Origin of the sequence: Rheinheimera lutimaris, assembly GCF_013283795.1 — a bacterium.
Taxonomy (GTDB): Bacteria; Pseudomonadota; Gammaproteobacteria; order Enterobacterales; family Alteromonadaceae; genus Alishewanella; species Alishewanella lutimaris.
Genome location: NZ_JABSOD010000003.1, coordinates 1 through 57,671, shown reverse-complemented (window position 1 = coordinate 57,671; position 57,671 = coordinate 1). Strand labels below are relative to the sequence as shown.

The 57,671-nt window shown below is 50.5% G+C and carries 49 protein-coding genes (1 of these 49 running past the window's edge); 19 read left to right on the top strand and 30 right to left on the bottom strand.

Features of this window, described 5'->3' with window-relative positions:
* Nucleotides 1-1,277 carry the 5' portion of an alpha-amylase family glycosyl hydrolase gene (locus HRH59_RS03465; protein WP_173499879.1) on the bottom strand. It extends 430 nt beyond the left edge of the window, so 1,277 of the gene's 1,707 nt are visible here — the first part of the coding sequence; it begins with the start codon at nucleotides 1,275-1,277; its stop codon lies off the left edge, out of view.
* Between the two features lie 203 nt (nucleotides 1,278-1,480).
* On the opposite strand from HRH59_RS03465, the gene HRH59_RS03460 reads away from it, so the two are divergent.
* The 4 genes from HRH59_RS03460 (at nucleotide 1,481) to HRH59_RS03445 (ending at nucleotide 5,798) form a co-directional block, all read left to right on the top strand.
* Nucleotides 1,481-2,947 carry an MFS transporter gene (locus tag HRH59_RS03460; protein WP_173499878.1) on the top strand — a complete coding sequence of 489 codons (1,467 nt, stop codon included), beginning with the start codon at nucleotides 1,481-1,483 and terminating at the stop codon, nucleotides 2,945-2,947.
* Between the two features lie 142 nt (nucleotides 2,948-3,089).
* A complete protein-coding gene (locus tag HRH59_RS03455) occupies nucleotides 3,090-4,052 on the top strand; it encodes an FtsZ/tubulin family protein (RefSeq protein WP_173499877.1) in 963 nt (320 codons plus the stop codon).
* Nucleotides 4,053-4,083: 31 nt separating this feature from the next.
* The gene (locus HRH59_RS03450) at nucleotides 4,084-5,088 is read left to right on the top strand and encodes a helix-turn-helix transcriptional regulator (protein WP_218573451.1); all 1,005 of its coding nucleotides are present in this window, start codon (nucleotides 4,084-4,086) and stop codon (nucleotides 5,086-5,088) included.
* Nucleotides 5,089-5,144: 56 nt separating this feature from the next.
* The gene (locus HRH59_RS03445; RefSeq protein ID WP_173499876.1) at nucleotides 5,145-5,798 is read left to right on the top strand and encodes a DnaA ATPase domain-containing protein; all 654 of its coding nucleotides are present in this window, start codon (nucleotides 5,145-5,147) and stop codon (nucleotides 5,796-5,798) included.
* Between the two features lie 53 nt (nucleotides 5,799-5,851).
* On the opposite strand, the gene HRH59_RS03440 is transcribed toward HRH59_RS03445, so the two are convergent.
* Nucleotides 5,852-6,586 carry a hypothetical protein gene (locus HRH59_RS03440; protein WP_173499875.1) on the bottom strand — a complete coding sequence of 245 codons (735 nt, stop codon included), beginning with the start codon at nucleotides 6,584-6,586 and terminating at the stop codon, nucleotides 5,852-5,854.
* A 164-nt stretch (nucleotides 6,587-6,750) separates the two neighbouring features.
* Between HRH59_RS03440 and HRH59_RS03435 the strand changes: the two genes are divergently transcribed.
* The gene (locus HRH59_RS03435; RefSeq protein ID WP_173499874.1) at nucleotides 6,751-7,536 is read left to right on the top strand and encodes a PP2C family protein-serine/threonine phosphatase; all 786 of its coding nucleotides are present in this window, start codon (nucleotides 6,751-6,753) and stop codon (nucleotides 7,534-7,536) included.
* A gap of 14 nt (nucleotides 7,537-7,550) precedes the next feature.
* On the top strand, nucleotides 7,551-8,246 hold the full coding sequence (locus HRH59_RS03430; RefSeq protein ID WP_173499873.1) for a hypothetical protein: 696 nt from the start codon (nucleotides 7,551-7,553) through the stop codon (nucleotides 8,244-8,246).
* Between the two features lie 8 nt (nucleotides 8,247-8,254).
* On the opposite strand, the gene HRH59_RS03425 is transcribed toward HRH59_RS03430, so the two are convergent.
* The 3 genes from HRH59_RS03425 to HRH59_RS03415 form a co-directional block, all read right to left on the bottom strand.
* Nucleotides 8,255-8,830, bottom strand: a complete 576-nt coding sequence (locus HRH59_RS03425; RefSeq protein WP_173499872.1) for a DUF2262 domain-containing protein — start codon at nucleotides 8,828-8,830, stop codon at nucleotides 8,255-8,257.
* Nucleotides 8,831-8,932: 102 nt separating this feature from the next.
* Nucleotides 8,933-9,970 carry an HNH endonuclease gene (locus tag HRH59_RS03420; RefSeq protein WP_173499871.1) on the bottom strand — a complete coding sequence of 346 codons (1,038 nt, stop codon included), beginning with the start codon at nucleotides 9,968-9,970 and terminating at the stop codon, nucleotides 8,933-8,935.
* Between the two features lie 90 nt (nucleotides 9,971-10,060).
* Nucleotides 10,061-10,963 (bottom strand): hypothetical protein, encoded by a 903-nt coding sequence (locus HRH59_RS03415; RefSeq protein WP_173499870.1) that lies wholly within the window; start codon nucleotides 10,961-10,963, stop codon nucleotides 10,061-10,063.
* 230 nt (nucleotides 10,964-11,193) lie between these two features.
* Here HRH59_RS03415 and HRH59_RS03410 point away from each other — a divergent pair, with 230 nt between their 5' ends.
* On the top strand, nucleotides 11,194-12,816 hold the full coding sequence (locus HRH59_RS03410; RefSeq protein ID WP_173499869.1) for a methyl-accepting chemotaxis protein: 1,623 nt from the start codon (nucleotides 11,194-11,196) through the stop codon (nucleotides 12,814-12,816).
* Between the two features lie 41 nt (nucleotides 12,817-12,857).
* On the opposite strand, the gene HRH59_RS03405 is transcribed toward HRH59_RS03410, so the two are convergent.
* Nucleotides 12,858-14,033, bottom strand: coding sequence for a GGDEF domain-containing protein (locus HRH59_RS03405; RefSeq protein WP_173499868.1), 1,176 nt, complete (start codon nucleotides 14,031-14,033; stop codon nucleotides 12,858-12,860).
* A 174-nt stretch (nucleotides 14,034-14,207) separates the two neighbouring features.
* On the bottom strand, nucleotides 14,208-14,417 hold the full coding sequence (locus HRH59_RS03400) for a DUF4287 domain-containing protein (protein ID WP_173499867.1): 210 nt from the start codon (nucleotides 14,415-14,417) through the stop codon (nucleotides 14,208-14,210).
* 174 nt (nucleotides 14,418-14,591) lie between these two features.
* Here HRH59_RS03400 and HRH59_RS03395 point away from each other — a divergent pair, with 174 nt between their 5' ends.
* Nucleotides 14,592-15,038 (top strand): SRPBCC domain-containing protein, encoded by a 447-nt coding sequence (locus HRH59_RS03395; protein WP_173499866.1) that lies wholly within the window; start codon nucleotides 14,592-14,594, stop codon nucleotides 15,036-15,038.
* Nucleotides 15,035-15,352: an ArsR/SmtB family transcription factor gene (locus tag HRH59_RS03390; protein WP_173499865.1), complete on the top strand. Its 318-nt coding sequence runs from the start codon at nucleotides 15,035-15,037 to the stop codon at nucleotides 15,350-15,352. The genes HRH59_RS03395 and HRH59_RS03390 overlap by 4 nt, the downstream gene beginning before the upstream one ends.
* A gap of 61 nt (nucleotides 15,353-15,413) precedes the next feature.
* Here the strand turns inward: HRH59_RS03390 and HRH59_RS03385 are convergent, their stop codons facing one another.
* Together HRH59_RS03385 and HRH59_RS03380 are read right to left on the bottom strand one after the other, a co-directional pair.
* Nucleotides 15,414-16,451 (bottom strand): fatty acid desaturase, encoded by a 1,038-nt coding sequence (locus HRH59_RS03385; protein WP_173499864.1) that lies wholly within the window; start codon nucleotides 16,449-16,451, stop codon nucleotides 15,414-15,416.
* Nucleotides 16,452-16,584: 133 nt separating this feature from the next.
* Nucleotides 16,585-16,998 carry a DUF5655 domain-containing protein gene (locus tag HRH59_RS03380; RefSeq protein ID WP_173499863.1) on the bottom strand — a complete coding sequence of 138 codons (414 nt, stop codon included), beginning with the start codon at nucleotides 16,996-16,998 and terminating at the stop codon, nucleotides 16,585-16,587.
* 175 nt (nucleotides 16,999-17,173) lie between these two features.
* Between HRH59_RS03380 and HRH59_RS03375 the strand changes: the two genes are divergently transcribed.
* Nucleotides 17,174-17,317, top strand: coding sequence for a DUF3096 domain-containing protein (locus tag HRH59_RS03375; RefSeq protein WP_173499862.1), 144 nt, complete (start codon nucleotides 17,174-17,176; stop codon nucleotides 17,315-17,317).
* Nucleotides 17,318-17,412: 95 nt separating this feature from the next.
* Here HRH59_RS03375 and HRH59_RS03370 read toward each other — a convergent pair whose 3' ends face one another.
* The 11 genes from HRH59_RS03370 to HRH59_RS03320 form a co-directional block, all read right to left on the bottom strand.
* Nucleotides 17,413-17,856 carry a VOC family protein gene (locus HRH59_RS03370; RefSeq protein ID WP_173499861.1) on the bottom strand — a complete coding sequence of 148 codons (444 nt, stop codon included), beginning with the start codon at nucleotides 17,854-17,856 and terminating at the stop codon, nucleotides 17,413-17,415.
* A gap of 96 nt (nucleotides 17,857-17,952) precedes the next feature.
* A complete protein-coding gene (locus HRH59_RS03365) occupies nucleotides 17,953-18,507 on the bottom strand; it encodes a hypothetical protein (protein WP_173499860.1) in 555 nt (184 codons plus the stop codon).
* 93 nt (nucleotides 18,508-18,600) lie between these two features.
* Entirely contained in the window at nucleotides 18,601-19,026 is a 426-nt protein-coding gene (locus tag HRH59_RS03360) for a hypothetical protein (protein WP_173499859.1), read from the bottom strand.
* Between the two features lie 228 nt (nucleotides 19,027-19,254).
* Nucleotides 19,255-21,138 (bottom strand): glycoside hydrolase family 13 protein, encoded by a 1,884-nt coding sequence (locus tag HRH59_RS03355; protein ID WP_173499858.1) that lies wholly within the window; start codon nucleotides 21,136-21,138, stop codon nucleotides 19,255-19,257.
* Nucleotides 21,138-23,165 carry a glycoside hydrolase family 97 protein gene (locus tag HRH59_RS03350; protein ID WP_173499857.1) on the bottom strand — a complete coding sequence of 676 codons (2,028 nt, stop codon included), beginning with the start codon at nucleotides 23,163-23,165 and terminating at the stop codon, nucleotides 21,138-21,140. Before HRH59_RS03350 ends, HRH59_RS03355 begins: the two co-directional genes overlap by 1 nt.
* A gap of 112 nt (nucleotides 23,166-23,277) precedes the next feature.
* The gene (locus HRH59_RS03345; protein WP_331460147.1) at nucleotides 23,278-24,522 is read right to left on the bottom strand and encodes an RNA polymerase sigma factor; all 1,245 of its coding nucleotides are present in this window, start codon (nucleotides 24,520-24,522) and stop codon (nucleotides 23,278-23,280) included.
* Nucleotides 24,523-24,542: 20 nt separating this feature from the next.
* Nucleotides 24,543-24,887 (bottom strand): YciI family protein, encoded by a 345-nt coding sequence (locus HRH59_RS03340; protein ID WP_173499856.1) that lies wholly within the window; start codon nucleotides 24,885-24,887, stop codon nucleotides 24,543-24,545.
* 11 nt (nucleotides 24,888-24,898) lie between these two features.
* Nucleotides 24,899-25,336 carry a YybH family protein gene (locus HRH59_RS03335; RefSeq protein ID WP_173499855.1) on the bottom strand — a complete coding sequence of 146 codons (438 nt, stop codon included), beginning with the start codon at nucleotides 25,334-25,336 and terminating at the stop codon, nucleotides 24,899-24,901.
* 87 nt (nucleotides 25,337-25,423) lie between these two features.
* Nucleotides 25,424-26,650 carry a threonine/serine exporter family protein gene (locus tag HRH59_RS03330; RefSeq protein WP_173499854.1) on the bottom strand — a complete coding sequence of 409 codons (1,227 nt, stop codon included), beginning with the start codon at nucleotides 26,648-26,650 and terminating at the stop codon, nucleotides 25,424-25,426.
* 205 nt (nucleotides 26,651-26,855) lie between these two features.
* Nucleotides 26,856-29,258 (bottom strand): glycoside hydrolase family 31 protein, encoded by a 2,403-nt coding sequence (locus HRH59_RS03325; protein WP_173499853.1) that lies wholly within the window; start codon nucleotides 29,256-29,258, stop codon nucleotides 26,856-26,858.
* Between the two features lies 1 nt (nucleotide 29,259).
* Complete coding sequence (locus HRH59_RS03320; protein WP_173499852.1) at nucleotides 29,260-31,146, bottom strand: alpha-amylase family protein; 1,887 nt, start codon at nucleotides 31,144-31,146, stop codon at nucleotides 29,260-29,262.
* Between the two features lie 200 nt (nucleotides 31,147-31,346).
* Here HRH59_RS03320 and HRH59_RS03315 point away from each other — a divergent pair, with 200 nt between their 5' ends.
* Nucleotides 31,347-33,026, top strand: a complete 1,680-nt coding sequence (locus tag HRH59_RS03315) for a methyl-accepting chemotaxis protein (protein WP_173499851.1) — start codon at nucleotides 31,347-31,349, stop codon at nucleotides 33,024-33,026.
* Here HRH59_RS03315 and HRH59_RS03310 read toward each other — a convergent pair.
* The 10 genes from HRH59_RS03310 to cysM form a co-directional block, all read right to left on the bottom strand.
* Complete coding sequence (locus tag HRH59_RS03310) at nucleotides 33,023-33,925, bottom strand: hypothetical protein (RefSeq protein WP_173499850.1); 903 nt, start codon at nucleotides 33,923-33,925, stop codon at nucleotides 33,023-33,025. The two genes, HRH59_RS03315 and HRH59_RS03310, sit on opposite strands and share 4 nt — an antisense overlap.
* Before the next feature lie 115 nt (nucleotides 33,926-34,040).
* Complete coding sequence (locus HRH59_RS03305) at nucleotides 34,041-41,015, bottom strand: Ig-like domain-containing protein (protein WP_173499849.1); 6,975 nt, start codon at nucleotides 41,013-41,015, stop codon at nucleotides 34,041-34,043.
* A gap of 12 nt (nucleotides 41,016-41,027) precedes the next feature.
* Nucleotides 41,028-41,864: a sulfotransferase family protein gene (locus HRH59_RS03300; RefSeq protein WP_173499848.1), complete on the bottom strand. Its 837-nt coding sequence runs from the start codon at nucleotides 41,862-41,864 to the stop codon at nucleotides 41,028-41,030.
* 120 nt (nucleotides 41,865-41,984) lie between these two features.
* Nucleotides 41,985-42,854, bottom strand: a complete 870-nt coding sequence (locus tag HRH59_RS03295) for a DMT family transporter (protein WP_331460150.1) — start codon at nucleotides 42,852-42,854, stop codon at nucleotides 41,985-41,987.
* Nucleotides 42,855-42,953: 99 nt separating this feature from the next.
* On the bottom strand, nucleotides 42,954-43,451 hold the full coding sequence (locus HRH59_RS03290) for a DUF4442 domain-containing protein (RefSeq protein WP_173499846.1): 498 nt from the start codon (nucleotides 43,449-43,451) through the stop codon (nucleotides 42,954-42,956).
* Nucleotides 43,452-43,513: 62 nt separating this feature from the next.
* The gene (locus tag HRH59_RS03285; protein ID WP_173499845.1) at nucleotides 43,514-44,266 is read right to left on the bottom strand and encodes a 3'-5' exonuclease; all 753 of its coding nucleotides are present in this window, start codon (nucleotides 44,264-44,266) and stop codon (nucleotides 43,514-43,516) included.
* Nucleotides 44,267-44,268: 2 nt separating this feature from the next.
* Nucleotides 44,269-46,164 carry a DUF294 nucleotidyltransferase-like domain-containing protein gene (locus HRH59_RS03280; RefSeq protein WP_173499844.1) on the bottom strand — a complete coding sequence of 632 codons (1,896 nt, stop codon included), beginning with the start codon at nucleotides 46,162-46,164 and terminating at the stop codon, nucleotides 44,269-44,271.
* A 53-nt stretch (nucleotides 46,165-46,217) separates the two neighbouring features.
* Nucleotides 46,218-47,846 (bottom strand): BCCT family transporter, encoded by a 1,629-nt coding sequence (locus tag HRH59_RS03275; protein ID WP_173499843.1) that lies wholly within the window; start codon nucleotides 47,844-47,846, stop codon nucleotides 46,218-46,220.
* 39 nt (nucleotides 47,847-47,885) lie between these two features.
* Entirely contained in the window at nucleotides 47,886-49,175 is a 1,290-nt protein-coding gene (locus HRH59_RS03270) for a porin (protein ID WP_173499842.1), read from the bottom strand.
* A gap of 125 nt (nucleotides 49,176-49,300) precedes the next feature.
* Nucleotides 49,301-50,185, bottom strand: coding sequence for a cysteine synthase CysM (cysM, locus tag HRH59_RS03265; protein WP_173499841.1), 885 nt, complete (start codon nucleotides 50,183-50,185; stop codon nucleotides 49,301-49,303).
* Between the two features lie 121 nt (nucleotides 50,186-50,306).
* On the opposite strand from cysM, the gene HRH59_RS03260 reads away from it, so the two are divergent.
* From HRH59_RS03260 to HRH59_RS03225, 8 genes are all read left to right on the top strand, one after another.
* Nucleotides 50,307-50,672: a type II toxin-antitoxin system RelE/ParE family toxin gene (locus HRH59_RS03260; RefSeq protein WP_218573450.1), complete on the top strand. Its 366-nt coding sequence runs from the start codon at nucleotides 50,307-50,309 to the stop codon at nucleotides 50,670-50,672.
* The gene (locus HRH59_RS03255; RefSeq protein WP_173499840.1) at nucleotides 50,665-50,949 is read left to right on the top strand and encodes a helix-turn-helix domain-containing protein; all 285 of its coding nucleotides are present in this window, start codon (nucleotides 50,665-50,667) and stop codon (nucleotides 50,947-50,949) included. The genes HRH59_RS03260 and HRH59_RS03255 overlap by 8 nt, the downstream gene beginning before the upstream one ends.
* 27 nt (nucleotides 50,950-50,976) lie before the next feature.
* Nucleotides 50,977-52,365, top strand: coding sequence for a serine hydrolase (locus HRH59_RS03250; RefSeq protein WP_173499839.1), 1,389 nt, complete (start codon nucleotides 50,977-50,979; stop codon nucleotides 52,363-52,365).
* 254 nt (nucleotides 52,366-52,619) lie between these two features.
* Complete coding sequence (locus HRH59_RS03245; protein WP_231702388.1) at nucleotides 52,620-53,006, top strand: plasmid pRiA4b ORF-3 family protein; 387 nt, start codon at nucleotides 52,620-52,622, stop codon at nucleotides 53,004-53,006.
* A 200-nt stretch (nucleotides 53,007-53,206) separates the two neighbouring features.
* Nucleotides 53,207-54,385 (top strand): ATP-binding protein, encoded by a 1,179-nt coding sequence (locus HRH59_RS03240; protein WP_173499837.1) that lies wholly within the window; start codon nucleotides 53,207-53,209, stop codon nucleotides 54,383-54,385.
* A gap of 54 nt (nucleotides 54,386-54,439) precedes the next feature.
* Entirely contained in the window at nucleotides 54,440-55,219 is a 780-nt protein-coding gene (locus tag HRH59_RS03235; RefSeq protein ID WP_173499836.1) for an MBL fold metallo-hydrolase, read from the top strand.
* 169 nt (nucleotides 55,220-55,388) lie between these two features.
* Nucleotides 55,389-56,039 (top strand): AbiU2 domain-containing protein, encoded by a 651-nt coding sequence (locus tag HRH59_RS03230; RefSeq protein WP_173499835.1) that lies wholly within the window; start codon nucleotides 55,389-55,391, stop codon nucleotides 56,037-56,039.
* A 275-nt stretch (nucleotides 56,040-56,314) separates the two neighbouring features.
* The coding region (locus tag HRH59_RS03225) for a HEPN domain-containing protein (protein WP_173499834.1) at nucleotides 56,315-57,671 on the top strand (1,357 nt) is incomplete at its 3' end.

Genomic DNA, 57,671 nt, shown 5'->3' with positions numbered 1-57,671 from the left:
CTGTTGTCCCACAGCATAGGCGCACGTTTAAACACATCATGGCCGCTGCGGTCCTGGGTTAGGCCAATCTCTTCACCGTAGTAAATATATGGCGTGCCCGGTGAGCTGAATAACATTGCTGCCGCCAGCTTGGCTTTGGCATCATCTTGCTGCAACTGGTAGGCGATACGCTCCTGATCGTGGTTAGTTAAAAACGGTGCAAAAAACTGTAGTGGGGCCACCGAATCGGCGCGTTGCTGCACGTTTTGTTGTAATACGGACGCATCTGCCACCTGCTGTTGTGCTGAATGCATAGTGCCAAACTGGGCTTCGCCACTGGCATCCGGCTTTAGCAGGCCCAGTATTTTATAACCGACTTCAAAATCAAAGCCCTGGTCGAGCCCTGTGCCCTCACCGTAATAACGTGCTGCGACCGGAATATCTACCCAGGCTTCGCCGACTAAATAAGCTTCCGGGTTGACGCTTTTGACGTACTGGTTAAAATCCTGCCAGTAGGCGATAGTCTCGTCTGTGTCAGCTTGCTCAAGCGGCCCGCCTTCCATGGCAAAGCGCACTGCATCTAAGCGAAAACCGGCTACGCCTTTATCCAGCCAGAATTTAGCCATTTTTTTCATTTCGGCTATTACGTCGGGGTGGTGTAAATTCACATCCGGTTGGCTGGCGCCAAAGGCGGCATAGTAGTAAGCGTTACGGGTTGCGTTGTAATGCCACACCGCATCGGGCTGATCGTTATCACTCCAGGCATGGCCCCAGCCGCTGCCCGCTTCAGGCATAGTGTCACGCCAGATAAAATAATCTTTATATGGCGCTTCACCCTTGGCCGAGCGTTTAAACCAGTCATGTTCGCTGGAGATATGGTTAATCACCAAATCCAGAATCACTTTCATGCCCCTGGCGTCGGCAGCCTGGATAAAGGCTTCAAATTCGGCCATGGTGCCGTAATCGCTCTCTACCTGATAAAACTCGGTAAAGTCGTAGCCGTGGTATGACGGCGCTTCAAACATCGGCGTTAGCCACAGCGCAGTGACGCCTAAATCTTGCAGATACGGCAGTTTGGCGGTCATGCCGTTAAAGTCGCCATGGCCATCACCATTGGTATCATAAAAACTGCGTGGCCAGATTTGGTAAAACACTGCGTCCTGCCACCAGGGGCTGGCCGTTTGTGTGCTGGCCGGGGTGGCAGCCTGGCCTGTTTCCGGTGCCGGCGCGCTGCTGTTTGGCTGACAGCCGGCCAACAGTAATGACAGCGCCAGTGCGCTTAAGGTAAAAGCTTTCATATTATCCCCGTGCTAATAATGTTGGTGCACCATATTAAAGCGCAGATGCACTGCTATGCTTTTTAAGCTTTTGTAATAACGCCAAAATAGTGCAACAACAAGATGAATACGTATGCACAATTTTGCGCAAAATGCCTGCTATCGTGTAGCTTAGTTCGATCTGTGCGCTTACACAGCATAATAAAACCATCCGGGGAGCGGATATGAAACAACCTAAGTTATCCTTTTGGCAGATTTGGAACCTGAGCTTCGGCTTTTTAGGCGTACAAATCGGCTTTGCGCTGCAAAACGGCAACGTCAGCCGGATTTTGTCAGATCTGGGCGCCGATTTATCGTCGTTATCATTATTCTGGTTGGCTGCGCCAATTATGGGGCTGTTAGTACAGCCTATTGTTGGTGCGGCATCAGACCGTACCTGGAATAAACTTGGCCGGCGCTTACCCTTTATGCTCGGCGGTGCTGTTATCGCCGCAGCGATGATGATGTTGCTACCCAACGCCTCTATGGTGGTGGCTTTTATACCGCCGATGTTATTTGGCTTGCTGATTTTTGCTATTAAAGACGCCGCCTTTAACGTCACGTTTCAGCCGTTCCGCTCACTGGTATCCGATATGGTACCGCCAGAGCAGCGCAACCTGGGCTATTCAGTACAAACCTTGCTGATCAATATCGGTGCAGTGTTTGGCTCTGTTCTGCCGTTTGTATTAACTAACGTAGTGGGGCTGGATAACGCCTCTAAAGCCGGCGAAGTAGCGCCTTCTGTGGTGTGGGCATTTTATATCGGTGCTACGGTATTGCTGGGCAGTGTGCTGTGGACAGTATTTCGCACCAAAGAATATGCCCCGGAGCAGTATTACGCTTACAAAGGCCTGGATAGTGAGGCGCAAACCCTGGCTGAGCAGGTGCGTAAATCACGTAGTCCGGGTGAGAAGCTAAGCGATTTTTGGCAAACCATGCTCAGCATGCCAAAGATTATGCAGCAGTTGGCGTTGGTGCAGTTTTTCTCCTGGTTTGCGCTGTTTATTATGTGGACCTACTTTCCGGCGGCTATTGCGCAAAACACCTGGGGTGTCGGCATAGAATGGTACGATGGCAGCTACATTGCCCAAATGGGTGGCGTACCGGCACATATTGCCGCGGCTAAGGGCGCGGCCGGTGACTGGGTCGGTATTTTATACGCCGGCTACTCGTTGTTTGCCGTGTTGTTTTCGTTGGTGATGGCGAAATTAGCTAACCTGTTTGGCCGCAAGTTTGTCTATTCGTTCTCGTTGTTAGCCGGCGGTTTGGGCTATTTAAGCTTTGTGTTGTTCACCGATCCGACCATGACTCACGTAAACCTGCTAATCACACAGGTAGAAATTCCTAAAGGTGCGCTGGGCTTAATGCTGCCGATGATCGGTGTCGGTATTGCCTGGGCCGCTATTCTGGCGATGCCGTATGCGATACTGGCCGGTGCTTTACCGCCGGAGAAAACCGGCGTTTATATGGGCATTTTTAACTTTACCATTGCGGCACCACAAATCGTGTCGGGCTTAATTGCCGGTTGGATCTTAGGCTCGGTATTTCAGAACCAGGCGGTGTATATCGTGATGCTGGCAGGTGCGGCTATGGTGCTGGGTGCGCTGTCGGTATGGCTGGTAAAAGAGCAGGAAGTGACAAGCACCAGCTAAACCGTTCAAGGGGTCAGAGCACTTGAAACGAGGCGCCAGATCAGGCGCCTTTATTGTTTCGGCCATTTTTGCTGAACATAGCAGCTGCGTCTTGTATTGTCGCAGCGCTTGCTAAGCTGACAATCTCTTAAGCGGAGGTGTTATGTCAGTAGCGTCAATTGTTATTCTGGGCGTCGGCGGCCGTGGCTGTGCGGCATTGCAGCATCTACAGCAACATAGTTTGCCAAACAATATTAGCAGCATAGCGGTAAGTACCGATAAACGCGCGTTAAACTCAGTGCTGTGTGACAGCCGCATTCTATTAGGCGAGGCAATAGCAAAAGGTCGCAGCAGTGGCAGTAACGCAGAGCTCGCTGCGGCTGCGGTACGCGAGACAGAGCCGGCACTACGTCACGCCCTGATGGGGGCCGATGTCATCATTATGCTTACCGGCTTAGGCGGTGGTAATGGCAGCGGTGCGGCAACCGAGCTGGCAAAGTTGGCCACTGATATGGCTATTCCGCTGCTGGTGTTTGCTACCTTGCCGTTTAATTTTGAAGGTAAACGCCGAACCCTATTGGCTCAGAAAAGTCTGCAGACACTGCAGCAGTGCGGTGCAGCTGTGGTTGCGTTGCCCAATGATCAGCTGCAGCGTGCTTTGGGCGCGACTACCCGGCTGGAGCAGGCGCTGGATGCCAGTAACCAGTTTTTACTGGTTATTTTGCAGCAATTGACAGCCATGTTGGCTGATACCGGCTTGATCAGTATGGACTTTAATGACTTTCTTAGTGTTATCAAACAGCCCGGCTTCGCACTGGCTGGGGCTATTGAAACGGAACAAGAGCAGGATTTGCCGGCAGCGCTGCAGCAATTATTGCTAAACCCTTTGCTACAGTCCGCGCAATTATCACAAGCTAAAGCCGCCTTGCTGCATATTGTCGCCGGTGAAAATTTTAGCTTGCAGCAATTTGAAGCCCTAGGCCAACAGCTGGCCGCAGAGCTACCCAACGTATCTTTGCTATTGCAAGGTTTAACCCTGTTGCCCGGCAAAGCGACAAAACTGAATCTACTACTGCTGGCCAGCGGCATCAGTACCGATTGTAGCGTTAAGCTGCATTGTGTATAACAATGCCATTGGCATAAAAACAGGACCAATTATGGCCGCCGCTTCCAGTCAAAATACCATCGCCCGCCAGTGGCAATTGCTAAAACTACTCCCGTCGCGTGCGCCGGGTTTAGAGGCCAGGGTATTAACGCTGCAATTGCAACACGCTGGTTTTGCCGTGTCAAAACGCACGGTAGAGCGCGACTTGCAGGATCTGTCGTTGTTGTTTCCGCTGCAGTGCAATGACAAAAGTATGCCGTTTGGCTGGTACTGGATGCGTGATGCCAGCCTGGACATCCCCGGTATTTCACTGGCTGAAGCGCTAAGCCTTACCCTGGTTGAAGCACAAATGCGCCAGTTACTGCCGGCGCCGCTGCTTAGCAGCCTGAATGCGCGTTTTAGCCAGGCACATAACACCTTGCAATCACTACAAGCCGGTAATGCCAGCGCGCGCTGGCCAGACAAAGTAGCCAGTGTCTCGGCTGATATGCACTTGCTGGCACCAAAAATAGACAGCGATATTTTGCAGCAGGTGCAGCAAGCCTTGCTGGACGATAAACAGCTTGAGGTGAGTTACCATGCCCTGCACCAAAGTGCAGTAAAAGCCTACCGCTTAAACCCGTTAGCGCTGGTGCAGCGTGGCCAAATAAGTTATCTGATCGCCAGTGCCGAGCCTTACACCGACCCGCTGCGCTTCGCCGTTCACCGCTTTGTGCAAGTGGAGGTAACCGACAGCGCCGCAGTGACACCGCCCGGTTTTAACCTGCAGCGCTATTTAGCCAGCGGCGCGATGGAGTTTAGCGAAGGTGACACTATCAAGCTGGAGTTTATCGCCAAACAGGTGTTAGCCAACCTGTTGCAGGAAACGCCGTTATCGGCCGATATGGCCTGCGATAAATTAGATAACGGCGACTATCATATCAGTGCCACCGTGCATAAAGGTTGGCAGCTGAATTTATGGCTAATGTCTCAAAGCAGTTATTTAACCGTACTGGCACCGCAGGACATTCGGGAAAGCATTAAGCTGCGGTTAGCAGAGGCGTTGGCGAAGTATTAATAGAGACCAAGCGGTATCAGTTGGTCAGCATTGTTTTAACTGGAGCATCGGGAATAATGAAAGATTTCAACCTAAGCCCCCTGGTCAATGCGGATTACAACCAGAGTGCAATCGCCATTGGTCGAAAGTTTATTGCCGATCCGTCCGCAGTGCAGATGGTTATCGACAGCCATTCTGGTAACGGCGATGGTATGACGCATTTAATGATGAGTTTGGCGGACGAACTTCATCGCACCGGTGTGAAGGTTTTCAGCTACAGTGCAGAGCGTTTACTCAGAGAGGCTGCCGCAGATGCCAGCTTACTGAATCGGCTGACTGACAGTGATTGCCTGCTGCTTGATGATATAAATTTCTTATTTGATAAGTACACTGCGGTAAGCACAGCTATTTTCAATATGCTGGCGGCCAGAAACAGTGTCGGTAAAAAAACGATCTGCACCGTTGCAATTGCGGCTAACGACATCGACAGCGCAATACCCCAGCCGTATCTCGGCTTATTGTATTCAGCAACCATATGTCGCCTGGGTACTCCAACAGCGGCAGATAAATTTAGAATAGCGATGGCCAAAATTGAGCATCTGGGCATTTCTTTCGATGCGAGCATCAACGAAATCATTGTACAGGCGGGGAATATCAGAGAGATGGAGGGTAAGTTGACTCAATACGCAGCGTTACAGAATATCCGGTGCAACGAGCTGGCGCAGGCTTAGCGCCAAGATGATTAAAGGATTGCGGCTGCTAACACCGGCGCTTTGCTGTTATGCTAACCCTGTAATATCTCAGCTTGAAGTTGTGCAATTCTGCTACCGAAGGCTTGCAGCAAAGCATCACTGTTTAAACCGAAGCGGCCGCTGAAAAAAGGTACTACTACCAGCAAGGAATTGCCTGCTTTGCTCCAGTATAAAATGCGTTTTTCATTGACGTTGATGCTGATAACTTCACTTTTTATTGTTTCAACACCATCAACTCCGGCAAAGAACATCAGAAAATCTTTAAGGTAATTCACCCCGGTGCAGATAATCAGCTTAGGTTGATATTGCTTTCGTAATGCTGCATAAAATGGGAAACGATTAAAAAAACACCAATGATTAAACAGTTGCTTACTGGGGAAGCTGGTTGCTTCATCAAAACCGTACTTATGCCAAAGATCATCTGCGGTAGAGTTAAAAGCAATAGGGTACAGATTCAGCTTAAACAGTTGCTCGCCGCTAAGTTCTGCAACTGAACGATAAGACTGCACGGGTTGCCGGTTTATTGCCTGATATAACTTGGCAAAGCGCACTCCGTAGGGATAGCTTATGCTGTGTTTCCAATTGAAGAGTGTTTTAGCCACCTCTACTGCACCAGCCAGCATTTCTTGTTTCTGCCTGATGTAATACTCATCTGCAGCCTCTTGTTCAAGACCCCATTCAATGCCACATAACCAGGTGTCTGCTTCAGGGTTACCGCCATCACAACCACTAAAAGAGCAGGCCCAGGGTTTAATTTGATCCAGCATTGTCTATTTCCTTATTTTTATGATGTAAGGTTACTCAGGCCATCATTTAGCGCTTAGTTGTAACTTATACAGAAAAACTTGTAAATCTATGATAAGTCTCAGTGCGACGCAATATGACGCAGTTGCGCTTTATGCTGGTAGTTGGTCATGATAGGAGTCTGTTAATGCCTTACCAGCTGGCGATATTACAACTAAGTGGTTTTAACGTGACAGGCGGTAAATGGTCGCAGCAAGATGCTTTAGGCTATGCCGCTGACGGTGGGGTGCCAACGCTGCTGCAGCAAGATGATGTGATTAATTTGCTGGATCTGCAATCGCCAGACCTATTGCTGTTGGTTGCTGATGGAGTGTCTGCCAGCCCGGCTGCAGCTTCAGCAAGCTATACCGTTATTAAGTATTTACTGCAGCACTGGCCTGGCACAGGCTTTTCCAGCCGACAGTTGCGCCTGGCGCAGCAATATCTGGCCGATACGCTTGGCCGAAAAAGACAGAGTTTTGGCGCTGCGACCACCGTAGCAGCATTGCAGCTAAGCGCTGAGCGCTTTGTAGCGATTAATGCCGGCGATAGCCGCATTTGGCGGCTGCGCAACCTGCAATTACAGCAGTTAAGTGAAGATCATGACTGGCAAAATGACAGCGCAGAGCTTAGGCAGCAAACCGGCTTAGCACAGTGTTATCGGGCGCTGACCAGTTATTTAGCCGCCGATAGTGAAGCGGCTGATTTTACCGTGTCAGTAACAGATGGCGCGTTGCAAACCGGCGATCAATTTGTGCTCACAACAGACGGTGTGCATGACCTGGTAACCGCAGAGGAGTTAGCGGAGTTGTTCGCTGTAGCTGATTTCGCTACAGCGCTGCAGCAACTGCAAAGCCTGTTATTGCTGCGGGGCGCGCCGGATAACGCCAGCTTGTTGTGGCTGTTTCCTATACCTGACTGCGGTGATTGCTAATGTGCGGCTATTGTATGGAAGCCAATATCGTAATTGGCCGTTTATGGTGTGAGGGTAAGCTTGCAACTGCAATGGAGTCTGACGATGTAGCCGATTGGGTTTTGCAACAACGGTTATTGGAGTTAATGGACATCAATCAGTTAGATGCTGCCAGGTTTAAGCAGGCGCAGTCAGTGTATCCTGAATTGCTAAATTTACGTCTGCAGCAGGCACAGCCTAATTCGCTGAAGCGGGGAGATATTCTTGCCGATTGCTTTGAAGCTGCCAGTTATTTTAGTACTGAAAGTCATAATATTGCTGAACTTGATGACAATGCGCACCTTACTTTGCAACAAGCGTTTTATAGTCATTTCAATCGCTTCTGGCTGGCACTGCACCAGCTAATGCTATTACAACCCGGGCATAAAATACTGGTAGATGTCGCTGTTGCTACGCCTGTTTTTTGCCCGGATTTACCTGCTTATGAACTGGCGTTGCAGCGTAGATCACTATGTCATTGTATCGAGTATTACGGCATAGAATTTATTGCTGCTTACCTGCACCAATTACGGCCAGAGCTGATTGCCTATTTGGCAGACCGGCTACTGTATCAGGCCGATGAACTGCAGTATTTGTTGCAACTGCTGTCACAGTGGCAAGGTAATGAAGTGCTGGTATCGCGACAGGATGTCATCGATTATTTACGCGACAAACTGGCCGCGCTTAGTTAGCCGGTTTTTTACTGCAGGCTAATATACAACAGCTGCTTATCAAGATCGGCAGCCACTTCAAACCAGGCACCGTGTTGGCTGAATTTGTCTTTATAGTAGAAATCGATTAACTCAGTTGACCAAAAATACAGTGACTGCAGCTGCATGCTATTGTCAAAATCTGCCTGCGAAATGCGGTAATGATCATTCCACGCCTGCCTGCTTCTAAAGCGGCTAAGGTAAACTCTTACCTGCTGGCGCAGCGCGTCATTTAATGCGTCAATTTGCCGGATAACCTGCGCTGCATAGCAAATCATGGCATCAAGCTGCTGGCTGTTGTCGATAGTAAGCGACAAGTCTATCTGGTATTCAAGCGCTGCAACTTTGCCATTGTATCTACTGTACTCAGGCTCATACTCCAGCACCCCTAGCACCGGATGCACAATACGCTGTGGCAGTAAATAATGCAGCTGTCCAAGCTGTGGGTGAGCAATAATGCCGGGTAAGGGGGTGCTGCAGTTATCTGTTTCAACCCGCATGGGTAGTAAAAGCAAATCAACAATGGTTTTATCTAACGGTAATGAGGGATTTGGTGCTGCTTTCATCTTGGCTCCTGCATTCACACATCAGCCATGAAAGTAACTGACTACTGCGCCAGGTTGTGACGCAGTAGGTCAAGTCAACAAGGTTTACTTCGGAGGAGCTTGTTATTCAATATCATTCTTGTTGCAAAATATCTTAAACTTCGCGTTCAAATATTCTCGCATTTTAGAGTTAATAACGCATGTTAGAGTCTTACCGCTAAGGTCTGAGTAACCTGCACCGCTGACAGCTGGCATGATATAAACCTCACCATCGGGTGCAATGCCCAATAGGTTACTGTCATAGAGTTTATGTAAATCTGCCCTTAGTAATAACCCGTTGTTTTCATCGTTATTCTGGCTATCAGAAAATGGAATTATATGGGCCGCTTCTATAACCGCTGGTATTTTACAACCAGTCAACATGCAGCTGGTACCGTATTTATCAAATAACTTTTTCCTAAAGTCAGCTTGACCTATGCGCATCTGAACTAAGCACTCACGATAAGCACCGGCGATGCTTTGGCCATCTGAACCCGGTGCATATGGTGTTTCACTTGCCAGGTTTAGATAAACCCGAAGCAGATGATTTATATCAGTAATAAGCTGAGAGTCGCTTGTATTGTCATCAATATTGTAAATACGTTCGGCGATAATTAAATCAGAGCTGACGTCATCTGTAGATGCAACATTAAAATGATGGGACTTCAACTCGGCATAGTAGGAATCTGCAAGCATAACAGCCAGCGGCTTTGCATCTTCAAATACCTGTTTTTTAGCTTCCGACTCTGATTCGCCTTCATTCTTAACGCGTTCTTTTACCTGCTTTGAATAACCTTGCGTAAGCATCAGGCGATAGTTGCCGTAATTGTTCTCGCCGGGTTTGGTATCAATAACCAGGGCAACATAAACACCAGAACTTGCTTGCACGCCAGCTGATTTGCAAAGTAAATATAAAACAGGTTTTTTAGGCAAGTTACCAGAGCCAAGTCCCCATTCAATATTCAGATCTTCTGACATCAGGGGCTCTATGCCGTTGGCTACAGCTTTTTTCAGCTTATCAAACAACTGTCGGATTTCTGGATTGGAGCTTTTCAGGTCTTCTTTTCGCAAATGTTCATAGTTTTTAAGTAACGTTTTGATTAATTTAATCATTGTTGTCATGTTTTATCTCTAAATTGTTTGCTTTGGCTGGATGAGAATTTTTTCAACTTTACTTTAGCTTTTAACAGGCCACAAGCATTTTTACCTTTATTAGGTAATTTGTTGTTGGTATTCAGACTGATCCTCAAACCCAAACTCTACCGCCAAGCTTAGTTCCGTTAGTGCGGCGATACACTCTTTTCGGCTGATAAAATACTCCAGGCCGGCACATTCATTTTCCAGCTTTATTTGCAGCGCCAGGATTTCGCCAGGTTCGAAGCGGCAGCGGGCTGCAAGGTAGAATATATGCTGCAGTTCCAGCTGGTCTAAGTGCTGCCAGAACCAGTCTTTACCAAAGTGCTGCATGCAGTGGTACTGCGCCTGGCGCCTAAGCGCCAGCTCCAACCCGACAAAGTGCGTGAAACTGGCATTATGGTTAAGTGCAATTTGCTGTAGCGCCGGGTGCTGCGGTTGTAATTGCTGCATCAGCAGCGTGGCCAGTAACACCTGGTTAAACTGGCGGTAAAGTTGCTTTGCCACCGCGAGGCTGTGGGCACGTGCATCCTGCTGTTGCTGTTCGTCCCAGTCGTCATCATCGTCAGTGTATTCTGCGTCAGGCGGATAAATATGCTCTGCCGTCCAGCACAGCGCTTGTTCCAACTGGTGGCGAAACTCAGCAGGAAAGGCTTCGCTGTCGGTATAAGGCAAGCGGCCATTTTGCAGGGTATGCGTAAGCGCATTATCAAGCCAGGGCCAGGCGCTGGCTGCTACAGTTTGCTGATCTTGGCTGACTGGCGCCAGCATGGCTTTGCGAAGTTGTTCTGCAGCTGCGTTTTTTTGCATTCTGACGTCGCAAGCCAGCCGGATTAGCACTAATTCAGGCTCTAGCTCTTCTCCTTGTAGGGCAAGCGTTTTCAAGATACCGGCATCCGGGCACTCCAAACTGATAAAGTGGCTTGGATGAAAGTCAAATTCTGGCTGCGGTTCAAAACGGCCATGCTGCCAGAATGACATGAGATGGATGCGCTCAATACAGTAACCACACATAGTGCTGCCTTAGATTGCTTGCCGGGAATTAATAGCATACAGCCGCTTGCGACAATTAATGTCGCAGTTGGTGAAGATGGCTTTACCCCAGCCGGCAAAGGGGTTGCTTCAGAAATGTCTGCTGCAGGTCGCTTATTGTCCGGACCGCGCCGTGATTAATATTGCTGCGAAACCGGCGGGCAACTGTTGAGGATATTATGCTGAGAAAAATGAAGATTGCCCCCAGATTAATGCTGGCATTTAGTTTGTTATGCCTGCTGACGATAGTCGTCGGCGGCGTGGCTATGTTTCGTTTTAGCGAGACAGAGCAGCAGTTTGACAATATTGCCGACCGGCGCTTACCCGCCGCCCTGCTTACCGGTGAACTGAGCCGCGCATTTCTGATGACCAGGTTGTATACCATGAATGCTATGTACGCGGCTGACGACACAGAACGTCAGCAGCATATGTCGTTTCTGCGTCGGGTGATACAGCAATATGATGAAACCGCTAAGCAGCTGGAGCTGTACCACAAAACAACGGCCGGTGCCGCGGTGATGACGCAGGTTAACGTCGCCAAACAGCGTTATGACAGCCAGCACCACCAACTACTGGTTATGATGCAGCAAGGCGATATTGCCAAAGCGGAGCAATTCCGGCGCAGTGGTTTTAATCAGTTGTCGCTGGATGTCACTGCCGCCATCGAAGCCCTGGCAGCTTACCAACAAAGCACAGCAGCGGCTGCTTCAGAACGCGCCAGACACAGCATTGCAACGGCTTACAGCAGCATGATAGTGATTATGATCATCGCCTTATTGGCGGGTGCGGTATTGGCCGCGTTCTTCAGTCGCAGCCTTACGTTGCCGTTACATAATGCAGTAAGCATTGCACAGCGTGTAGCCGACGGTGATTTAAGCCACAGCTTTACTGACACCGAACCGGATGAAGCCGGTGATATGATCCGCGCGCTGCAGCAGATGCAGGCTAATTTGCAAAAAACCATCAACGATATCAACTTGTCATCGTCACAGTTGGCGGCAACGTCTGAAGAACTCAGCACGGTGACAGAGCAATCTACCATAACCTTACATCAGCAAAGCGAAGAGCTTGAGCTGGCGGCGACAGCGGTAACAGAGTTAACCACCGCGATTGAAGAAGTTGCGCGTAATGCAGCGTCAACGTCGAGAAACTCTGAACTGGCAGATGAAAAAGCCAGACAGGGCACAGAGCAGGTAAATAACACCATCAGCACCATGACGCAACTGGAAGCTGAGCTGGGCCACACCCGCAGCGGGATTGAAAACCTGGCCGGTGGGGTAAAGAAAATCAGTTCTGTGTTGGATGTTATCCGCGCCATAGCAGAGCAAACCAACTTACTGGCGCTTAACGCCGCCATTGAAGCTGCCCGTGCCGGTGAGTCGGGGCGTGGCTTTGCTGTCGTTGCAGACGAAGTAAGGGCGCTGGCGCATCGCACTCAGGAGTCGACTAAAGAAATAGAGCAGATGATGCATCAGGTGCAAGCCGATACCGGGCACTCTGTAGATGCCATGCAGCAAAGCAGCATTAAAGCACGTGATACGCTGAAATTGGCGCAGCAAGCCGGCGACGCCCTGCAATTAATTGCCGAAGCGGTGTCACAAATCAATGATCAAAACCTGACTATTGCCAGTGCGGCAGAGGAACAAGCGACGGTAGCACGGGAAGTTGACCGTAATCTGGTTAATATCCGCGATTTGGCGGTGCAAACGTCGTCCGGAGCTAACGAGACGCAGGCATCCGGCGCCGAGCTGGCAAGGCTGGCAGTGCACTTAAATCAGCTGGTATGCCAATTCCGCGTGTAACAGGCTGCCGGTTATTCTGTTAAGGGCCGGCGTGTCCGGCCTTATTGCGCCAGATGGAAAATAAAGTTGTTACGCCCGCTACGTTTGGCTTCGTACAGGGCGTCATCGGCGCGTTTCAGTAAAGTTTGAAAATCTGTTACGCGCTCGCTTTGGCTATAGGTTGCGCCGATACTGATAGTTAAGTTCACTGCTTTGCCCTCAACGGTACGGGCCTGTTGTTCAACCTGATGGCGCAAGCGTTCACCAATAGCCCGTGCGTCGTCAGCTGTGGTATCCGGCATCACAATAGCAAATTCTTCACCGCCGATGCGGCCGATAAAATCGGTCTTGCGCAGCTCTGCCATCAGGATGCCGGCGACTTGCTTAAGGGCTGCATCACCGGTGGCGTGGCCATGGGTATCATTAATCGCTTTAAAGTAATCCAGATCCAGCATCATCACGACGACCGGAGCCTGGCTGTTATTGCGCATCAGATAAGCCGATGACTCACGCAAAAAATGCCGCCGGTTGGGTAACAGCGTAAGTTCATCCAGGTCTGCTTGTTGTCGCAGCAACTGTTCACGGCTGATAAAAAACAGCAACGGCAACAGCACCGCGGCTACAGTTGTCAGTAACAAATGGCTGAGTAACATCAACTGCATCAGGGCGCTGGCTTGTGGCGGCAATACGCTGTGCCAATGGTTAAGGTACAGATATATCTCGGCCAGCATGGTCAGAGCATGCAGTGCCAACACAAGCTGCAATAGCCGGCTGACAAACAACGGTTTTTTAACGGCTTGCAGTAAAACAATGCACCAGACACAGCCGGCAGTAATGGCGGCGGCGTTCAGCACGGCAGCGCTGTGCAGCACGGTATAGCCGGCGCTTAACAATAACAGGTAGCCGGCAGCACAAAGAATTAAGGCAGTGCGCGGCAAACGGTATTGCGGGCCGTGGATAAACCGCAGCAGGCCTGTGCCAATCAGCACCGGCGGTAGCGCCAGTAAGGCATGCGCCAATAATACGCTGAGTAAAGCCGGCACCTGATACAGCCGGCCGGCAGCAAGGGCACTGGCCAGTACAAAAATAACGCACGACAACGCCCAATGCCGGAATGCAGTCTGCTGTGGCTGTAATCTCGCCAATAACGCCATATAGGCCGAAACCAACAGGTTAACAACCAGCGTTAGTATGATAAGCGTGGTTAAATCCAGCACGCTTAAATCGATGTCCGGCATATGCCGCCCGGGAAATTCAAAAGGCCTTGAGTGTACCTGGCTGATTGCAAATTAGCCAGTGTTTCTGATGCAGGGGCGGGGGCATAATAATACTGTATATCAGCAGATTATGTTATATCAGCGGTGCTGATCCAGCATAATCTGATTACCGTCCGGGTTGGTAAGTGCTTTAGCTTACTTTTTTGCGCGATAATGCGCCACCAAGGCATTAGCGTGGCCATGGCCGATGCCATGTTGCGTTTTTAAAAACGCTACCTGTTCCATATGTGGCTGCGCCTGCAGGTCATCCAGCAAGGTTAGCCAGTGTTGTATGCTCTGGCCGTATTTCTGTTCAATTGACGGGAAATAAGACGCCGGGCCTTTAACGGTTGGTGCTGTGCTCATAAGTATCTCCTGTTAGCTGAGTGTTAGCGTAGCTTAGTCGTATCATGGCGAAAAAACTCGACAGAGCAATACCGGATTATCAATAAAAAAACATGCAACCAATTAGTTGCATGTTGGGTGGTGCTGTGCTTTAGTTAAACCGTTGTAAAGATAAACTCAGCTACGGAGTAACTTATGCAAAACATTATTCAGCGCGAACTAATGATCAACGCCACAGCAGAGCGTATATACAATGCCATTGCCTTGGCGGAGCAGGTAGTAAAGTGGTTTCCTGATACCGTGAGCGGCGACTACCGGCAGGGCGCGCAAGCGCTATTCAGCTTTGGTGAGAAACACCGAAGCAGTGTGTATATCGAAGCGGCCAACCCTTACCACTATTTTGCCTATCGTTGGGTACCCGGCGGCACTAACTTCACCGGCGATGTGCGTACCGTACCCAACACTTTGGTGGAGTTTCATATTACGGAACTTGAGCCGGGGCGTAGCAAAGTCAGCTTAACGGAAACCGGTTTTGCCGGGTTGCCGGCAGATATCGCCGCCAGCAGCTTGCAGCAAAACAGCAACGGTTGGGACTTTATGCTGGGCCGGCTGCAGCAATATTTCAGTGCGGAGGCCAAATGAGTCAGGCCGCTGTAGTACAGCTTTTTAAAGCACTGGGTGATCCGGTACGACTACAAATAGTGCAGCGCTTATCAAATGGGGTGCCGCTGTGTATGGGCGAGCTGTCAAAAGATCTGGGTATCAGCCGTCAGGGAGCGCGCAAGCAAATTCAGGCTCTGGTGACGGCTAATGTAGTGCAGCTGCACCCGGTTGGGCGCGAAGTAAAAGTGCAGCTGGATGCCACCGCACTGACACAGGGGCGGGACTTTATTGCCGCGCTGGAAGCGCAGTGGGATCAACGCCTGCAGGCATTAAAGCAGTTTACCGAGCAGTGAATGCCTGGTTAAAGCCGCGTTGACATTACTTTTCAGGCGGCTACCGGCCAAAAATAAGCAATCAATTTGCTCTAAGCGTTTGCTCTTCCTGCCGGCGATTGCCGCTAAAAAAAGTGGACAGATCGTTGCGTCTTACCCCCTGTTCACGCAGTACTTTAAGAGCTTTTCCGGCCACCAATTGGCGTAAATAGAATGGCTGATTTACTACAAAATGATGGATAGTATGGGTACTGCCAAAGTTAAAACAAAATAGCTGCAACGGCATAAAATACCAGCGATCCAGAATTTGGGTCTGCTGCAGCAGGTTATGTACGTTGCCGTAATAATGCATATGGGAAGTAATAAAGTTTAAACAGAACGAGCGAATAACGTTGGGGGCGATTAGCACAACCACAGCGAAATCAATACCTTTCATCAGCGATACTAAGGTCTCGGGATAAGGTGCTGCGCTGACCCCGCCGAACAGGGCATCATAGGCGTGGAACAACAAAAACAGATACCAACATAAAAAATACAGGCTCGCCAGCGGAAAGCTCGCTTGCAGCAGCTTATGTACTGAGAAGTTATCTACTTCACGGCGCAGAACAGCGCGCCGTATAAACAGACCCGATAAACCATCAAACATCACGATAAAACGGCTAAAGCCATAGGCGATGCCATTGCCGACCAGGCGTTCTTCCAGATCATTGCGGCTGCCGGAAACTTTGTGATGCAACAAATGCATACCGCGCCTGTACCAGGGGTTAACGGTGTTAGGCCGCATCAACCAGGTTAGCAGCATCATGCCATGGTAGATAATTGGCGTGTTACGAAAATACTGGCGATGGATCAGATCATGTTCAATTTCATGCGACAGGGATGCACACAGTGCGGCCACGATTATACAGGCCCAGGCCGGGAGCACCTGCAGGTAATATAAATAAGCGGCAGTTAGCATACCTGTTAGGGCAAGCAACAAGATACCCAGCCCAAGCCAGTCCTGGTAACGCAGGATGGCATAGCGTTCGCGCCAATATTGTTCTTCGGCACGAATAGCCTGAATGATGCAGCGGGTCCGTTGCTGTGCGGATAGCTCATCTGATGCGTTGCTTACTAACATGTATATCGCCTTTCAAAATAGACCAGCGTAACAGATTGTTCAGCTGACAGCCGGGATCATTGCCGATATGGCTGTGCCGAGAAATCTGATTGCCGGCTGGTTAGTATATGCAGAGAACCATTTTTTATAACCTTCAAGCGAGTGAAAACTGCCAAGCTTCTGTGATCAGCGGCTTAATGTGTTTAAGCTCAGCCAGGCTGGCAATTTTCGCCACATGGGTCACTTGTTTGCCGTCATCAACAATTTTGATAAAAGCCGGGTTATCCACTCTGCGGCCTAGATGTATCGCCAGCCGCACCGCGTCTTGCATAATCGACAGGTCGACAAAGATGCGCCGGCTGCGAAACAGTACATAGCGGTCGCGGGCAACGGTTTCTACGTTGCCAAGGCTGTTAATAAAACCTTCTATTGCGCGGTAAACCTCGACAACAGCTTGCGGCCTGTCGCGCAGCACATCAGCACTATTACCGGTGCCACAAGCATGGCGCTGATTTTTGCGGCTGAACTCGCGCGCACATTTCGGGCATTGCCACATTTCTGAATTCATTTTGGCCTCTGATGCAAAGCTTTGGGGGAAGCCGGGTTTAGCGTAAGAAATTAACCAGCTGCGGCCCTTTTCCGCTACGTGTGATATCGCTTTTAATGAATTGCTATATTCCCAGCCAGGCAGCACAATGTTTTAGTCAACCGACTACTAAACTCAAACATAAAAGGACAGGATTATGACTCTGCATATTGACCTTATTCCGGTACTCTCCATCGTAGCCGGCATTCTGATACTGATCCGGCCGAAGATCCTAAACTATGTTGTGGCTATTTATCTGATCGCCGTAGGCGTGATCCAGATTTTTGGTTTGCAAATCTAACCCTAACAGTCAGGCATTGTGCGGCAAAACCATTGCCGCAATATTTTACCGATACCGAATTTTCTCCTGCATGTAATTAGCTACGCCCCCTTTTTTTATTTGCTGAATTGGCGAAGTTGAATATGGTTACCATCACGATCTGCAATATTTGACACTTTAAATATTGGATTACTCCACTCACCTTCGAATACCTGGCCACCTAATTTAACAGCTTCTTCCCTCGACATGGTCATATCATCTACAGTAAGGAAAAGCTTGATTGGGCTGAACGCTTTCGTCGGCATTTCGAATGGCGGGACATGAATGATTAAGTTGAAATTATTGGTTTCCAAGCTGATAAAATCATTAGTCTTGCGAACAACCCGCATACCAAAAAGCTTTTCATAAAATTCTGATAAGTTGCCTAAATCGCCAGAGTAGATAAGAACACCATTTTGCGCTGGCCCTGACATGTGCTTTTCCTTGCTGTGTACTGTGGATTGAAATAATGCAGATAGAATAAGGAATACAAAAGCAAAATAATTAATTTTTTTACGCATAGATGCCTCTCGTCACATAACGCCCCGCGCATGCGCGCGAACTTGTGAGCGTCGCAGGAGCTGAAGGCCCCGAATGACGCGGATTGTTAGGCTAGACTACTGCGGTTGCGCCCTAATAACTCGAAAAACTAATGGCTTTATACATACATGAGAAAACCATGAAATCCCCGCTATTACCAATATACCTATGAGCGGAATTATTGCTCCAGTAAAAAATATTGAGCCAAATACATAACCAAAAATACACTCTGCTCTATAAATAGGCAGGAATAAACCAACCACTACCAAACCTAAAGACAAGCAAATTGCAACGCTCTCGTAGCCAACACTAAAACTGAGTGACTGCACAAGACTCAAGACCAGCATGCCGAAAAAACCGATGAGTACGACCCGTAAAATCTTCGCCTTTACTGGCGCATCATCAGGTTGGAGAGTTACACGCTTCTCTATCCGTACTGTAGAAAGCCAAGCCAAGAATGGGAGGATTAATAATCCCCACCAGTTTGATATTGAAGGATAATCAGAATGGTGCATCAAGTGATGGCTCAATATTCCACCATTCAAATGCTCCCACAACAGAAATCCAACTACGAATAATATGGTAATTGCAATCACGTAGTATTTTAACTTTTTGAACTGCTTTTCAGTCATGTTTACCCTCGGAGTACGATGGTCGAAATAATTTGCCTAACACCTGAATTAAGCCGCGAAGCGGCGTCGGCTTGAATGAATTGTTAGGCCGCGTCACCGGAACACGACCAAGTAAATGATTACGAGAACAACAAGAGCAATTGCCCCAAGCCAGCGCGGGTGGAGCGATAAAGTCGTGCCGGTCGATGCTGGGACGATACCGGACTCAAGGTCAGAAATGATGCCGGCGATCATTTCATCTTGGGATGCACGGTACTCCGGGTCTTTGATCCGGATGTCCGCATCGTGCAGATAGTGCATCACCTGAGGTGGGAGTGGCACACCTAGCGCGCTAGAGAACTTGCGTGCTGAGGCGTCCCAGTCAGCGAGATCAGCCACGTCAACCGGAGAAGTGCGCTGGAGCTCGCGCAGCTGCTTGGCGATATCTTGGAGTTGCTGAGAATCTGCCATTAGCGGCCTAACAATATTATTAGAAGGCAAAATCCCTGCTTTCACGGCGGTGATTCTCCCTTCTATCATGTTTTTACATCCTGCTAAACTAGCCAACATTTGTCGCTAAATCAACAACATCTTACATTGTGTTTTGCATGCGCCTGCGTGAAAGCGGGGTTTAAACTTGCGATTAACTTTTTAACAAAAATAGCGCTGCTTTACAGTAGGTTATACAGTGCTTAGGTGCGTTACTGCGGCTAAATAGTGAAGGGGGATAGCGCAGCCACAGCGGCTGGCGCCGCTGTGGGTGTGAAACTAACGAATATCCAGCACCAAAGTACCGCGTGCTGGCACGGTGAGTTGCTTATCCAGTTTAATGCGTTTACCGCTGATAACTTCCGTGGCAGCTTTAGCTTGCGGCAGTGCTTCATTAAAACGGGCTAACTCCAGCGTTACCGGCTGGTTTTGCTTATTCATTACCACCATTACCGTTTGGCTGTCGTTATAACGAAAGTACGTATAAGTGCCGTTATCCGGGGCGTAGTGCATCAGCTTACCGCTGTGAATGGCCGTAGCGCTTTTGCGCCAGTTCAGCAGGGTTTTTACTAATTGCTGCGCGCTTTTTTGCGTGGCGTTTAAGCCTTTACCGCTAAAGGCATTAACCTTGTCGCCGGCCCAGCCGCCCGGAAAATCGGCGCGAACTTTGCCGTCGTCGCGTACTTTGGGGCTGGTCATGGCTATTTCTGTGCCGTAAAACATTTGCGGTATACCGCGCATGGTCAGCAGGTAGCTGATGGCCATACGGTATAGGTTCATATCTTCGTTTAGCAGTGAAAAAATGCGCGCGGTGTCGTGGTTACCTTCAAAGGTTACCAGATTAAACGGCTCGGCGTAGATATGGTCGTTGCTGAGCATTTCATATAAGCCCACCCAACCGCCGTTCCAGCTTTCGTCATCGTTCAGTGCTTTTAACAGGGCGTCGTACAGCGGAAAATCCAGCATCGCCGGGGTGTGTGACACATAACCGTCTTTATTTTGCTTGCCGCGTTGCCAGTACGACACGATAAGCGGATTCGGGCTCCACTCTTCGCCAACAATATTAAACTGCGGGTACTCCAGCATAATACGCCGCGCCCATTCGCTTAAAAACGCTTTGTCGGCATAGCTGTAGGTGTCTTCGCGGATGCCGGACAGGTTGGCGTATTCCACCCACCAGATACTGTTCTGGATCAGGTAAGTAGCCAACAGCGGGTGGCGCTGGTTTAAATCGGGCATGCTGTCAACAAACCAGCCGTCGGTAAACTGTGCGCTGTCTATTTTGCTGGCGTAAGGGTCTTGCACAGTGCTGCGGTTATGGTTGGTGCCAATAAAGGGCTTGCCGGTTAAGAATTCCTGATTATTCAGCCAATTGTTGTCTGGTAAATCTTTCAGCCACCAATGCTCGTTGCCAATATGGTTCAGAATAATATCCTGAATCACCTTAATGCCTTTGTTGTTGGCTTCAGCGACAAAATCGCGATACTGGCTGTTAGTGCCAAAGCGCGCGTCGATGTTGTACAAATCGGTAGCGGCATAGCCATGGTAAGAATAGGCGTTTTGGTTATTTTCCGTCAGCGGGGTTGGCCAGATAGTGGTGTAGCCCATATCGGCAATATAGCCCAGAGCTTGCTGCATGCCGGTTAAGTCGCCGCCGTGGCGGCCATGTTCGTTATTGCGGTTGGCTTGTTCATGCATGCCGTGCACATTGTCATTGGCCGGGGTGCCGTTAGCAAAACGGTCCGGCACCAACAGGTAAATCACGTCAGAAGGGCTGAACCCTTTACGTTCAGCGGAGCCGTCGCGCCGCGGTAACAGTGGGTAACTATGGCTAAGCACCGTTTCGCCATTCAGGCTGAAGTGCAAGGCGATATCACCTGGCTTAACGTTAGCCGCCAGCTCCAGGTTAACAAACAGATAGTTCGGGTTATTGCTGCGCTCTACGCCGGTCAGGTTAACGCCGGGGTAATTAAGCACAGGAGTTAGTTTGGCAATATCTTTGCCATACAGCATCAGTTGCAGCTGTGGGTGCTGCATGCCGGCCCACCAGTTGGCCGGCTCTAACCGTTCGATTTGAAAAGCCGGCGCTGCTTGTGTGCTAAGGCCGCAACTCAGCACCGTTGCTGCCAGAATGTTTTTCGACAATAAGCTTTTGTTATACATTAGTTTTCTGCCTTAAAGCGAATGGCGGCACCACCACTGGTTGCCAGCGGCAGCGTTAAAGTGTCGGCGGCGCTGACGCTTTTCTGCTCTATTTGCATCTCGTAGGGCTTGCTGCGCCAGTCGGCATCTTTGCCGTCGCGGTAAATTTGCGCCGTATAACGCTTACCGGCCGGTAAAAAGTCCAGTTTTACCGTTACAGTGCGCGCTTGCTCGTCGGTGAGGGCGCCTAAGTACCAGTCAGCGCTATGTTTATCCTGGCGGGCAAACACAACATAGTCACCGACTTCGCCTTGCAGTGCTTTGCTTTGTGCCCAGTCGGTGGGTACATCTTTAATAAACTGAAAGGCGTTGGGGTGGGCGTCATAGTGTTCGGGTAAATCGGCCACCATCTGGATCGGGCTATACAGCACCACATAAAGCGCTAACTGCTTGGCCAGCGTGGTTTGCACACGGTTTTCCGCATCCAGGCCTTTATACGCCAGATTAAAAATGCCGGGGGTAAAGTCCATCGGGCCGGATAACATGCGGGTAAACGGCAGCATCGCCGTATGCTCCGGTGGGTTCGGCGGCGAGCCCCAGGCGTTATATTCCTGGCCACGGGCGCCTTCGCGGCTGATCCAGTTCGGGTAGGTACGGCGCAGGCCGGTGTCTTTAATGGGTTCATGGGTATTAATGCTTATGCGGCGCTTGGCGGCTTCGGTTACTGAATGCAAATAGTGGTTTACCATCAGTTGGCCGTCGTGCCACTCTTGGCGCTCTATACCGTTTTCATCAATGCGCGTGGCCTGGCCACCGTCGGCGACATAGCCGGTTTTAATTTGGCTAACGCCGTGCTTGGCATATAAGTCATAGGCATCGGCCATTTGTGCTTCGTAATTGCTGATATGGCCGGAGGTTTCATGATGGCCAATCAGTTTTACGCCTTTTTCTCTGCCGTAGGCGCTGATGGCAGCTAAATCAAAATCGGGGTAGGGCGTGGTAAAGTTAAATACCGCACCGTTTAAAAACCATTCGCCATCCCAGCCGGTATTCCAGCCTTCTACCAACACGCCGTCAAAGCCATTGGCGGCGGCAAAGTCGATATATTGCTTGGTATTTGCCGTGGTGGCACCGTGCTTTGGCCCGCTGCCCCAACTTTGCGTTTCCAGATGCATGCCCCACCAGATACCGGCATATTTACCCGGTTTCACCCAGGACACATCGCCAAGTTTATTTGGCTCGTTTAAATTTAAAATCAGATCAGAGTTCAGCAAACCAACGGCATTGTTGGCTATCTGAATAGTGCGCCATGGCGTGGTAAAGCTGCCGCTGGTTTTCACCCTAATGCCATCGGACCAGGGCGTTAACTCGCTTTTTAATACGCCGTCGCGCTGCTGGTCCAGCACCATGGCAGCAAAATCAACCAGTGCCGCTTCGTGAATACTCAAGTGCACGCCGGTGGGCAGTTTAAAGGTAAAGGGCGTATGAGCGCGGTCGACCTCGTTCAGCGCTGTGGTGCGGTACAGCATTTCATAGCGGTTCCAGCCGCGGCCCGGGATCCACCAGGCGGTGCTTTGCTTAGCGTCGCTAATGCGAAACTCAGTCAGCTCGTCGATAATATCCAGCTTCGCCACGCCCTGATTTGGCACTTCATAACGAAAGCCCAGGCCGTCGTTAAACAGTTTAAAACGCAACGTAAAAGCTGCTTTGCGCTCCGGGTGCTTAAGCGTTACCGCCAGCTCGTTATGCTGATCAACAATGTTTGTGCGCTCACCCCACGGCTGCTGCCAGCGCTGGTTGACGCTGTTACGGCTGTGACCGCTGATTTTATAGCCGCTGCCAAACGCCGGCAGTTGTAGAAAACGAAAGCCCAGCTTTGATGGCACGATAACCGGCTGGCTATGAAACTGCACCTGATAGCTCAGGTCGCTGTCGTCCAGCGTCAGTTTAATATTACCGTCTGGTGACGTTACGCTGAGGCTGGCGGCAGATAGGGATAAGGACGTTACAACGGCAAATAACGGGCACAGAGCATTAAACAGGCGCATAAGCATTTCCGGTACAGTGACGAAAGCTTTACCCTAGAGCATGGCAGTAGTGGGCGGCAAGGTATTAGCGGTTACTGCATACGTATTCAGCCACTGTACTGACCAGTCAACATTACGTGGTTGCGGCGCGCAAGGTGTCAATTTGCTGCTGCAGAAAACGCTGCTCCGGCGCCTGTTTGCAGCACAATAGCGCCTGCTGATAGGCCTGTAGCGCTGCGGTGTTAAGGCCAAGCCGGCGCAATAAGTCGGCTTTGGCGGCATACAATAAATGGTAGCGGCTTAGCTCACCTTGTTGCTCCAGCGCATCGATTAACGCCAACCCGGCGGCCGGGCCATCCCGCATCGCTATGGCCACGGCGCGATTGAGCGCGATAACCGGCGACGGATCAGCTTGCAGCAGTAAGTTGTATAAGCCACAAATCTCCTGCCAATCAGTTTGCTCTGCTGCAGCGGCTTCACAGTGCAGGGCGGCTATTGCAGCTTGTAAGGTATAGGGGCCGATACGGCGGGTGCGCAGTGCCCACTGCACTAACTCACTGCCTTCAGCTATTTCGTTGTGCTGCCATAAGCTGCGATCCTGCTGTGGCAGCAGCACCAGCTCGCCGCTGGCGGAGATACGTGCGCCGCGCCTGGCATGTTGCAGCAGCATTAACGCCAGCAAGCCGGCAGTTTCAGCATCGGGTAGCAGTTGCAGCATTAGCCGGCCGAGCCGGATAGCTTCATCGCTTAAGCTGCTATCCAACAGCTGCGGGCCCAATGAAGCGGAATAGCCTTCATTAAACAGCAGATAAATCACCTGCAACACGTTATCCAGCCGCTGCGGTAACTCGGCCGGCGCTGGTACTTCGTACGGAATACCGGCATCGCGGATTTTGCCTTTAGCGCGCACTATGCGCTGCGCTACTGTGGTGGGGCTGGTTAAAAAGGCGCCGGCGATTTGCTCGGTGGTGAGGCCACACACTTCGCGTAGTGTTAGTGCTAACTGTGCATCGTTAGCGAGGCTGGGGTGGCAGCAGGTAAAGATTAGCCGCAGTTGGTCATCGGCTATCGGTTCGCTGTCCGGCGTTTCTGCGGCTGTCAGCTGCGCCAGTGTTTCGTCCGGTAGCGCTGTTAAGCGTGCAGTTTTACGCAGTTGATCAATAGCTTTAAAGCGCCCGGCGGATACCAGCCAGGCGCAGGGGTTGGCTGGTATGCCATCTTGTGGCCATTGTTTTAGCGCGGCATGAAAGGCCTCATGCAGCGCTTCTTCGGCTAAGTCAAAGTCGCCCAGCAAGCGGATCAGCGTGGCCAATACCTTGCGTGAATCACGCTGATACAACTCGCTGATCTGCCGCGCCAGCGTTATTGTGTTTGCCACGGGCACCGCAGGCAACGCGGTTACACCCCGAGCTGGCGCACCGGCCGCACTTCTACCGAACCGACCCGCGCGGCCGGTATGCCGGCGGCAATTTGCATGGCTTCGTTTAAGTCGTGTGCTTCTACCAGATAAAAGCCGGCCAGTTGCTCTTTGGTTTCAGCAAAAGGGCCGTCGGTAATGCTGAGCTTGCCACTGCGTACGCGGATAGTGGTGGCGGTGCTAACCGGTTGCAGTGCTTCGGCTGCCAGCATGCGGCCGCTGCCCTGTACTTTTTCTGCATAGGCGTTGCACTCGCTGTCATGCGGGCTGTCGGGCAGGCTATGCAGGGTATTCTCATCGCTGTACACCAAACAAAGATATTTCATGCTGCGGCTCCTTAGGGTTGCAGGTTAAATATGGCCTGGCCGCTTGCTACATCAAAGGGCGCAGAAAAATGCTCATGCACGATTTTCCAACCGTCAGTGGTATGTTTCCAGCACTGGGTGCAGCGCATCCAGCTGCTTTGCATTTCGCCCTGCTCATTGGTGCAGCCGCACAGGTTAACGCTGTGGCTAAAGGCCAGTTGTTCGTTGGCGCTGACGTTAAGCTGATGTACCTCAAAATGCATATCGCCGCTGGCATAGCCCATACAAGTATGCCAATGCTCAATATAGGCGGCTTTACCTTTAAACTGCAATGCTAAAATGGCGTCAAAGGCTACTACATCATCAGTGTATAAGTCAGCAATGCGGCTGATATCTTTTGCCCGCACGGCATTGACATACCTGCTAACCATATCGCGAATTTGTTGTTCGGCTTTGCTGTTGTTCGTCATGACTATGCTCCTGTTTTTAAATAAGCATAGTTAGTCGTTGTTACGCCGGCTGTTTCGACAACAGCGGCGCTTTTTTTTGCAGGCGTTTTACAGGCTTTTCTTTGGTGGCAGCGCCACGTTGGCAAAAATAAGCCCGGCGACTAAGGCCATTAAAATAAGAAAGGTTTGCTGGCCGACGCGGTCGGACACGACAAAATCCTGGCCGGAGATCAGTGAATTTAAACCGATATAGGTTTTACTGCCCGGCACCAGCACAATAAGGCCATGCATGGCGACAATAACCGCTGGTGCTTTCGCCAGCCGGGTAAACAGGTTGCTGTAAATGCCAACGGCAAAAGCGCCTAAAAAGGCGCCGATAGTGGCATCAAATAAGCTGGCGCCGCTGATGCTAACGCCATAAGCAATAAAGCCGGCTGCCAGTGACCACAGCGTATATTTGCCACGGCTTTTAAACAGCACGATTAGCGAGCTGACCAAAATGCCCACCGCTAACCAGGCAAAATGATGCGAGATTGGCGCTGGCTTAACAAAATCGACTACACCAAACAGTGCAAAGCCGATTGCAATGCCGAGCAGAGCACCAAAATACAGCTTAAACAGCAGCATCAGGGCATCCATAATACGGGCATTGCCCGACACCAGATGGCGTGCGGCCAGTTCGGCAAAGCCGATGGTGAGTGCCAAACCGGGAATAAAAGAAATAATGGCCGACAGCACCGCCAGGCGGATATTAATACCGGGGTCGATATAGGCGCTGATAGCACAAGCGCCGACACCGGCCGCTAGCGCTACCAAAGGCTCGAGCATATTGGCAATGCGTGGCGAATGTGCAGCCCATAACATAAACAGATAAACCAGCAGTGACAGCAGTGCTGACCACAGTACATCATTCCAACTGGTAGCCATTAGCATGGCAAAGGCACCGCCGGAGGCCATCATCGCTACCGCTGTCGCCAGCTTGCCGTACGAGCTGGGGCGCATATCAATGGCATCGAGCAGGGCATCGGCTTCATTAATGCTGACTTTGCCCTGCAGCACCTGATCGACCAGTTCGTCGGTGCGTGACAACGCACCTAAATCCAGATCGCCCGGGTTCACCCGCGAGGCATGGGTATATTCCTGCTCGTGGCCGTCGGTCCACAGCACAAAGGTCATTGAAGTCGGCGAGATAATAAATGAGCCTTTTAAGCCCAAATGGCTGGTTAGCTCGGTCAAATGCGCTTCCAGCCGGTACGCCGGGGTACCGTACTTGTGCAGCATCTTGCCCAGTTTGACGACAAATTTGCGTTTATGATTAAAATCAGCTGTGTACACTTATGGCATCCGTTTAGGCACTAACTGCTTCATTGTAATGCAAAAGCGCGCTGTTACCAGAGAGATTACATCGGCGTATTGGCATCGAACCGGTTTAGCCACACCAACACGCCGTAAATACGTCCCTGTAGGCTCGATTCGGCCATCCTGGCCTGCAACGGTTGGTTTAGGCTAAGCCGGTTCTCGCTGTGATGATAACGATGAACTAGCGAATCAGGATCTGCTGCTTATCAGCCAGCCAATTAATTTTCACCTTTAGCTGCTTAGTCGCTTTATCGTACCAGGCCACATTCTGCATACGGTTAAAGCGTGCCTGCTGTGGCACCAACTGCAGGTATTTACCATCGACACTGATATGCTTGGGTGTGGCGCTTTGGTTATGCACTACCAGCGTCAACTCGCGGCTATCCGGCTTGCCGGCGTAATCGCCACTGCGGCGCAGTTCAAATTTGTGCGTGCCGTCATCTTGCAGATAATAAAAATTCAGCAGCTCAAACTCACTTTTGGCAATGGCATCCGGCGTTTTACCGTCGTCTTCATACATTTCGCCTTTGGCACACGCTACGCTTTGGTCAGCATAATAATGCAGCGTCAGCTTTTTACTGCTGTAATCGCGGGTGCTTTGCACCAGCTCTGCCATTGGCACAAAGCTGCCGGCTTTAACCAGCACCGGTATGGTGTTAATGCTTACCGGAACGTCTACTTTGCTACTGCCTTCGTAGCGCTGGCCGTCGAAATAATCAAACCAGACACCGCCGGGCAGTTGCACCGGCCAGGAGGTTACGCCAGGCTCGGTTACCGGCGCTACTAAAAAGGCATCGCCCCAGAAATAGCTGTTTTTCTCATCCAGCAGACTGGCGTTCGTTTCATCCGCAAAAAATAAGGGCCGCATTAATGGTATACCGCTTTGGCTGTTCTGGTATGCCAGGGTGTAGTTATATGGCAGCAACTGGTAGCGTAAATTCAGCCATGGCCGCAGGGTTTCAATAGTGTCGCTATCGTGAAACACCATTTCCGGTGCGATATGCTCCTGGGCATGTGGCCGGTATACCGGCTGGAACACGCCATACTGTAACCAGCGGATATACAGCTCTTTATCAAACTGCTCGCCGCCGGCAAAGCCACCTAAATCAGAGTGGATATAACCAAAACCAAACAGCCCCATGCTAAGCGCCAGCTCGACCTGCGGTTTTAAGCCACCCCAGCTGCGCTCGACATCTCCGGTCCAGGGCACCATGCCAAAGCGTTGGCTGCCGGGCGCACCTGCGCGCATCATAATAAAGGGTCTTTGCTCAGGGAAATCGCGACGCATGCCGCTGTACACCATATCAGCCCATTGATGGCCGTAGGCGTTATGTACTTCGTTGGCCATACCAATGGCATGCACTGTGTCGTCCGGGTGGACTTCCGGCTCGCCCAAGTCACCCCAAACACCGGCCACGCCTTGCTTGGCGAGATCCTTATAAATTTGCCAGAACCAGTCCTGTGCCTTGGGGTTAAACACATCTATCAGGCCGGTATTGCCAAAATAAAAATCAAAGGTTTTTGGCTTGCCGTCCAGACCCGGTGCTATGGCGCCGGCCGCTGCCGCTTCTTGCCAGCGTTTGGAGCTGGTCAGCACAAAGGGCTCGGTGACTAAAATAGTGTTGATGCCATCGGCAGTTAAATCGGCGAGCATTTTTTCCGGTTGCGGAAAGGCGTTTGTATCCCAGGCAAGGTTACCCATATGGCCCTGAATATCCGGGCCGAACCAGTATAAATCCAGCACTAAGGCATCCAGCGGCAGCTTAAGCTGGCGAAATTTTTGCACCACAGCGCGGGCTTCGGCTTCATTGCGATAGCCAAAACGCGACGCATAGTTGCCCAGCGTCCAGCGCGCCGGCAGCGGCTGGCGGCCGGTTAAGGCGGTGTAGTTGTCAATTAATGCCGGATAGCTGTCACCGGCTACTACGACATAACTGCTGCGGCCGCCCTCGGCGCTAAACTGCATAATGTCTGGCTCGGTATGGCCTAAATCGGCTTCGCCTTTGGCAGAGTTATCAAACAGCAGCAGGTATTTGTTGCTGGACATTACGGCCGGCAGGCTAAAGTACATCTGGCTGGATTGTGTGCTGTAGCCATAATGCGCTTTGTTATACAGCGGGAATTTTTGCCCGCGTCGGTCCATACCGAGCACGCGCTGGCCGCCACCGAGTAGTTTTTCGTTATCGCTTAGAGCAAAGCGGAAGCCGTGTTGCTCGTTTTGCTTAACATAGCCTTGCTCTTCCGCCAGCAGTAAGGTGTCGCCACGGTAATAGCTAAGCTGCAGTGGCGCTTTATTAATCTTTACCGTTAAGCCAGCGCTGGCAACGGTTAAGCTGTCAGTCGCTTCGCTCAGGCGTAAATTTACTGCAGCAGGCTGTTTGCTAATCGAAAACGATGGCAGCTGTTTAACGCCGTCGGGCTGGTAAAAGGCTTCGACCACATCGCTTTGATAAAATGTCAGGCTAAGCTGGCCCTTATCGGTTTGAATTTGCAGCCTGTTAGCGTCCAGCTGGTGCGATTGATACTGAGCCGCACCGACGACGCTTGAGCAAAGAAAACTGAGTACAATAAAGACTAAACGCATATTACAGCTCCAGAATTACCGAGGCCAAAGGCGCTAACTGCAGGGCCACGGAGCCGACGCCGTTTGCTACCACTAACTGATAGTTGTTGCCGCCGAGTTTGTCGTTTAACGGGTAGTTACCATCAGCCAGCTGCCATTGGCTGATCAGCTCTGCCGGTACGGTTAAGGCAAAATCAACGCTGTTGTCGCTGTTAAAGTGGCTGACAATCAACAATTTTTGCTGGTCGTTGTAACGGGCAAACGCCAGTTGTTGCTCACTGTAGTTTGTACCTGCGGCCAGATTAGCGCTGTGCAGCTCAACGTATTCGCCCAGTAACGCCGGTGCATTGGCAGTAAAGCTCAGCAGCTTTTGATAGTAATCATGCAGCGCTTTAGCTTCATCGCTTAGTGTACCGCCGTCAAATTTACCGCCGTTCATCCATTTTTGATGTTGTGGGACGCCCCAATAATCAAAAATAGTGGTGCGGCTGGCTTTGCCAAACCCGGCGTCGCCGGCACCGGGCTCGCCAACGTGCTGGCCAAAGTACAGCATCGTCGGTGAGGTGCTGATGGTGGCGGATACCACCATTGCCGGCAGGCCTTTTTTGGCGTCACCGGCAAATTCCGGCGCGGCAATACGCTGCTCGTCGTGGTTTTCTAAAAAGTGCAGCATATGATGTTCAATATCCGCCATGCGCTGCTGGGTTTCCACCAGAGCAGACGTCGGGCCCTTGCCCTGCATTACCAGTTTTAAACTATCGTAAAATTCAACCTTGTCGTACAGGTAGTCCATTTTACCTAAGCGGATATAGTCACGGTATAAATCCGGCTGATACACCTCGGCCAGTAAAAAGGCGTTCGGGTTGGTGTGTTTAATATGTGAGTTTAAATAGCTCCAAAATTCTACCGGCACCATTTCGGCCATATCGTAGCGAAAACCGTCTACGCCTTTGGCCAGCCAGTATTGCGTAATATCACGGAATTTAAGCCAGGAGTCGGGTACATCTTTACCCTGCCAAAAGGCGTAATGCGCCGGCCAGTCTTTGTCGGCGTACCCGGTGGGGAGGGTGTCAAAGTCGTAACTGCCATCCGGTTTTACACCATAGTTAATTTTTACCGTTTCATACCAGTCATCAAATGCCGGTTGAGCGGCGCGGGCGCCATTGCCGGTCCACTTGGCCGGGTATTCGGCAAAGCTGCCATCGGCTGCCCGATGAGGTTCACCACCTAATACCGCATAATCTGCCGGCCACTGCGGCACGCTAAACGCTTTGCCCGGTACATAGTAAAAGTTATTATCGCGGGCATATTCCACACTGGTGTCGTCATTGGCGCCAAAGTCGCTTACGCCGGCAGGGTTCGACAGCGACTGATACTGGCGTGCCACATGGTTGGGCACGATGTCGATCAGCACTTGCATACCATGCTGATGGGTGCGGGCGATTAAGGCTTCAAATTCGGCCAGCCGGTTAGCCGGGTCAGTGGCTAAATCGGGGTTAACGTTATAGTAATCTTTTACCGCATAGGGTGAGCCGGCACGGCCTTTAATCACATCCGGGTCATCGTGGCTGATGCCGTACGCGCTGTAATCGCGCACTAAAGCATGATGCGGTACACCGGTATACCAGACGTGGCTGACACCCATGGCTTTAATGGCGCTAAGCGCCTGCGGTGTAAAATCAGCAAATTTACCGACGCCGTTTTGATCAAGCGTGCCCCAGGGGGTATTGGTGGTGTTGGTATTGCCGAATAAACGGGTGAAAACCTGGTACACCACTATTTTGTTGTCGCTGTTGCTGGTAGCTGATGCTTGTGTGTCGGCTGACATAACCGGCTCCGGTGCTTTGCTGCAAGCCAGTAACACTGCACTGGCAAGGCTTAGCATCAGTATTAAGGATTTCTTACACATAAATCTACCCTGTCTGGTTTTTCTTGTCGCTTAAAGTAACCGGGATTATTAACGCCGGCCTGCCTTTTTTTGGTGCATACGTATGCAGAGCCGGCACTTTCGTGCTACCCGACTATGGTCGCAGCCGGCTTTATTTCCTTATGATTTACACTATGCTGTAACGGAATCAACTTGTTATCGCCCTTTTGCGGAGCCTGCCTATGTTTAACTTTACGCTGAAAAATAAAATGCTGCTGTTAGCGGTAGTGCCGATGGTCACTGTTGTGCTGGCGCTGATGTTGCTGATTTATAGCCAGATGCGCGCCATGGGCGAAGAGGAAGTAGTGCAGTTTCGCGCGGATATGATGGCGGAAAAGCAAAATGCCCTTGAGCACCATGTGGCGATAGCCGTAACAGCGGTAGCCCCCTATTTTGATAATAACGCACCTTCAGCAGAACAGTTGGAAGCGGCTAAAGCCGTGATCCGTGCAATGAAGTTCAGCGATGATGGCTATATGTTTGTTTATGGTTTAGACGGCGTAAATATAGTGCATGGTTCTAATGCCGCTTTAGAAGGGCGAAATTTAATGAGTCTGCAAGATCCAAACGGTATTTACCTGATCCGTGAGTTGATTGACGCCGCTAAAAAAGGTGGTGGCTTTGTTACCTATATGTGGGATGAGAAAACCCGTGGTGGTTTAACCCCTAAGCTGGGTTATGCCGCGCCGATGTACAACAACCGTTGGGTGCTGGGTTCGGGCTTTTACATCGACGACATTGACCGCCGCGTCGCAGAGCAGGAAGCACAAATCAGCGAGCGCATTCGCGATACACTGCTGATGATTATCGGCGGTGCCATAGTGCTGTTGGTGCTGGTAGTGTTGCTGGCGTTATTTGTTGCCAATTTGGTGGTGTTGCCACTGCAGAAAGCTTCAGCGGCGTTGATTAATATTGGTCAGGGTGAAGGTGATTTAACCCAACGCCTGCAGGTAGAAACCGCTGATGAAGTAGGCGAAGTGGCGCGCGGTTTTAATGAGTTTGCGCAAAAAATTCAGCAACTGGTTAGCGAAGTAAAACAAGCTGTGCTGGCGCTGAGCCATTCGGCCAGTACTATGCAGCAAATTGTACATTTAACTGACCAGGACGCCGGCACGCAAAAAGCTGAAACTACCCAGGTCGCGGCAGCGGTGTATCAAATGTCGACGGCTGTGCAGGAAGTGGCCAGTAGCGCCGGTTTAGCCGCCGGTGCCGCTCAGGAAGCGGATAAAGAAGCGGTAGGCGGCCAGCACAGCGTATCCCTTACCATCAGCTCGATTAATAAGCTGGCTGATGACGTAAACAGTGCTGGTGATGCGATTGAAAAGCTTGGCGCCAATGCCGACAAGATAGGCTCGGTGGTAAATGTTATTCGTGGTATCGCCGAGCAAACCAACTTACTGGCGTTAAATGCCGCGATAGAGGCCGCACGTGCCGGTGAGCAGGGCCGTGGCTTTGCCGTAGTAGCAGATGAGGTACGCACTCTGGCTACCCGCACCCAGCAAAGTACTAATGAAATTCAGCAAATGATAGATGTGTTCCAGCAAGGTACCAAAGATGCGGTATTGGTCATGCAGCGCGGTAAGGAGCAGTCGGTGCAAACCGTGGCTCAGGCCGATCAAGCCAGTGAGTCACTGCAAACCATTACCAAGTCGGTTAGCACCATTACCCAGATGAATATTCAAATTGCCACCGCTGCTGAGCAGCAAACGGCAGTTGCGGCAGATATCAGCCGCAGTATTCATGAAATTGCCCAGTTGGCCGACCAGGCGGCAAATAATGCTTCTGAACTGGCCAAATCGACTGATGAATTGGGCAGCATTGAGCAGCGTTTAAGTGCTTTGGTACAGCGCTTTCGCGTTTAAGCTGCCGCAGCCGTGCTGGTTGCCGCCGGCAGTGCCGGTAGCGGCCGACGCACAAACCAGCGGCCCAGATGCCAGAGTAACCACAGCGATAACAGCGGAAAGATCAGCGTCTGCAAACTGTACACTACGATCAGTTGGATCAGCTTTTCTACCATGTTGTCGGAAAAGCTTTTTACCGCGGCAAACATATCATTGGCTTGCGCTGCCATCTGGCGTAGCCAACTAAATGAGCCTTCATCGCCATTTTGCAGCGGCTGATCAACCCGTTGCAGCGCAGCGGTTTCACCACTCAGTGCGGCCTCGGCAGCAAGGCGTTGCGGCTCTAATACCCAGTCTGACAGCTCTGCTACGCCAAACGCCGCCAATGGCACCCCGATCCGGATCACCAGCAGCAAAGCAATGAAAATGCGCAGTAAAGCGGTGCAACTGCTGCGCCAGCCGGCAGGCCCCAGTAACAGCAAAGCAGCAGATAATAAAATACCGCTGCCAAACAGCGGCAACGCCGCGACCTTGCCAAATTCGAGTAAAAACAGCTGCAGGCCAACTGATGTCATCGCCAATACCATTAAATCGGAGTAACGTACCGCCATATCCTGCAGCGGCTTTAAAAACTGGCCGGGTTTAACACTGGCAACACCGACGCCGACTTCGGCTTCGGATACAAAGGCAATGCCGCGGTCAATTAAGCGTGCGGTGGCAAAAGAGGCGCTGCTCAGCACCAGGCTGCGCTGCAGCGCGGCGGTGGCTCTGTCATCCAGCGGTGCAAGTAGCGGGTTCACCAGCCGTTGTTGCAACAGGCAACTGTAGATACCGGCTGCTAACAGCAGCAGGCAAAGCAATAACAGCGATATGCGTTGTGCAGTGCTCAAGGTGCTTAAGTGTTTGTTGAGTGGATTCATACGGCCTCCGGTTAATAGCATGGCAGGCTCAGGCTTACGCCAGTATTAACCATTTCGCCATGCAGTAAAAGCGATGCGGCTAAAGAAAAGGCGCCCGCAGGCGCCTTAGTGCTGATTAAAAGGCGTAACTGACACCGAGCATAATATTGTCTGCCTTATTCCCGTCCAGGTGATAGCGGGTAAAGCTTGTGCGCAGTGTCAGATGCTGGTCCAGCGCATAACCGGCACCAAGTGCCCAGTAGATGTCGGTGTCGCTGGCTTTATAACCGATACGGTTATCGCCGGCAGTGCTTTCGCTTTCGCTGTTCCAGGCAAATACCCCGGCCTGCACTGTTGCCGACCAGCCGGCATGTCGCCAGACGTCATAAGCCAAACCGCTACGCACACCTTTGGCTAACATAGGGCCTATGTCTGATACGCTGCGGTGGAATGCTTCCGCAGTGAGTGTTTCACCACGCATACTGACACTGGCATCGCCCAAATCAACATAATGTGCCTGTATTGCCAGCCGCGGTGTAAAGTAATAACTCAGGCCCAGCGCCCAGCTTCTGCCGCTGTTATCGTATTGCAGCAATTCGGTTGCAGCCGGCAGTTGGCTGCGGACCTCGCTGGTTGACTGTTTCGTGGTGCTTTTGCCGAAAAACGCATCAACAGACCAGTTGGCGCTGGCGCTAAAGCTCAGTGCCACACTAAGCAGCGATAAAGCTTTGCACAGTATTTGGCGTTGCCGGGCAACGGCCAGCAATGCCAGCAGCAACAGCGGCCAGCCATTTACTGCGCCGCCGGATGATTTATTGACCACGGTAATAACCTCGTATGCTGTAACACTGATAACAACTTCGCCGCTGCTACTGCCGCCGCGGTTGTCGCTTACGCTAAAGCTGACGGTATCGGTACCGGAGAACCCGGGTAGCGGCGTATAACGCAGGGTTTGCGCTGCGGTAATACTGACAGTGCCGGTTTGGGCGCCGGCGCTGCTGATGACAAGCGCATCGCCATCCGGATCGCTGGCATTGGCCAGTACATCAATATCGATTGCCGTTTTGTTATTGGTGTCGGCGGTGGCATTGGTTACTACTGGTGGCCGGTTGTAATAGACCTCTACAGTAACCGTGGCACCGGCACTGCCGTTATTACTATCGCTGACGCCATAACTAAGCGTATCCGTACCGACAAAATCCTGCGCCGGCGTATACAACAGTGTCAGGCCGTCAGCGCTGATGCTGACACTGCCGAAAGCAGCCGTGCTCTGGTTAATGCTTAACGTATCGCCATCCGCATCGGTGTCGTTTTCCAGCACGTCCAGCGTATGGCTTTGGTTCCACTGCACTGAGTAGCTGTCGTCTGTTGCTACCGGCAGTTGGTTACCATTGAGCACAACGGCCACACCGCCCGGGTCAACAATAGTGCTGTTGGCCAGGCCGTCAGCGTCGTTAGCGCCACCATCCTCTATCTGTAACTGCACACACCAGTGGCCGGCGGTTAAACCCGGCTGCCAGCTGTTGCTGCCGGGAGGCGGACAGAAACCCGGTTCGCCGGCAGCGCTGAACAGTTGGTTGCGTTCGTTCTGCACAAAATTGCTCCAGCCATTGGCTTGAGTAAATTTGCGGTATACCGCATTTTGCGGCACCGGTTGGCGCTGTGGCAGTACCAGGCGATAGCTGGCCCCGGCTGCAGGCAGGCTGTGCAACATAAAGTCGAAGCTGCCGCCGATATTAGTGGCCTGCATATCCGGCTCCAGTGCTTGCTGATCTGTGCTTGTCAGTTGAATACCACCGGAGTTGCTCAGGGCGGCTGTGGTGCCTTTACGCAGACAGATGCCAGGCTCACCTTCGGCAACAAATTGCACGATGTTAGCTAACTGCTCCGGTATAACGTTGCAGTCAAACCCCGGATCCAGATAGTCAGCAATGCCGTTGCTGTTACTGTCACCGAAGCCTTCAACATTGTCAGCGATCAGGTTGTTATTGCTATCGCTGTTATCCAGCGCCGGCAGTGTGTCCTGCACCAGCAGGTAAATTTCAGCGGTGTTGCTAAGTGGCAGTGCTGCATCATCTGTCGCAGTTAAGGCGATGCGATAGACGCCGTTTGCCAGGCCTGCGGGGTCAAACACAAACTGCATGGCATCACCGGAGATGTTGTTTAGTGCAGCGTCAGCTTGCCATTGCTGGTTGGTGTTGTCGCCGGGGTTGGGATCGCTAACCTGCGCGCTAATGGTTGCCAGGCCGTCGGCTTTACTGACCGTCAGCCGGTTTTCACCCTGTTGACGCGCATCCAATACCACCACAGGTGCCAGGTTGGCTTCGGTAACGTTGATGGTGGTGCTGGCATTAGCACCAAGGTTCAGGCTGTTATCCAGAGTAATAACGATATTTTTTTCCGGTTGGCTGCTTAAGTCTGCAAACAGGTTGAAACTAAAGCTGGCGCGCAGGCCGGAGGTGATCTGCACCGAGCCTGCTGTCAGATCATGTTCGGTAAGTGCATCGGCAGAGCCGCTGACAGTATAAGCCACATCCAGCGGATAAACCGGCGCCTGGCCATTTAGTATTACTTCAACCGTAACGCTGCTGTTGTTAATAACAGTTTGCGGCTTACTCAGCGATACTAGCGGATTTACCTGCAGTATCTGAGTCACAGTGCTGCTCTGGCCGCTGGCATCGGTTGCCCGCCAGTACAGCTCGTGGTTGCCGGCTGCAAACATCGGTAAGCCGTTAACCAGGGATACGGCCAGCCGGTTACCGTTAACATCAACCGCGGTGGCTACGCCGACATCTACCTTGGTAAATAAGCCACTGGCATTAATAAACAGATCATCCGGTGCGGTAATAACCGGTGCATCCGGATTACTGCCTGCAATTTGCAATGTTACCTGCGCCATATCGCTTAATTCGCCATCGCTGATGCTATAGCTGAAAGAGGCGGTACCACTGAAATTATCCGGCGCAGTAAACTGCAGTTTATTACTCTGAATACTTACCATGCCGATACTGGCTTTGGCAGCCGTAATGCTCAGGCTGTCTTCATCCGGGTCGGTATCGTTTAGCAATACATCCAGCAGATAGGTATGGTTGTCGCTAAATGGCAGTGTGAAGTTGTCATCAACGGCAACCGGCGCGTCATTTACTGAAATCACTTCAATACTGAAAGCCGCGAGGCTGGCACTGAGCTCGCCGTCGCTGACTGAAATAACGATATTGTTGCTGGTGCCGACATGTTCACGTGCCGGAGTGCCGCTAAGTGTACCCGTTGTTGTGTCAAACGTGGCCCAGCCTGGCTTATTGGTAATACTGAACTGCAATGTCGTACCTGCATCAACATCACTGGCGGTTGGAGTAAACAGGTAGTCTGCGCCCTGGTCTACTGTGTTTGCCGGTGTGCCGCCGATAACCGGGGCAGAATTAGCCGGATTGGGCGTAACAGCATTCGAAGCCGCTGAGGCCGCACCGGTGCCGGCACTGTTAGTTGCCGTGATGGTAAAAGTATAAGGCGTGCCGTTAGTTAAATTGTTGACGACAATCGGTGATCCCACCCCGGTGCCGGTAAAGCCGCCCGGGTTAGACGTAACGGTATAACCGGTAATATTAACGCCGCCATTACTTGCCGGGGCAGTAAAGGCAATGCTTGCCGCAGTATCAGCTGCAGTGGCAACAACGGCCGTAGGTACACCCGGCACTACCGGGTTAACGGTAAAGGTCCGGCTTACCTGAGGAGCAGGCAAGTAGCTGCCATTACCGGCCTGGTCGGCATTGATTGTACAAGTTCCTGCGGTCACAAACGTCAGTGCGCCTGCCGCTGTTATAGTACAAACCGCTGGTGTGGAAGAAGTAAATACAGGCGTTAAACCGGAGTCTGTCGTTGCTGTAAGTGTTGGGCTGGTGCCAAAGTTCTGCGCACCCGGACTGGCAAAGGTAATAGTTTGGACAGCAGCAGGTGTGATCGAATTGGAAGCGGCCGATGCAGGGCCGGTGCCCGCTGCGTTATTTGCTGTGACAGTAAAAGTATAGGCCTGGCCATTGGTTAACCCGGTTATCACTACCGGCGACGCCGCACCATTTACCGGCGCAACATCCGCGGGGTTTGTTGTCACTGTATAGCTGATAATTGCTGAGCCGCCGTTATTCAACGGCGCTACAAAAGCAACGCTGGCCTGGGTATCACCTGCTGTTGCTGCCGGGCTGCCTGGCGCGCCGGGTACTACCGCATTTACCGTAAAGGTTCGGGATACAGTTGGAGCAGCATTAGTGGCTGCATCACCGGGCTGATCGGCGTCAATAGTGCAGCTTCCTGCGTTAATAAAGGTTAGGCTGCCGCCGGTAGTAATGGTGCAAACACCGGTAGTGGCTGAGCTGAAACTTACTGCATAGCCGGCTCCGGCAGATGACGTCGCTGTCAGTGTCGGCGTTGTACCAAAGTTTTGTGCGCCGGGATCGTTAAAGGTAATGGTTTGCGCGGCCTTAGGTGTTACGGCATTAGATGCACCGGAAGCAACACTGGTGCCAACGGCATTGGTCGCGGTAACGGTAAAGGTATAAGCAGTACCGTTGTTAAGCCCCGATACCGTAGCCGTGCAAGCTGCCGGGCCGGCGCAGGTGCCAAAGGCGCCATCAGGGCTGGCAGTGGCGGTATAAGTGGTAATGGCTGAGCCACCGTTATTGCCGGGGGCAGTAAAGGTAACATTTGCCTGGCCGTCACCGGCGGTTGCTGTGCCAATGGTTGGCGCATCAGGCACAACAGGAATAGCGACAGTGTGAGCAGTACCGCTGCTATAAGCCGCGGGGCCAACGTTGCCCGCAGCATCGGTAATGTTGGTAGAGCCATTCAGGTTTAATTTAATTGAGCCGTTGCCACTAATGCTGACCACAGTTACCGTTACAGCACTGCCGCTGCTGGCTGATACACTGGCGATAGTTCCTGCAGCACTGCCTGTGCTACTAAGCGAAAAATCGTCGCTGGAGATGTTGCTGACCGACTCATTGAAATTTACGCTGAAATCAACACTGATATCTGTTGATACAGCTCCACCTGTCGGCGCGGTGCTGGTTACTGTTGGCATCACACCGTCGACTATCAAGGCTTTGTTGGCGCCCAAAGAGTTGGCCGCGCCCGGCGAAGCCAGGGTAAGTGCCGCACTATTACCTGCAGCGTCGCGAATAGTGCCGGCATTTAAGGCCAGTGAGTTGGTCGCGACATAATCCAGATCGGCAGAGTTATCGCCTGCTTGTATGGTATAGCTAAATGTGAGAGTGCTGGTACCTGTGCCGCTGCTGTAATCTACCGTGCGATCCGTACTGCCGGTTTCCAGTGTTAGCTGCGGTGTGCCCGTTACTGTAACCGCCTCACTAAAATTGACCTGCACACTGACCGTATCACCTATCTTGTAGCTGCCATCGGCAGTGGAGGAGTTAACGGATGTCACTGTTGGTACTACACCATCAATAACAATAGCTTTATTTGCGCCTAAGGAGTTTGCCGCCCCCGGGCTCGCCAGTGTCAGGTTAGCACTGTTTGTCGCAGTATCTTTGATTGTGCCGCCGTTCAGTGTTAGGGCACCCTGGCTGACGTAATCTAAATCTGCCGTGCTATCGCCTGCTTGTACCGTGTAGTTAAATGTTAGTGTGCTGGTTCCACTGCCGCTGGAATAATTAATCGTGCGATCTGTAGTGCCGGTTTCCAGTGTCAGTTGCGGTGTGCCGGTGACGATAACGTTTTCACTGAAATTCACCTGAAGGCTAATAACATCACCAACTTTATAAGTGCCGTTGGCAGTACCGGATGTTACAGAAGATATAGTGGGATCCGTCGTATCCTGAATAGCATCAAAGCTCAGCAACCGCATACCCGTGGACCAGGTATTGTTCTGATTACGGTATAACAACCGGAACTTTCTAATGTTTACTCCGGCAAAATTGGCGAGCTCAGTACTGCCAAAGGTGAAAGTTGTCTGGGCCCCCCGGGTATCAGTATCAATGGCAGTGGAGGTTGCAACGACACTTCCGCCAGCATTGTACCCAACGACACGCACATTTCTTAACTCGTAACCATTACTCCAGACTGGATTTGCCGGAAACTCATTCGCGGTTAATTGGGTTAGCTGGAAGTCAGTTGTGTTGGTAACTTCAATTGCATTGGTGCCAGCGGTTTGAACTATTGAGTTATTGCCGTGATGAAAATAAGCCCCGTTATTTGTCTTCAAATGTACAGCAGTAGCCGTGGCGTCGTAATAACCATTCCCTACACCATTATCCAACCCCATAAAGCCACAGGCCTTATAGGTACCACTGGTCAACCCGGAATAGTTAAACGGAAGAGCATTCCCATTACTGGCGCAACTATATTGAAGATTGAAGTTATTCAGACTATAGGTTGCCAGCACAGCCGAAAAATCTTTTAACGCCTTTTCTGAAAACGCCAATTCCGTTTCAATATTGCCGCGCTGGATTTCCAAATCCCAATCGCCCTGTTGCTGAATATTACCGGTTAAATCATTGGAGGCAGCCACATCTAAATGAGTATTGTGCTGAATAATATCCAGTAACTCTTCACCCTTTTCATTCGCAGCCAAGTCACAACCGTATAACAGCAAATCGCCGCCTTCGCGCACTGCGCCATTCAGGGCAGCAAATGTTTCTACTTCCGTTTTAAGTGTTTCTGCAGAGATTGTTGAATTGCCCAACTGCAAACTACCGGCTTGGGCGTGGGACACAATATGTACCGCCGCCAGGTTGTTATAATTCGCTAAAATAGATTTTAACTGCGTAAGCCCCGAAGCAGACGATTCTATTTCAACAATATCCACACCCGGTTTTACGCCGCGGTAAAACATGGCTTTATCCGGCACGGCCGCATCTATGATGACCAGCTCTTTAACCGGGTTTGCCTGCACCAGCTGAAGTTCATCCTCTGTAGTTGCAGCAATAGGCTTAGCCTTGTTTTTTACCGTATGGCTATGCGCTGCAAGATCTGTAGCTGGGGTTTGTCGGGCGGCAGCCAGGTAACTGCGCTGATAAGTATTACTGCCGGCTGCTGGCATAGCATAGCCCGCCATTGGCAAGATCAGGCCGGATAAGGCGGTAAGAATATTTCTTTGCATTGCTATGTTCCTTTACTCAGCACTTACAGATGTTTTAGTTGCGGCAATAATGTGGGCGGCGGTGCCGGTGGTGTCTTGCCAGAAATCCATATCCTGATATTTAGCGAATAAATCCGGTGGCAAAATGCTACGGCGTGATTTGAACTCCACTTTCTTTTTCACTGTGTGCAATCCTTTTACCCCCAGCTTTTGATCAAACTCGCTCTCTTCATAGCTCACATTATTAAAATCATGATCAAACACCGGCTCACCAATAAAACGATAAATTAGCTCGATAGTTCGCGCAGGATGTTGTGTGAGCAGATCGTAATCTATCAATAATAAACGATCAGAAAATTCGCCGTAGTAGGCCTCTTTCAGAGCAGTCCATGCGCTACCCACAGTGCCACCACCGTTGATAAGCGAATCGCACCGGCTATACACGGTACCGCGTGAGGCTGCATTAAACATCCGGCTGTAATCAAACGGGTTTTTACGGTAGATGGCTTCAAAACTGTCCATAATCCAGGCCGGATTACGTACGCAGCAAATCACTTTAAAATCGTCAAACAACTCGACCAGTTGGTGTAATCTGGCGGTCCAGTGCCGGTTGGTGTCGAATAACACGGGCTGGGTTTTATCGGCATAATAGGCATCGATCAAGGCTCTGCAAATCGTCTTACGTTTTGCTTCATCAAAAAACGAATAGGACTCACTGGCCGCGCCCATCTGCTCCAGCACACCATTAACCAAACCGGCGACCGGGCTGCTCATTGCGGCGTGAAAACGCGGATTCTGTTTAAGAATACCGGCCAGCAGGGTTGAACCTGAGCGTGGTAAGCCGGAGATAAAGTGGAACTGTTGCGGCATCAGAGGGGCGCATCATTGTAGGTATTTTAGGCAATTCTGGGCTAAGAAAGTATTAGCTGCAAGTAATATATTCAGTTTGTGTTCACTTTTATTTTCAAATTTTGCGGGATTTGCTGTTGATTATTTAAGCAATATCAGAATCGTACCCGCGACCGTAAGGGCAGCCCCCAGCCAGGCGCCGACAGCCGGGCTGCGTTTATACACCAACCACAATAGCGGCAGTACTATTACCGGGCTAACAGAAGATAATATCGCCACCATGCCGGCCTCGCCGTGCTTTAATGCCTGCAGTATTAATGTCATGCCCAATACCATCGACAGGGCCGCATTGGCCAGCACCAGTAAAAACACCTTTTTAGTCATCGGCAGATAAGCACGGGCGACTTTAAAACTGAGCATAAAAATCAGTTGGTGTAACACAAAAGCGGTGCTCATGCGCACCGCCGACGCGGCAACGGCATCGATGTTTGTTTCCATCAGCGGCTTTAGCATTAAGGTGGCCACGGCCTGACACAGTGCTGCCAACAGGCCGAGCGCGACGCCGGACCTAAGCTGGCTTTGATTGGCTTCCCAGGCGTGCAGCTCGGTTTTGCGTTTACCGAAAAATATCGCCGTCATTACGCCGCTAACCAGCAAGCTGCTGCCGATAAGTGTCCAGCCCCACTGGGTTTCGCCGAGAAAAAAGTACGCCAGTATCACTGAAAACAAGCTGTGGGTAGCAAACAACACCCCGGCACGGCGCGGGCCAAGGCGGTTCATCGCGGCAAACAGCGCGGTATCGCCAATAAAGATGCCGATAATGCCGGACAGCACCAGTAAGCCCAGACTATCCACCGCCAGGGTGACCCAGCCGCCGCTAAATGCAGCAATCAGCCATAACATGACTGCTGCACACAACATGCGCCAGCGGGTAAAGGCAAAGGCGCCTAAATGAGTAGAGGCGGTGGCTGACATCAGGCTGCCGACGGCCCAACAGGCCGCAGCTAACAAGGCAAGGTATTCGTATGACAAAGCAGGGCTACAGGCAAGAACAGGATGGCGGCATTATACGTCAGCCGCCAGCGGCAGAAGAGATTATTCTGTTCTAAGTCAGCGCTTTTTCGGGATCCAGGCCCAGGTCATTTTGGCGTTAACCGGCTCGACACCTGCGCTGTCGGTAATACTTACCGCCACGGTAACTTCACCTTTATCTTCTTTATGCATCATCGCGATTTGCTCGTCGGTTAGCGTGGCTACGGCAGTTAAGTCACCGCTGGAGCGCTTGATATAGTCAATCGGCATTTGTTTCAGCAGCGGCAGTTTATTGTCGGGCAGGTGAATGCCAACTAAAAAGCCGGTGGCAGACTCAGCCAGCAAACCGGTGGCGGCGGCATGCACCGAACCGATATGGTTCTGCGCTTTTTTACGGTTTTTCAGCCGCAGCACCGAGCGGGCGCCTTTTAGCTCCAATACTTCTACCCCGGCGGTGCCGGCAAACTTAATTACCCGGCCAAATACCGTACTTAAGGCAAAGGCCTGCAGCGATTTCGGCAGTTGATAGCATTTGGTAACAATGCGCTGCAGTTTATTCGGTTTGTGCTGGTTCATTGTGGTCTGACCTGTTGTGGCTTTTGCGCACTATGCCAACTGGCTGGGATAAAAGCAAGCGCCTAGCACCACAGCTGGCTAACCGGGGTGTCGGGGCTAAACCGCGCTGCCAATTGCGCGCGAAATAACTCGGCGCAGGCCAGGGCATCGGTTACGGCATGATGCGGCCGGTAGGGCGGTAAGCCATAACGCAAGCGGCTGTCAGCCAGGCGAATTGACAGCGGCTGCTTGCCGCGCAGTTGCTGCCACAGGCTTAATGCTTTGCGCCGGTGCAGTCGGGCTTCCAGCGCCATGGTATCAATAACCGGAAAGTAAATACCTTGTCCCAACCGGGCGCTGAGGGCGGCATGCAAAAACGGCCGCTCAATGCCACGGTAATGCACTATCACCACTTTGCCGGCCATCAACTTAAGCAGCTGCGGTAACACGCTGCTGAGATCCGGCGCCTGTTCAATATCAGTATGGGTAATACGATGCAGCGTAACCGACTCATCGCTTAAGCTAAAGCGTGGTTTTAGCAGCCATTGCTGTGCCTTAGAAGCATAAATTTGCGTTAGATCCATCGGCAGCAGGCCAATACTGACAATGCCGCTGTTAGCCGGGTCAAGCCCGGTGGTTTCAATATCCAGCGCCAGTAACGGCACCTTGCTGATTGGTGTATCGGCCCCCACCATGCCGGCCTGATAAAACTGCTGCAGCAACGGATGTTGGCTGTGTTCCGCCTGCTGTTGATAGTACTGCTGCCAGTCGCTGATGGCCGGGTCTTGCTGTTGGCCGGCAGGTTGCTTTAATGCCGAAGGGCCTAAATACAACATGCTCAGGCCCGTAAGTGAAATTTAAGGAATTTTTGCGCATTGCTCAGCACCGAAAACGCCTCTTTTAAGTGCTTGCGCTCAAATTCAGATAGCCGCTCCGGCACTACGTTGTTGTCTGGTGTTTCGCCGGCCTGCAAGGCCAGTGCCTGCTGGCGAATGCGTGTCATGGCGATCACTTCAAAGGCGTCACGTAAATCTTCGCCGCGGCCATTGGGCAGTACCTTGGCGGCGATAATATCGCGCAGTCGCTCAAACGAGTTGGTTGCTACCGAGCCAATGGCCAGCGCATGCACGCGAATAAGATCGGCCATTGGTGCCGTGCCGCGGCGTTTAATATTCAGGCTGTTGTTTTGCCGGCCGTCGTTTTCCATCACGAAGTCTTTAAAAAAGCCCAGCGGCGGTGTGCGCTGCAGCGCGTTGCGTGTCATGCAGGCGAGAAATTGCGGCCGGGCTTTTGCTGTGCCTGCGATCAGCTGATTTAATTCATCGGCCCAGCGGCTTTCACCCCAGACGGCGTCCAGGTCGAAAAAGATATTGGCGTGCAGCAAACGTTCGGCATCGGGCTTTGCTATCCAGTCAGTAAAGTACTGCTGCCATACCCGCAGCGGTTGGCGCCACTGCGGGTTAGTGGCCATAATATTGCCGCTGCAATAGCTGTAGCCGCAGGCTGCCAGGCCATCGCAGACAAAGGCCGCCAGTTGCTGAAAATAAGCATCGTGCTGTGCCGGGTCAAAGCTGTTGTGCAGTATCAGCGCATTGTCTTGATCGGTAACAATAAGTTGCTCGTCGCGGGCCATTGAGCCCAGCGCTAAAAAGCAATAGGGCACCGGCGGCGGGCCAAGCTGCTGCTCGGCCAGCTCTAACAGCCGTTGTTTAAAGCTGCGGCCAATGGCGGCCATGGCGCTGCCAATCATATGGGAGTTGGCGTCTTCATTTACCATCCGCACAAAGCAGGCTTTAACATCTTTACCCAGCGCACTGAGTTCGGCCACCGATTGCTGGCGGAAAATACTGCTTACTACATACAAACTGTTTTGTGACTCGTAGCGGATAATATCCGACAACGCCAGCACGCCCACCGGCCTGGCCTGTTTTAACACCGGCAGATGATGCACATTGTGGCGCAGCATCAGCATCATGGCTTCAAACAGATACTGCTGTTGGTCAATGGTGACCAATTTGGTTGTCATAATGTCGCGTACGCTGGTTTCTGACTTCAGTCCGGGCGCCACTAAACGTGAGCGGATATCGCGATCGGTAATAATGCCGGCCAGCGTACCCGGCTTTGCACCCGGCTCAGCATCTTGTTCAGTCGTTTGCTCAGCGCTGCTATCATGCAAAATAAGCAAACAGGACACGCTGTGTTCGGTCATGGTTTGGGCTGCCTGCCAGACATTGGCGCTACTGGCCAGGCACACCGGCTCGCGCTGCAGTAAAGTGCTGATTTTGGCGCTGAGCAGATCGGCTTCGGCCTGTTTTGCTGCCTTGGTAGATTTGCGCCGTTCGGTATCGCCTACCTCTACGTAATCAGCGAAAAACTCATTGCTGTCAAACAGCTGCTGAAATACCTGGTCGGGAATAAAGTAGATTAAGGTATCTTCCAGTGCGCTGGCCGGAAAGCGTACCTTGCCGCCACGCAGCAGGCCCTGTTCGCCAAAAATACCGCCTTCACTTAACCGGTTGTATAAGTCACCGTTGCGGCGAAAGGTTTCTACCGCGCCGCTGCGGATAAGATGCAGCGCCTGCAGCGGCTCGTTAAAGCGCAGTATTTCACTGCCGGCCTGAAAGTAGCCGACATTAATACTCTGCGCTAACTGCAGCTGCTGCTCTGGCGGCAACTCCTGAAACGGCGAATGCCGCTGCAGAAATTGCAGGATTTCAATTTGCTCTATTTCCAAGAGGTTCTATTCCCCGGCTGATCTATTTTCAATGTGCTTTATTGCTGACGTACTCAGGCTCTGGGTTCTGACATCAGGCCTTTTACCACCGCCACACAAGATGCCAACAGCACCAGCGTAAACGGAAAACCGGTAGACACCGCCATCGCCTGCAGCGCGACCAGGCCACCACCTAAAATAAGTGCTATGGCTACCAGGCCTTCAAAGGTACACCAAAACACCCGCTGTGGTGTCGGCGCATTAACTTTACCGCCGGCGGCTATGGTATCTATTACCAGTGAGCCCGAATCAGACGAAGTAACAAAAAACACCACCACCAGAATAATGGCAATAAAGGAGCTGATTTGCGCCAGCGGTAATACGTCTAACATGGCAAACAGTTGCAGCGGCAGTTCAGCGCCGGCTGCGGCTTCATAGCCTTGTTGCACCACCTGGCTGATGGCGGTGCCACCAAATACCGTCATCCATAAGACGCAGGCCAGCGAGGGGATCAGCAATACCGAGATCAGAAATTCGCGTACAGTACGGCCGCGCGATACCCGGGCGATAAACATGCCGACAAAAGGCGACCAGCTGATCCACCAGGCCCAGTAAAAGGCGGTCCAGCCCTGCGAGAAATTAACATCTTCGCGGCCAAGCGGGTTAGCCAGCGCCGGTAAATGCTGCAGATAAGCCGCCAGGTTAGCAACAAAGCCGGTAGCAATAGCCAGCGTTGGCCCGACAATAATCACAAACAGCAGCAACAATGCCGCCAGCAGCATATTAATTTCGGACAGCCGTTTTACCCCGGCTTCCAGCCCGGCTAATACCGATACCAGTGCTATGGCAGTAATGCCGATAACCAGCAGAATTTGCGTGGTGTTACCCTGCGGCCAGTCGAACAGATAATGCAAGCCGGCGCCGGCTTGTGACGCGCCCAGCCCCAGCGAGGTGGCTAAACCAAACAGCGTGGCAAATACGGCCAGAATATCAATAATGTGGCCGGGCCAACCCCAAATACGCTCGCCCAGTAGCGGATAAAACACCGAGCGGATGGTAAGCGGTAAGCCTTTATTAAAGGAAAACAGTGCCAGGCCAAGTGCCAAAATGGCGTAGATGGCCCAGGGGTGCAGCGCCCAGTGGTAAATAGTGGCTGCCATACCTAAGCGCTCTGCCGCTACCGCATCGCCGGCAGCACCGGCCAGCGGCGCCCAGTCGGTGCGTATACCGTCGGCAAAGGTAGCGCCGCCGTAAGCGCTGCTAAAGTGTGATAACGGCTCAGAGACACCGTAAAACATCAGGCCTATGCCCATACCAGCGGCAAACAGCATAGAGAACCAACCGGCGTAGCCAAAATCCGGCGTGGCTTCAGTACCACCCAGCCGCACCTTGCCCAGCGGCGACACTATTAACCCCAGACACAGCAGCACAAAAATATTGGCGGCGGAAATAAAAAACCAGTCAAGGTTGCTGGTAAGCCAGCCGCGCATGCTGCTGAACACCGGTTCGGCCTGTTGCTGAAAGCTGATGGTTAACACCACAAACAGCACCACCACCAGCGCCGAGATTAAAAACACTCTGTTATGTATATCCAGGCCGAAGGGGCCGACTTTTACCAGGATATTATCCTGGCCTACCTGGTAATCGGTGTCTATCGGGTTAACTTTGCCATCCGGGATCATCGGATCTTTATAATCTGTCATGCTGGTGTCCTTGTTTTATCTGCAAAGCCGCAGCAGCGGTTAAAAGTAGTAGCCGATGTTAATGTTGAAGCGGCGTTCGGTTTCATCGCTGTCACCGGCAGCACTGCCTCCGACAAAGGGCTGATTCCTGGCATGTACCAGATCAAAATAGGTAAATAAGCCACCGGCGGCGACCGAAAAGCCGGTGACGTTCATCATGGTGTCGCGGCTGTTGTCTGATTTGTCATACACCAAACCGTAGTTGTTATAGAACTGCAACCCGGTAACCGGCCCCCATTCAATGGGCAGACTGTACGCCAGGTTAATAGTGCTGGTTTTGGCTTTGGCGGCAATGCTGTCATAGAAGGCATAGGCACCTACCGCCATACGGTCAACATCGTCGATGTTGTACTGATATTCACCGTGCTGCAGTTGCAGGTTCCAGCGCTGATAGTGGCTGTTTAGGTGCAGTGCCCAGGCGTTGTAGCTGCCGGCCCGGTTGCGGCCGTTATGTAAGCCGCCGGCCAGCGCGGATACGCCCAGCTCAGTGGTAAAGTCGCTGCTGTGTGCTAACTGGTAAGCAAAACGGCCGGAGAAGGTGTTGTATTCGCCAAGTGGTTGCGCTGGGTCATCATAAATGCCGTCATCGCTCTGGCGAAAACCGACGATGTCGTAGGAGTAGCGGTCAGCACGGCTGTCAACAAAGCCATCAACACCGCCCAGTTCATCATTTTTAAAAAAGCCTAAATCCAGCTGCCAGTTGTCGGCCAGTTGGCGCTTAAACATAATACCCAGGTCATGGTCATCTTCCAGCCCGAGGTAATAGTTAGTACTGAAGAAATAATTGTGCGAGTTATACGGCCAGTTACCAAAAGGCACCTGGGTAATACCGGCCTGCACCTGCCAGTCTTCGTTCAGCTGATAGCCGACGTAGGCGTATTTAACCGCGGTCATATAATCGAAAAAGCGGATCTCGGCGTTTAGCAGCACATCACCGATGCTACCGTTTAAATTCAGCCGGAAAATATCAAAGGCAAAGTCGCCGCCGCGGTTTTTATTGCCGTCGCTGTATGAGGTATGGCTGTAGTTGGTACGGATAGCGCCACCCAGTTTAATACCGTCTTTGTCAGTATCAGCCTCATCGTCAGCTGCGTCAGCTTTTTGCTGTGTCAGTAGTACAGTTGCTTTTTCGTTGGCAACTTCCTGTTCGGCCAGTCGTTGTTCCAGCGCTGCAATTTGCGCTTTTAATGCTGCCAGTTGTTGTTTAATGTCGTCGGGTTCATTGGCAAGGGCAGAAAAATGGCATAGCCCAATGGCAGCAATCAGACTGATACTGCGAAGTGAAAACATAGTAAATCCTTATTTTGTATCAGATTTAAAGCAGAAGGGCTTTAAAGGATAGCGCAGTTTGGCGCTAAGGCCAAATTAAGCGGCCAACAGGACGTTGGCCGGGGCAAGACAAAAAAGACTATAGGCTAAAAAATACCCGAGGATAAATAGCGGTCACCACGGTCGCAAATAATCGCCACTATAACGGCATTGTCATGCTGCTGTGCCAGTTGTATCGCCGCGTGCACGGCGCCGCCGGAGCTAACGCCGGCAAAAATACCTTCTTCGCGCGCTAAGCGGCGCATGGCGGTTAAGGCATCGTCCTGGCTGATATCAATGATTTGATCAACCCGGCTTTTATCAAAGAAGCCCGGCAGGTAGGCCTCAGGCCAGCGGCGGATACCGGGAATGCTGGCGCCTTCGGCCGGTTGCAGGCCAATAATCTGTATCGCCGGGTTTTGCTGTTTTAAATAACGTGACACACCCATAATGGTGCCGGTTGTGCCCATGCTGGATACGAAGTGGGTAACCTGCTGCTGGCTTTGCTGCCAAATTTCCGGCCCGGTGCTGGCATAATGCGCCGCCGGGTTATCCGGGTTATTAAACTGGTCCAGCACTATACCTTTGCCTTGTGCCTGCATTTGCAAGGCGAGATCGCGCGCGCCTTCCATGCCTTGCTCTTTGGTCACCAGGATAAGCTCGGCGCCGTAAGCACGCATGCTGCTTTTACGCTCTTCAGTGGCGTTATCCGGCATAATCAGCGTCATGGCATAGCCTTTAATCGCCGCCGCCATCGCCAGTGCAATGCCGGTATTACCGCTGGTGGCTTCGATAATGCGGTCACCGGGTTTGATATCACCGCGCAGTTCGGCCTGCACTATCATATTCAGCGCCGGCCGGTCTTTTACCGAACCGGCCGGGTTATCCCCCTCCAGCTTAAGCAATACGGTGCTATTAGTATGCGCCGCCATGCGTTGCAGCTTTACCAGCCGCGTGTTGCCAACAGAATGTTCAATAGTCGGGAAAGTCATAGCCAGCACCACAGATAAATAAACAGAAAACTGTCGCCAGTGTAGCGCAAAGCCGCTTAGCTGTTAATGCTTAAGCGCAGCGGAACTAACCTGTGAATCCGTATTTGCTTAAAGTAATCCATTGGATTATATTGCAACCATGCTGACGACGATCACCGAATTGCCGGAATACATCAAGCGGGCAGAAGCCTTACTCACAGAGCAAGAGCGTAAAGCTGTCATTGATTACCTTGCAGAACACCCAAAAGCGGGAGATCTGATGGAAGGCACGGGTGGCATTCGTAAATTACGGTGGAGTCGTGGCAGCAAAGGCAAAAGTGGTGGCGTAAGGGCTATTTATTATTATCACGATGAGCGAATACCGCTGTATTTACTCACGCTGTTTGGCAAAAACGAACGCGCCAATTTGTCTAAATCAGACAGAAATGCGTTGTCGAAGTTAGTTAGTATTCTTGTTGATACAGCATTGGAGAAACATCATGGCTAAGGCATTTGACAGTATTGCGCAGGGGTTGCAAGAAGCCATAGCGTTAAACAAGGGGCAGCCTGTTGCGGCAAAAACGCATCGCCCGGCAGAGGTAGATGTAGCGGGGATTCGGCATAAACTCGGTATGACACAACTGGAATTTGCCGCTAAATTTTGCATTAGCGTGTCTACCTTGCGGCATTGGGAGCGGGGCGATCGCACACCACATGGGCCGGCTTTAGCATTGTTGCATGTTGTCGCTAAAGAACCTCAGGCGGTGCTTAGAGCCTTGGCTTAACAAAAACACTGACTTACAAGGACGTAAATGAAACAAGTCTATTTCTCTTTGCTGGTTATCAGCTTAACCCTGTTGCCACTTCGTGCAGAGCCCAATGGTGCGGCGCCTGATGCTGTTGTATCTGATCTAGTGCAGCATTATCAGCAGCTAAACTGGTTTTCCGGTACCGTGTTGGTTGTGAAGGACAACAAGGTCGTTACGGCTCTGGCCGGCGGCGATGCCAACGATGAAACCCGGACACCCATAACCATGCAAACGCGCTTTGATATTGGTTCGGTGCAAAAAGACCTGACTGCTGTGCTGGTGCTGCAAGCTGTCGACAATAAGCTGTTGCGGCTTGATGACACCCTGGATAAGTTTTCGCTTGGTTTCGCCAACGAGCTGGTAAAAAACATCACGGTGCAGCACCTGCTGGAACATCGCTCTGGCTTTGCTGATATTTTTACCGCCGAATATCGTCAGAACCCGGCGGCTTTCGATAGCATTGACAAAAAACTGGCCATACTGAAAAACACCCCCTTGTTGTTTGAGCCAGGCACCGATCGGCGTTACTCCAACTACGGTTACATTGTGCTTGGCGCTATTCTGGAAAAAGTCAGCGGTAAGTCATATTGGGATTTACTGCAGCAAAATATCTTAGTGCCTGCCCGCATGACGTTGACAACAGAACAGCTTGGTCAAAGTACTGCGCTTGCCACGCCTTATCATTTTAATGTTAACGCTAAACGCGTCGCCGTGGCGGCGAATGAACAAGAGCATAAATCCGCTGGTGGCGGCGGGCAGATGAATGTGTTTGAACTGTATGGCTTTTATCAGCAGCTGTTTAAAGCAAAGCGCTTATTGTCGACAGCAGGATTACAGCATTTTCGGGCGTTGCAAAAAGATCAGCAACACTGGGTTGCCTTTGGCGGCGGCAAAGGTGTCAGTACCGCAGTAGAGCTGGACTTTGCTAACGATGTTTGGCTATTGGTACTGGCAAATACCGACCGTCTGGTAGCTGAAGAAATATCGATGAGATTACACAGTGTGTTTCGCAGTGGCACCTACCCTGAGGTAAAACTGCCGCCGGTGATTTTTAGCTGGCGGCTGTATCAGCAACTTGGTGATAAAGCATTTAAAGCCCGGTTTGAATCTGCCTACAAAGATGCCGGTTATCAAACCTTTGCCGGCAAAGTGATAACTGATTTGGCACGCGAGCTGGTGGCCGCCGGTGATGCACAAAGGGCGATACCTTTATTTGCCTATTTGACCGGGCGTTACCCCACCAGCCCTGAAGTTTTTGATGGCCTGGCTTTTGGCTATTTCAGTGCCGGCCTTAAAGCAGAAGCCCGAAGTGCTTTTGACCAAGCCACAGAGCTTAAACCGGGCTTTAACAGTCAATTTAATGCCAATAACTATAAAGCAGATGCAAAGTAAGTTGTTAACGGCGCAACGGCTAAAGGGATTTGAATGAAAACCATCATATTTTTTATCGCGTTAATCTATCCAGCCGCAAGGGTCAGGTCTTTTTGAGTTTTAGGGTGGATAGCAAAAGGCAAGACCTGACCCAGAGGTATATGAACGTTCAACAGCTGAAAACGTGACGACAGTCACCGTTTAACGTCACTGGTAGTAGATTAGGGCTTAGATTTTTTATGATTCAAACAATAAACATATCTATGGTACATCGCATGTATGCTGGCGGGGACTGGAGTTGCGTTATCGAAATTCCGGCAGATCACAGTCTTGAAGACCTGCATGATGCTATTCAGGATGCGGTCGAATTTGATAACGACCACATGTATGAGTTTTATATAGCGAATTCCTACCGCGGAAAAAAGCTGCACAGGTACGATTGCGATGATGACATCATTGTCGACACCACCGTAGCGCAGGTGTTTGCAGCGGCCACAGGCAAAAAAGTGTTTTATATGTTTGACTATGGCGATAGCTGGTTATTTCAGTTAACGAAAAGCCGGAAGAAACCGCATGCAGCTGAAACTGGAATAACGTATCCGCGGGTAATTGCTGAACAGGGCACTAAGCCAGATCAGTACCCCGACTGGGATGAAGAGTGATACGGATTGGTCAATTAACTGCGATCATCTTTATGCCAGAAGCAAACGTTTTCAACCTGATTTCGTTTATAGGCCAAAATAGTAAATATACCTATTGATAGTGATGTATAGCAAAATTTGCTATACCAATCTATATACGGCTATATTTAGCTATACTCTGCTTAATTTTTGAGATTTTAGTATTTTTTAAGGATGTTGACATGGATCCATACACCAATCCTTTTGCACCTGGCGCGGGAAGTAGACCACCTGAACTTGCAGGCCGTGATGAAATCCTAAATGCTGCCAAAATCTCTTGTGGCCGAACCTTAAAAGGGCGCAGCGCTCGTTCCTTCATGCTTTTAGGGTTAAGGGGAACCGGCAAAACAGTGCTTTTAAACGAAATTGGTAAAATCGCCAGAGAACAAGGGCTCATAGTATCCAAGGTTGAGTCTCCTGAGCGGGAAACGCTTGCGCGCCTCCTATATCCAGAAATGCGCAAGGTGATGCGCTCACTTTCAGGCTTGGCAGCCGCTCGGCAGCTTGCCGAGCGAGGGCTGAAGGGGCTGCGAAATTTCGCGGCTATGTTCAAAATTGACATTTCAGGTGTGGAAATTGGCGTAGAGCCCGAGCCTGGACTTGCAGATAGTGGCAATATCCAATACGACCTGCCGGATATTTTCGAGTTAATTGGTCGGGCAGCTAAGGCAGTAGACAAAGGATGGATCTTGCTGATTGATGAGGTGCAGTACCTCTCAGAAGCAGATTTATCAGCACTGATAGTTGCGCTTCACCGCATGTCTCAAGAGGGGCTTCCTGTCCTCCTGGTCGGTGCGGGCCTGCCGCAGGTTGCTCGTTTGGCAGGAGAGGCAAAATCATATGCAGAGAGGCTTTTCTTGTATCCACCTGTTGATGCACTCGACCCGATACCCGCCACTCAAGCCATAGAAAAGCCGATACTAGATGAAGGGGCTTCAATTCATCCGGATGCGCTTAGTGAAATCTTTGAATACACTAAAGGCTATCCTTTTTTTCTTCAGGAGTGGGCTTCTACAGCATGGAACAATGCAGAGGGGCCAGAAATTACCTTGCAGGATGTACAATTGTCGTATGCAGAAACGCTGGTTTCACTTGATAACGGGTTCTTCAGGGTTCGATTGGACCGACTCACTAAATCAGAGGTGCTATTCGTAGAAAAAATGTCTGAATTGGGGGATGGTCCATATTCGATGGCAGATATAGCAAATGCAATGGGACGAAGCCAATCATCTCTTGGGCCAACCAGAGCGAGCATCATTCACAAAGGCATGATTTATAGTACTGAGCATGGTTATCTGAATTTTACTGTGCCACTTTTTGCGGAGTTTATGCGGCGGCAAAAGAAGGCGGTTGAAGGTTAGCCAATAGCAAGTTAGGTTGTGTGACTGAGCTTTTACTTAAATAACGGGATCTGAATGAAAACCATCATATTTTTTATCGCGTTAATCTATCCTGTGCTCAGTTTTGCCGCTGCGTCAGATATTAGCGTTACTAAACGTTCAGCAGATGCTTATATATTAACACCGGCCTATGCGACCAATATTGGTTTGTTTAACACAGCCAAAGGCGTCGTACTGCTTGACCCGATGCCGGGTGAAAACCAGCTGGAAACGTTAAATGCGCTGGTAAACAGTATCTTTGGTAAGCAAGTAAGTTATATTTTAAACACCCATGCGCATAGTGATCATAGCGGCGGCAATGCCTATTTTATTGCCGCTGGCAGTGAGTTTATACAATCGGCGGCTGCGTTGGCAGAAATAGACATGGTGACGGTGAAATCTCATAGCGCCGACGATGCCATCTTCTTGCATACGCCCAGTAATACTATCTTTGTCGGCGATATTTATACCACCAACTGGCACCCGACGTTTTATGCCGGAGGCGTAGCGGGTTTTGTCGCCGCTGTCGATGCCATCTTAAGTTTGGGTGATGACCACAGTGTTATCGTACCGGGCCATGGTGCACCCAGCGACAAACAGCAGCTAAAGCTGTTCCGGCAAAACACCCTGCAGTGGGTTGCCCAGGTAAAAGTGTTGAGTGAGCAAGGCCTGACAGTCAGTGAGATTAAAGACCACGCTGAAATACAGCGCATCCTGCGCAAGTTTAACCCGGAAAATAACGCTGATTATATTCCGCAGCCAGCCATTGAACGTTTTATTGAAAGAACGCTGACGGTGATCGAGAAAGGAATCTAACCAAATCAGAGGCAATCGCAGGCTACCTTATAACGGATAGTGAAGATGTGGTTGATTTAGAGACAAATGTTGGCTAGTTTGGCAGGATGTAAAAACAAGGTAGAAGAGAGAATCCCGCAATAAAAGCAGGGGGGCTTCAAATAATATTGTTATGATTCTGAGGTAGGCTATGAGTAACAAAGTAACCACATGTACATTTGACGACTTTATCAAGCGCTATCCTCATATGGCTCACCTTGATCCAATGAATCAACTTGATTTTGATTTATCATCTATCAACCAAAGTGAGCTGAAAACTTTAAAGCATTATTTCTCTGGAATATGCACGGACTTAACTCTCTACATGCAGCTATTTGGGCAAGAGGAGCATGTTGCGGAGCTTAATAAATTTAATAGTTTTATTTTTTCACGTTTTGAACGAGCGTGCCTTGAAAGAATTTGCCTAAAGATAGCTACACTCATGGATCCGCCCAAAAGTCAGGGCAAAGATAACTTATCACTGCGTAGATTTATTGAGCAGACTGACTCATCTCTGCTGCAAGGACTATTTAATAGCCTGAAAGACTTCTACGAAAAATCTGGGATTAACGATTGGCGCAATAAGGTGTTGGCTCACGCGGATTTATTAACTCTATCTGGCGAGGTCGAATTAAAAGTCAGCTTTACTAAACAAGAGGTTGATGACTTCGTAGCTAAAATACAGGAGTTTATCGATTGGGTAAGCGACCCGAAGGTAGCAACAGATCATCAAGTAGTATTGCCAAGAGATGTTGATGGATATTCTTTTATAAGTAAAATCAAGTCGCAAAACGAATCATAAAAAGGCCCAGCACGTCGATAACTTTCCGCTGCGGCTGCGCTTTCACTACAAAGCTGCGCGTGTTGGCAGCGCTATAAGCTAAGGAAAGTCTACGATATACTCAAATTAAGAAGCCGCAAGGGTCAGGTCTTGCTTTTTGACTTTTTGGGGTGGGCAGCAAAAGGCAAGACCTGACCCTGAGGTTGACCCGATACTTCGCTATTTTTTACCCTGAACTTTATTGTCTGAAATATTTTTTAATTGATAACTTATTGAAATTACATATGGAATTTTTTATGGCTGCGACCAAGCAAGACGTTGAAGACTTTAATTTCATTGTTAATGAAGCAGTTAGATTAAACAAGCTTATAAATGAATCTTATAAGCTCTATGCAGCCGATTTCGAAAATAAACATGACTCTCTTTTTGCTATTGTTAATGCACCAAGAGATATTGTTAATTCAGGTGGTGAGGTAAGTTGTTTTCAAATACATTTGTCATCTAAAGCGCAGGTGAAATTAAAAGAAATAACATGCAGGAAAATTAAAAGTAATAATTTGCTTCATGAGCTAACTGAACATGAATATATTAATGATATTAAAGATTCATTGTATATTCATATATATAATGATAAAAATTTTGACTTATCTGGATGTAATATGCTTTTATCCAGAGCATATAAGCAAGCCAAAAGTAAAATGTCTGCGATAAGTTATTTTTTTCCTATTCAGGCGGAAGGTGTTTCCGCGAAAAAAGATTTTAACATCGGAAGCGTTAGAATTACACACAAAGATAATGTCTATCCAAACCTAGAAAACAAAGAAAATTTGGAAAATATTATAAATAATCAGGGGCAATCTGATTATAATTGCTTGCTTCGTATTGATATACCAAAGTGCTCAAAAAAAATTAGCAAAGTTCGAGCGCAGAACGTTGCAGATTTTATTTATGGTGTTATTAAAGTTTTTGCAGCAGTTTATAGAGTAGATGCAAAACAGTTAGTTCTCAAAAAGAATCCGATTGAGAGCAATATGTCTCACCATATTGAATTCTCAGACGAACAATACTACTTGTGCCGAGCAGTTTCATTTCGGAAAGATCTTGAAGAATTTTGGGATGTGTTGGAGAGAGATCTTGATTCTGATTTGGGTCATGTAGTAAAAAAACTTACAGAATATGCAATTTCACCAAAAAATATCAACTGCCTTTCTGATAGGCTAATTGATTCTTTTTGCTGGTTTGGTGACGCATCTAGAGATAACAACAAACACTCGCAAGTTGTAAAGCTCGTTACGGCAATGGAGAGGTTGGTAACATTATCAATTGAAAAAAAAGATGCCGAGTTAACTAAAAGATTTTGCAGTAGAGTTTCCTGCTTAGTTGCAATATATCATGGTGAAATTGAAACCTGGAAGTTAGAAGCAAAAAAGATATATGAGCTAAGGTCTGACTTAGTTCATGGTAGTCAGAACTTGTATAAGTCTTATACATTACCACTTAATTTTCATCCATTTAGACTTGCTAGTCTTACGATTCTTTCCTCTTGCATTTACTTTAATTTACTCAGCCTTGAACTTACTAACTATGAGAAGACACTCAAAGTTACGTTTGATCAATTGGTAATACACCCATTTTTAATTGACGCTAAAAGTA

Coding starts and splice junctions, on each gene's coding strand:
- HRH59_RS03445 (WP_173499876.1), top strand. CDS start 5,145: ATGAAAGATTTCAACCTAAGCCCCCTGGTCAATGCGGATTACAACCAG.
- HRH59_RS03245 (WP_231702388.1), top strand. CDS start 52,620: ATGTATGCTGGCGGGGACTGGAGTTGCGTTATCGAAATTCCGGCAGAT.
- HRH59_RS03415 (WP_173499870.1), bottom strand. CDS start 10,963: ATGTCATTCTGGCAGCATGGCCGTTTTGAACCGCAGCCAGAATTTGAC.
- HRH59_RS03230 (WP_173499835.1), top strand. CDS start 55,389: ATGAGTAACAAAGTAACCACATGTACATTTGACGACTTTATCAAGCGC.
- HRH59_RS03395 (WP_173499866.1), top strand. CDS start 14,592: ATGCAAAACATTATTCAGCGCGAACTAATGATCAACGCCACAGCAGAG.
- HRH59_RS03410 (WP_173499869.1), top strand. CDS start 11,194: ATGCTGAGAAAAATGAAGATTGCCCCCAGATTAATGCTGGCATTTAGT.
- HRH59_RS03340 (WP_173499856.1), bottom strand. CDS start 24,887: ATGAAATATCTTTGTTTGGTGTACAGCGATGAGAATACCCTGCATAGC.
- HRH59_RS03285 (WP_173499845.1), bottom strand. CDS start 44,266: ATGTTGTATTTAGGCCCTTCGGCATTAAAGCAACCTGCCGGCCAACAG.
- HRH59_RS03300 (WP_173499848.1), bottom strand. CDS start 41,864: ATGCCGCAACAGTTCCACTTTATCTCCGGCTTACCACGCTCAGGTTCA.
- HRH59_RS03235 (WP_173499836.1), top strand. CDS start 54,440: ATGAAAACCATCATATTTTTTATCGCGTTAATCTATCCTGTGCTCAGT.
- HRH59_RS03390 (WP_173499865.1), top strand. CDS start 15,035: ATGAGTCAGGCCGCTGTAGTACAGCTTTTTAAAGCACTGGGTGATCCG.
- HRH59_RS03315 (WP_173499851.1), top strand. CDS start 31,347: ATGTTTAACTTTACGCTGAAAAATAAAATGCTGCTGTTAGCGGTAGTG.
- HRH59_RS03455 (WP_173499877.1), top strand. CDS start 3,090: ATGTCAGTAGCGTCAATTGTTATTCTGGGCGTCGGCGGCCGTGGCTGT.
- HRH59_RS03420 (WP_173499871.1), bottom strand. CDS start 9,970: ATGACAACAATGATTAAATTAATCAAAACGTTACTTAAAAACTATGAA.
- HRH59_RS03435 (WP_173499874.1), top strand. CDS start 6,751: ATGCCTTACCAGCTGGCGATATTACAACTAAGTGGTTTTAACGTGACA.
- HRH59_RS03240 (WP_173499837.1), top strand. CDS start 53,207: ATGGATCCATACACCAATCCTTTTGCACCTGGCGCGGGAAGTAGACCA.
- HRH59_RS03365 (WP_173499860.1), bottom strand. CDS start 18,507: ATGACTGAAAAGCAGTTCAAAAAGTTAAAATACTACGTGATTGCAATT.
- HRH59_RS03250 (WP_173499839.1), top strand. CDS start 50,977: ATGAAACAAGTCTATTTCTCTTTGCTGGTTATCAGCTTAACCCTGTTG.
- HRH59_RS03385 (WP_173499864.1), bottom strand. CDS start 16,451: ATGTTAGTAAGCAACGCATCAGATGAGCTATCCGCACAGCAACGGACC.
- HRH59_RS03375 (WP_173499862.1), top strand. CDS start 17,174: ATGACTCTGCATATTGACCTTATTCCGGTACTCTCCATCGTAGCCGGC.
- HRH59_RS03370 (WP_173499861.1), bottom strand. CDS start 17,856: ATGCGTAAAAAAATTAATTATTTTGCTTTTGTATTCCTTATTCTATCT.
- HRH59_RS03405 (WP_173499868.1), bottom strand. CDS start 14,033: ATGCCGGACATCGATTTAAGCGTGCTGGATTTAACCACGCTTATCATA.
- HRH59_RS03430 (WP_173499873.1), top strand. CDS start 7,551: ATGGAAGCCAATATCGTAATTGGCCGTTTATGGTGTGAGGGTAAGCTT.
- HRH59_RS03400 (WP_173499867.1), bottom strand. CDS start 14,417: ATGAGCACAGCACCAACCGTTAAAGGCCCGGCGTCTTATTTCCCGTCA.
- HRH59_RS03380 (WP_173499863.1), bottom strand. CDS start 16,998: ATGAATTCAGAAATGTGGCAATGCCCGAAATGTGCGCGCGAGTTCAGC.
- HRH59_RS03350 (WP_173499857.1), bottom strand. CDS start 23,165: ATGCGCCTGTTTAATGCTCTGTGCCCGTTATTTGCCGTTGTAACGTCC.
- HRH59_RS03320 (WP_173499852.1), bottom strand. CDS start 31,146: ATGTGTAAGAAATCCTTAATACTGATGCTAAGCCTTGCCAGTGCAGTG.
- HRH59_RS03360 (WP_173499859.1), bottom strand. CDS start 19,026: ATGATAGAAGGGAGAATCACCGCCGTGAAAGCAGGGATTTTGCCTTCT.
- HRH59_RS03310 (WP_173499850.1), bottom strand. CDS start 33,925: ATGAATCCACTCAACAAACACTTAAGCACCTTGAGCACTGCACAACGC.
- HRH59_RS03450 (WP_218573451.1), top strand. CDS start 4,084: ATGGCCGCCGCTTCCAGTCAAAATACCATCGCCCGCCAGTGGCAATTG.
- cysM (WP_173499841.1), bottom strand. CDS start 50,185: ATGACTTTCCCGACTATTGAACATTCTGTTGGCAACACGCGGCTGGTA.
- HRH59_RS03270 (WP_173499842.1), bottom strand. CDS start 49,175: ATGTTTTCACTTCGCAGTATCAGTCTGATTGCTGCCATTGGGCTATGC.
- HRH59_RS03440 (WP_173499875.1), bottom strand. CDS start 6,586: ATGCTGGATCAAATTAAACCCTGGGCCTGCTCTTTTAGTGGTTGTGAT.
- HRH59_RS03290 (WP_173499846.1), bottom strand. CDS start 43,451: ATGAACCAGCACAAACCGAATAAACTGCAGCGCATTGTTACCAAATGC.
- HRH59_RS03355 (WP_173499858.1), bottom strand. CDS start 21,138: ATGTATAACAAAAGCTTATTGTCGAAAAACATTCTGGCAGCAACGGTG.
- HRH59_RS03325 (WP_173499853.1), bottom strand. CDS start 29,258: ATGCGTTTAGTCTTTATTGTACTCAGTTTTCTTTGCTCAAGCGTCGTC.
- HRH59_RS03335 (WP_173499855.1), bottom strand. CDS start 25,336: ATGACGAACAACAGCAAAGCCGAACAACAAATTCGCGATATGGTTAGC.
- HRH59_RS03275 (WP_173499843.1), bottom strand. CDS start 47,846: ATGACAGATTATAAAGATCCGATGATCCCGGATGGCAAAGTTAACCCG.
- HRH59_RS03460 (WP_173499878.1), top strand. CDS start 1,481: ATGAAACAACCTAAGTTATCCTTTTGGCAGATTTGGAACCTGAGCTTC.
- HRH59_RS03305 (WP_173499849.1), bottom strand. CDS start 41,015: ATGCAAAGAAATATTCTTACCGCCTTATCCGGCCTGATCTTGCCAATG.
- HRH59_RS03255 (WP_173499840.1), top strand. CDS start 50,665: ATGGCTAAGGCATTTGACAGTATTGCGCAGGGGTTGCAAGAAGCCATA.
- HRH59_RS03425 (WP_173499872.1), bottom strand. CDS start 8,830: ATGAAAGCAGCACCAAATCCCTCATTACCGTTAGATAAAACCATTGTT.